Source organism: Streptomyces sp. bgisy130 (assembly GCF_057708345.1).
The window spans coordinates 283529-339189 of sequence record NZ_JBYISA010000001.1 but is presented as its reverse complement, the minus strand read 5'-3'; the positions used below and the strand labels follow the sequence as shown (position 1 = coordinate 339189).

Below are 55661 nucleotides of genomic sequence, written 5' to 3'. Positions count from 1 at the left end.
CAGGTCGAGGACGCGCAGGCGGCCACCGCCGTCGGCCAGGCCCTGGACGCCGGGTACCGCAGCATCGACACCGCGATGATCTACGGCAACGAAGAGGGCACCGGCAAGGCGCTCGCCGCCTCCGGCATCGCCCGTGACGAGCTCTTCGTCACGACCAAGCTCTGGAATGCCGACCAGGGCCACGACGCGGCGCTGCGCGCGTTCGACACCTCGCTGGCCAAACTCGGCCTGGAGTACGTGGACCTGTATCTCATCCACTGGCCGCTGCCGGCCCGGGACACGTACATCGAGACGTACCAGGCCCTGGAGAAGATCTACGCGGACGGCCGCGCCAAGGCCATCGGGGTATCCAACTTCTACCCCGAGTATCTGGAGCGGCTGCTGGGCGAGACCTCCGTCGTCCCGGCCGTCAACCAGATCGAGCTGCACCCGCAGTTCCCGCAGGCCGCCTCCCGCGCCTTCCACGCCCGGCACAACATCGTCACCGAGGCATGGTCGCCGATCGGCCAGGGCAAGGGCCTCCTGGAGCACCCGGCGCTCGTGGAGCTCGCCGCCAAGCACGGCAAGACCCCGGCCCAGATCGTGCTGCGCTGGCACATCCAGCTCGGCAATGTCGCCATCCCGAAGTCCGTCACCCCCTCGCGCATCGCCGAGAACATCGACATCTTCGACTTCGAGCTGGACGACGCGGACCTCACCGCGCTCGCCGGCCTGGACACCGGCACCCGCCTCGGCCCGGACCCGGCCACCTTCGACGTGAGCTGATCCGCCGCCCGTATCGGCGCCACCCGGCTGCTCCGGGCGGCGCCGCGTCGTACCCGAGTGGCGGGCTCGGCGGACGGCGGTGACTGTGGAGGGTGAGTGTGGGGTGGCTCCCGCGGCGTGCCGACCGGGGCCGCGCCCCCTCCGCGTTCTGCCCCTCCCGTATGCCGCAACGGCGGGAGGCGCCCCATCGAGGAGGCCCTGATGCCTGAAGTCACAGCTCCCTACCAGCCCGGGACGCCCTGCTGGATCGACCTCGCGGCCCCTGACCAGCAAGCGGCCATCGACTTCTACTCCCAGGTCTTCGGGTGGACCGGAGAGATCGGGCCCCCGGAGACCGGTGGCTATGCGGTCTGTGAGCTCAACGGCAAGCCGGTCGCCGGAATCATGGCCGCGGTCGAGATGGGCGGCCAGCCCGCACCGCCGACCGTGTGGACCACCTACCTGGCGGCCGCCGACGCGGACGCCACCGCCGAAGCGGTGCGGGGAGCCGAGGGCACGGTCCTGATGCCCGTCATGGACGTGATGACGCTCGGCCGGATGTGTATCGCGGCCGACCCCACGGGTGCGGTGTTCGGCGTCTGGCAGCCCGGGGACTTCCCCGGCGCCGGCATCGTCAACGAGCACGGCGCGCTGATCTGGAACGAACTCAACACCACCGACCCGTCGGCCGCCGCCGCGTTCTACAAGTCGGCCCTCGGCATCGAGAGCTCCCCCATGGAGGGCGCCGACAACTACTACGCCCTCCAGGTGAACGACCGTCCGGTGGGCGGGATGCAGCCGATGTCGGAGCAGATGCCGGCCGACACCCCCTCGCACTGGCTGGCGTACTTCTCGGTGGCGGACGCCGATGAGACGGTCGAGAAGGTGACCGCGGCCGGCGGCGCGGCGCTACAGCGGCCCTTCGACATGATCGCCGGCCGGATGGCCGTGGTGAGCGACCCGCAGGGCGCGACCTTCGCCGTCATCCATCCCAAGCCGATGGGTCAGGACTGATCCGAGCCGGGACGGCCGCCCGGGAGCGCAGGGAGGCATAGCGCGCGGCGGTCGCCGGGTGGTGGGCCAGGGCCTGTTCGCCCTGGCCCGCCACCGGACAGGCCCTGCTACGCCCGCGCCGTGTGGACGGTCTGCGCCGACAGGAAGAAGGCGTCGGGGCGGCGGGTGAACCCGGCGGCGTCCTCGGGGTCGGTGAGGCGGGCCAGGGCGGTGCGGTCGTCCTCGTCGAGGCGGTCGCCGTACATCTCGCGCGCACGGGTCAGGGTGGTCACGACGTGGGCGCGGGCGGCGGCGGACAGCGGGGCCGGCAGATCCAGCAGGAAGCTGCGGGTACCCGGTGCGCGCAGACCGGCGTCGGCGAGGAAGGCGGGCCAGTCCTCGATCTCGTCGACGGCATCCGGCAGCGCCGCACGCATCTCGCTGAACCACTCCTCACCGGCCGCGTCGAGCCGGGACTGGAGCCCCGGGCGGCCGATGCCGAGGTCGCGCGGCAGAAAGCGCGGGGTGAGGCCGCCCTCGGCGAGGGCGAGCAGTCCGCCGGGCCGCAGATGACCGGCCAGGGCGGCGACCGCGGCACGCTGGTCACCGACGTGGTGCAGGGCCTTGCTCGACCAGATGAGATCGGCACCGCCGAGGGCGTCCAGCCCGTCCGGGACCTCGGCGAGTTGCGTGTGGACCCGGTCGGCGAGGCCCAGGCGCGCGGCCCGGTCGCGGGCCCGCTCCAGGAGCGCCTCGGTGGCATCCACCGCCACCACCTCGGCGTCGGGGAAGGCCCGGGCCAGCAGACAGCTGACGACGCCGGGCCCGCTGCCGATGTCGAGCACCCTGCGTACGCCGCCGGGGGTGGCCTCGCGCAGCCAGGACGCGGCCTGTTCGTAGAGCGGCGTGTACAGCTCGGCGCCCCGTTCGAGGTCCGGGCCGAGCACCTCCCAGTCGGGGTGGACGCGGTCGTGCGGGTGGTGGTGCCCGGGTCCGGGACGGTCGTGGTCGCTCATGCCTCGAGCCTCCGTGACGGGTGGTGCGCGTGCAATCCTGCGGGCCGGCGGCCCCACGTTCCCCCGGGGGAACGGGTGATCGTAGGGTCTTGGCCTGTGGCTACTCCGGGATGGATGCCGCCGACGGATACCGAGCGGCGGCTGTGCGATGCAACGGCGCGTGGGGACTGGGACGGTCAGGTCGCGGCGATCGCCGGTGAGGATCTGTATCTGGCGGTACCGCAGCAGGGTCAGGACCCGCTGCCCGTCTACGACGATCCGGCGGCGGGTGCAAAATGCATTCCCGTCCTGACCCGCGGCATGCTGCCGCCGTGGCAGCCGCAGCAGTTCTTCGACCGGGTCTCGGTGGAGGAACTGGCGCAGGACTGGCCGAACGACAAGTGGCGGCTCGCGGTGAACCCCGGGACGCCGTGTGCCGCGTATCTGGCCGCGTCGCCGGGCCACCGCGCCGGCTGGCTGCGGGTCCGCGCCCAGGTCGGGGTGCGGCCCGGCGGACTGCTCGTCACGCACTATGGCGGTCCGCTGCACGGCCCGGTCGCGCAGGGGCTGGCGTGCGGTGCGCCGATCGCGGTGCACCACAGCGTGCCGTGGAACGAACTCGGTACGGCCTTCCTCGACCACGCCGCGGACGCCGAGACCCTGCGCGACCAGTGGTCGGTGACCGACCCCGCCACCTGGCAGCAGCGGCTGGACCAGCTGCTCGGCGGGCAGTTCGTACCGGCGGAGACCGAGACGGCGCTGCGGGCCCGGGATGCCGGGGCCCCGGAGGGCGCGGCTGGTGAGAAGCCGGAGACGGTAGGCGCCCGGGACGCCGCGCAAGCGCCTGCCGTCCCCGAGCTCGTGACCCGCTACGAGGAACGGTTGCGCGCGGAAGGGCTGCTGCCGGCCGACGGCCGGGTGGTGTCCCTGGTGGCGCTGGACCTGGCGCATGCCGTCGGTCTCGTCCGCTGGGGCCTGGGCGCCCGGCTGTGCGCACCGCACCAGGCCGAGCAGGCCGTGCAGCAGGTCGCCGCGCGGGCCCGGGAGGTGTACGGCTCGTGGGAGGAGTTCGCCGCGGGCTATGCCCTGGGCCGGATGCTGGCGTTCGACAACGGCTGGTTCGGGCCGCAGTACGCGGAGGCGGTGCATCTGCACCGGGTGCTCACCCAGGACCCGTCCTCGCCGTGGCGCGGGCTGCCCTTCGCCTGACGGGCGGGGCGCCCGGCGGACGGGCGGGCGCCCGGCGGACGGGCGGGCGCCCGGCGGACGGGCGGGCGCCCCCGACCGGCGCCCCGGGCGGCGCCGTTCGGTGTAGACGTAGGGCATGGATGTAGCGATCTGCCTGTTCAGCTCCGATCTGCGGCTGCACGATCAGCCGGTGCTGCATGCCGCGCTGCGGGCCGCGCACCGGGTGGTACCGCTGTTCGTCGTCGACACGGGCATCGCCGACGCCGGGTTCGTGGTGCCCAACCGGGCGGCGTTTCTGGCCGATGCTCTGGCGGATCTCGATGCGGGGCTGCGCGAACGGGGCGGTCGGCTGGTCATCCGTACGGGGGATGTGGTCACCGAGACCTGCCGGGTGGCGGCGGAGACCGGGGCCGGGGAGGTGCACCTCGCGGCCGGGGTGAGCGGCTATGCGCTGCGCAGGGAGCGGCGGTTGCGGGCGGAGCTGGCGTCGGCGGGTCGTGCCCTGGTGGTCCATGACGCGGTGATCACGGCGCTGCCGCCCGGCGCGGTGCTGCCCTCCGGTCCGGGCAAGGACCACTTCGTGGTCTTCACCCCGTACTTCCGGCGCTGGCAGGCGGCGGGGCGGCGGTCGGTGCTGCCCGCGCCCCGCTCGGTACGGGTCCCCGCCGAGGCGCGGTCCGAGGACCTGCCGTCCGCGCGGGTGCTGTGCCCGGACGGCACGCCGTCGCCCGCGCTGCCGGAGGGTGGCGAACGGGCGGGGCGTCGCCGGTTCGGGGCCTGGCAGCGGTCGGGCATGGCCGACTACCAGGACCGGCAGGACGATCTGCCGGGCGACGCCACCTCGCGGCTGTCGCCGTATCTGCACTTCGGGTGCCTCTCACCGGTGGAGCTGGTGCACAAGGCGTCGGCCCGCCGGGACGCCGGTGCCCAGGCGTTCGTACGGCAGCTGGCCTGGCGGGACTTCCACCATCAGGTGCTGGCGGCCCGTCCCGACGCGGCGCGCGCCGACTACCGCCCGCGGGGCGACCGCTGGCGCTTCGACCGCGCCGAGGTGACGGCCTGGAAGGAGGGCCGTACCGGCTATCCGGTGGTCGATGCGGGGATGCGGCAGCTGCTGCACGAGGGGTGGCTGCACAACCGGGCCCGGATGCTGGTGGCGAGCTTTCTGACGAAGACGCTGTATGTGGACTGGCGGGTGGGCGCGCGGCACTTCCTGGATCTGCTGGTGGACGGCGATCTGGCGAACAACCAGCTCAACTGGCAGTGGGTGGCCGGCACCGGCACCGATACCCGCCCGAACCGGGTGCTGAATCCCCTCGTCCAGGCCCGGCGGTTCGATCCCCGGGGCGACTACGTACGGCGCTGGGTGCCGGAGCTCGCGGGGCTCGCGGGCGCGGCGGTGCACCGGCCCTGGAAGCTGTCCGGGCCCGAGCGGGCGGCGTACGACTACCCGGATCCGGTGCTGGACCTGGCGGACGGGCTGGTGCGGTTCCAGCGGGCACGCGGGCTGGACTGAGCGGGGCACCGGCCGGCCGGGTGGCGTAAGCGGCGTCCGGGACGGGAGATGATGCAGGGCGGACCGACGGAGAGGACGGATACGACATGGGCGGGAGCGGTATGCGCCGCGGGCTGGACCCGACACAGCTGGACCGGGCACTCGGGGCGGTGGGGCCGAGGAAGCCGGCCACGCTGCCGACCTGGGCCCAGATCCGCACCGCGCTGCGCCGTACGCCACTGTCCGTGTGGCACGACGATGTGACGGACTGGGCCGCCAGCCTCACGTACTACTCGGTGCTGGCGCTGCTGCCGTCGCTGATCGTCACGGTGTCGCTGATCGGTCTCGCCGATCCGCCGGCCACCGAACAGCTCATCAACCAGATCAGTTCGATCGCCCCGGCCGAGTCGGGCCCGACCGTCCACCGGGCGCTGGTCGGGATGGCGCACCAGCAGACCGCGGCATGGGTGGTGCTGAGCGGCGCCCTGATCAGTGCGCTGTGGTCGTCGTGCAGCTATCTGGCGGTGTTCCGCCGCGCGCTGCACGCCATGCACCGCACGAAGGACGACCGGCCGCCGTGGCGCAAGGCGCCGCGCATCCTGTTCACGGCGCTGCTGCTGATGGCGCTGCTGATCAGCAGTGCGGTGGCGCTGCTGGTGAGCGGCCCGATCGCGACCGCGCTGGGCCGGGCCGTGGGGCTCGGCGAGGCGGGCGAGGCGACCTGGAACCTGCTGAAGTGGCCGCTGCTGCTGCTCCTGGCCACGGTGCTGGCGATGGTGCTGTTCCGCTCCGGGCCGCCCAGTTCCCGCGGGGTGCGCCGGGCGGCCCCCGGCGGTGTGGTCGCCGTGCTCCTCTGGCTGATCTCCTCCGCCGCCTTCGCCCTCTACGCCTCGTACGTCGGCACCTTCAACCGGCTCTACGGCTCGCTCGCCGGGCCGGTGGTGTTCCTGATCTGGCTGTGGTTCTCCCATCTGTCGCTGCTGTCCGGCGCCCAGTTCAATGTGGAGCTGGCCCGCGCGGGGCGGGTGGTACGGCCCCGCAGCGGCAGCTGAGCGGCCGCGGGGTCAGTGGCTGCCGGGTCAGTGGCTGCGGGGTCAGCGCACTCCGTGGCCCGGCGCGATGTCCTCGATACGGCGGGCGAGACCGAAGTCCAGATGGGTGACCCGGCCGCCGATGCTGTGGGTGTTCACCGCGACGCCGACCCGGTTGTAGCCCAGGGTGAGATCGGCATGGTGCCCCAACTCCTCCTGGATCTGCGCGATATGGACGACCATGGCGACAGCCGGGACATGCCCGTGGAAGAGGTAGTGACGGCGCAGCGAGTCCCCCTCCACGGACCACCCGGGCAGCTCCGCGAGACGCTCCTCGATCTCCTTCGCACTGAGCGGTTCCACCTGCGCGTTCATCACGCTCACCTCTCGCCGTGTGGGCCGGCCGCCGAGGAGCCGGCTTCCGGTACGTCGCGGTCCGGGCAGCCCCCCGCTGCCGCGGCGGCCGCGCCGTTCCCAGCGTGTCACGCCGGGGGATCTTTCGCGCGGATGGGCGGCGCGGCAGCCGCCTCTCCCGTAGGGGTGGGGTCCGCCGCCCCTGGACCGCCCCCGGACCGCACCTGGCCCGTCCTTGGACCGTCCGTGGATCGCCCCCTTCCCCTAGTAGGGGTCGGCCGGCCCCCCGCCTCCCGCCCCTCGGCTACCGTCCCTCCCATGACAACTGCTGCGGCCTCGTCGCCGGAGACGAGCACGGGTGTGGGCGCGCTGTTGCGCGAATGGCGCGACCGGCGCCGGATCAGCCAGCTGGAACTGGCGCTGCGCGCCGACTCCTCGGCCCGCCACATCAGCTTCATCGAGACCGGCCGCTCCCGTCCCAGCCAGGAGATGGTGCTCCGGCTCGCCGAACATCTCGACGTCCCCGTACGGGAGCGCAACGCCCTGCTGATCGCGGCGGGCTACGCCCCGACCTTCCCGGAGACCCCGCTGGACGACCCGTCGATGACCGCCCTGCGCGCCGGTATGGAACGGCTGCTGACCGGCTACGAACCGTTTCCGGCGCTGGTCGTCGACGGGACCTACCAGGTCCAGGCAGCGAACCGCGGGATCACCATGCTGCTGGAGGGCGTTGCCCCGGCGCTGCTGGAGCCGCCGCTGAACGCCATGCGGATCACCATGCACCCCGAGGGCCTGGCCCCGCGTATCCGCAACTACCGGGAGTGGCGCGGCCACCTTCTCTCCCAGATGGAGCGGCAGTTGGCCCTGATGCGCTCCGCTCCCCTGCGTGCGCTCTACGACGAGGTGAGCACCTACCCCCTGCCACCGGGCGGCCACGCCTCGGCAGCCCTCGGGGAACACGTCCCCTTCGCCCTCCCCATGATGATCGAGCACGAAAACACCGTGCTGTCCTTCGTCTCCACCATCGCCACCTTCAACACCCCCATGGATGTGACGGTCTCCGAACTGGCGCTGGAAACCTTCCTGCCGGCCGATCCGGAGACGGCGGCCCATCTGCGAAAGGCGGGACTACCGAGGGCCGGACTATAGGGGGCGGGCGCCACCGGCGGGCTCACACGACCTCACACTGCCGGCACCCGGTCCAGGAACCCGAGGACGGACCGGATCCGCCCGTCCTCCCCCAGCCGCAGCACATCGAACCCGGCCACCGGCGCCGACCCGTCCGCCAGGCTGACCAGCTCCCACCCGAACCGCGCGATGTCGTGGTGCCCGTCCACCCCGCCCGACTGCCGGAACACATAACCGGGGAACTGCGCATGGGCCCCGGCGATCGCAGCCGCCAGCCCGTCATGCCCCGCGACATCCGCCAGCGGATCGGTGTACGTCACGTCCGCCCCGAACGCCGCCTCCACGGCCTTGCCCAGCGCCCCCTCCTCCCGCGCATTCCACGCCTCGAAGTACCGCGCGACGGCCGCCGCGTACCGGTCCCCCGCAACGGACACCTGCTGAACAGCCTGCTCCTGATGCTGCGTCATTTCGAACTCCCCACTCCTCACACGACGTTCCGCGGCCCGGCTGAACGGCATCGCGGCCTGACACCGGTTCACGGGCCGGAGTGCGCCGGCCCGTGAACCGATACCTTCACCTTGCCGGGCGGCGGGGTGGGGGGTCGATTACCCGGGAGGTAATGACGGAGGGGCCAGGCCTCCGTCGGACCGGCGGGCACACCGACGCCCTGCCGGAGCCCGCACAACATGCGTGCATGCCGCTCATCCGAGATCCCCCGCTGCGATCCGCTCGGCACGCGTCCGCTTCACCGTCAACTGGCGGGGGTCCTGCACCTGCCACTCCCGGTTTCCGGACGTCCGGAGGTAGTAGTCGCCTCTCCGGATGTCCGTCACGACGGCTCGACGCCCGGGGGCATACTCCACTTCATCGCCGACCTCCGGCTGAAGGGCGCTCACCAGCCGGCCTGTGAGGTCATGACCCCGCAGCGGTCAGGGCACCGTCCTTCGATCATCGCCAGTCCTCCTTGTAACCGTCCAGCAGCCATTGGCAGTCACGCGCCATCAGCTGCACCTCGATCAGAGCACCGAACGGAAGCGGGTTCAGTTCCTGCTCCGTCTGGCGCTCGATGCCGTCCAACCTCGTGATATGCCGATGCCACTTGGTGCCACCGGGCCACATCCGGTCAGCGGCCTTCCGGGCAGGCTCCCGAAGTAACGTGATATGGCCGCGCAGCTGCGCCTCAAGGTCGACGAGCATGCTCGCTTGCGGCTGACCGCGACTTACGCCCAATGCCCTCTCAATGGTCTCTTCGATGGTGACCACATCAATTGCGTCTCGGTCGCTGACCTGCCGCTCCACGCCGTCGGTCGTCATGGCTGCACCACCAACCGTGCGCAAGAATCCTGCGATGCAGACATAGTGCGGCTCCTTTCACACACAGTTTCTCGGGTCAACATGCATCAAGACTGGCCCTGTTAATGCCTCAACACGAGGGCTTCAAGAGGTCTTTTGCGAGCGTCAAATGGGACTTTGACGATGCCTCACGGGTGATGAGTAGCCAGCGTGAGGACTTCAGGGAGACACTGTCCGCAACCCCACCACGGAGGTGCACGTAATGCGGCCCGCAGGAAACGCGAAGCTCAAGTCCGCCCGTGTGGCGGCCGGTTACCACACCCAGCAGACCTTCGCCGAAGCACTGGGCGTAGGCGTACGACAAGTCCGACGCTGGGAATCCGACAATCCGCCATGGCCTCACCCAGACTTGCAACAGCGCCTCACGCAGCTGACTGGTCAGGATATGGAAGCCCTCGGCTTCACCGTTCCGCTCGGCCGCGACCACCCCGCCGCACACCGTCGTTACGCCCCCGTCGCCGCAAGAAGCGCCGGCAGCCACCTGGCCGCCGTGCCTTCACAGTCCGCTGCGCCGATGCAGCCCGCATCAGTGGCCGCCGATTACGCAAGCGTCACCCGCTCCCATCGACGCCTGTATTGGTCGGTGACGCCCGCCGCGCTCCACCCAGCCGTCATCGCCCATGCCGACCTCGGCTGCGCGCTGCTTCCCGGGACCGCCGGACAGACGCGCCGCACCATGGCTGCGGCCCTCGCTGAGACATGGCTACTCGCGGGGCGTATCGAATTCTTCGATCTTCGAGAGCCTGATGACGCCGGCGCCACCCTGCTCCGTGCCCTACAGGCCGCCGGAGAGGCGGATGATTCCCTGATCGGATCCGCGGTCCTCGCGCATACAGCCTTCATCCCCGGGTGGGCAGGAGAGCGGGAAACCGCTGGGGAGCGCATGGTCGCTGCCCGTACATACGCCCGCCGCGGCCGTGCCTCGGCCGAGTTCTGGGCGTGGCTCGATGCCGTCGAGGCCGAGTGCGAGACCCGGTGCGGGAACACTCGTACCGCACTGCACTTGATCAGGCATGCCGAGGACACACTCGCTGCGGGGTCCGAACACTCCACGCCCGCATGGGTGGACTGGTTCAACCCTGTACGTCTGGCCGCATTCAAGGGCCACACCCAATTGAAGGCCGGCCACCTACCGCAAGCCCGGGCAACGCTGCTCGGCGTCCTGGAGCAGATGCCGGCCTCGGAGGACAAGCAGCGCACCGTCATCTATGGCGACCTGGCCGCGGTCGAGACCGCTGCCGGTCAGCCAGAGGAAGCGTGCCGGTACGCCTGCCTTGCCCTCGACCAGCTGGAGATCACCTGGTACGCGACAGGCATGGACCGCATCCGGGAAGTGCGGCGAGCACTCGCGCCGCACCAACACGACCAGTGCGTGCGCGATCTCGACGACCGATTGTACGGATGGGCAACGACGGTCAGCGCTCTCGCCCGTTGAACTGGGCGATGACCTCCGGCAGCTCCACCAGCGACTCGATACGGAACGTAGGAAGCTCGCGCGCCTCCACGGTCTTCCACTGGACCGTGGCCCACGGGCCTCGGTGAACGAGCGCCGTGTGCATACCCGCGGCCACCGCTGGGCGAAGGTCGTTGTCCACGCGGTCCCCGACATACAGAATCTGATCGTTCCCGAAGGGCACAGCGTCGGCCACACGCTCGAAAAAGAGCAGGTCGGGCTTGCTGGCTCCCCAGTCGTCCGACGTACCGATCAAGTCGACATCGCTGGCGAACAAGTCGCGGAGGATCGCGCCCGCCCGTACGGTTTGGTTCCCCGCAATCCCAAGCCACAGGCCGTCGCCGCGCAACTGCGCCAGGGCGGGCCGTACATCGGAGTAGAGATCTGACTCGTCAAAGCGTTCCGGCCGGCCCGCAGCGGCGCGCGCGTCCCGCTGCTCGTACAGGTCAAACCCGGGCCGGAACTCCTGGAACACCTCGCGGTAGTCCCTCCCCTGCGCGATGACCGCGCCGAACATCGCCGCAAACGTATGCCGCGGCACCCCGAGCCAGTCAGCCCAGGTCCCGTACTCCCGCGTCTCGTCGACCAGACACTCGCCGACATCGAAGACCACTGCCCGAATCATGCGGACACCCTACTGAGCGGCTCGCGGGTCGGTACTGCCGCGCCCTCGCCCACCATCGCCACCTTCAACACCCGTGTGGACATGACCGATTCAGCACTCGCCGTGGAAACCCTCCTGTCGGCCGACCCGGAGAGGGCGGCATCACGAGAAGAGGAGGGTGGGGCTGTAGAGGGCGCGCGGGTGGGGCCGTACAGGGGTCGGAGGCCGGGTCCTGTACGACCCTTGCTGGGCGGTGCTGCGTGCACGGTAATGCACAACCACCTCTGCTCCGAGATGGCACCCGCGCGCATCTCACTCAGCGGTGATAGCGGATGTAGCCGTCGCCGTCGGAGTCCGACCCGCTCTTCGTGTAGGAGTGGACGTCCGAGCGACTGCCCGAGGGCTTGTACAGGTAGATGGTGTCGCGGTCGTTGTTCCACAGGAAGTTGCAGTTGTCGCGGTAGACCACGTTGTACCGGTCGGAATCGGTGCCGTGGCCGCCCCGGAGCTTCACATAGTCCCCGGGCTCAAGGTAGTGACTGGCGGTGAAGGTGAAGCGGTTTCCGGTGGCGTCCTTGACGACGTACCCCTTGAGGTTGATGGTCGCCGACGACGAGTAGTTCTTGATCGTCAGGTACTCCTGGTGGGTGTTGCCCGAGGAGCATCTGTTGGAGTCCCGACCGGGCGCGTCGTACTGGACGCCCCGGATCTTCAACGCCGAGTGATACTCCGCGGCTTGGGCCGGCGCGGCGGCAAGAAAGGACAGCGCACCGGCCAGGACGGCGGCAGCGGCGACAGCAGGACGCTTACGCAAGAGAGATCCCCTCCACAGTCTGATGAACTCGTGTTGCATGTGGAGGACTTGCGAAGGGGAGCGATGGTTGCACGTTGAACAATAGTGACCGAACGCGACCGGAAGGGATCGTTCAGGCCCCCACTCCGTTCCGGAGGGCAGGGACCCAGGCGACAGGAAGCGTCAGCCCTCAACGCCGGGAATCGGGTGCGCAGACCGGCGCCCAAGGGAGGACGTCAGCCCGATATATCCGGCCAGGCCCACTGCGCCGCGCGCCATGTAGTCGAGCCACAAGGAGGTGAATTCGGCGAGGTCGGCCACCCCCACCACTCCCCACAGGAAAACGAGCGTGAGCACTCCGGCCACCGCCATGGCGATCGCATAGCTGACAAGCGCTCCACCGCTCCCCCCGAGCCAACTACCCAGCAGTCCTGACGGGATCTGCACCGCCACATGGAAGGTGACACAGCCGAACAGAGCACCCAGCAGAATCATGACCGGCGGCACATCCGCCGTGGGATCGTCGGGCGGCGCCGCCCCGTAGGCATCCAGCACCCACCCCGGCGGCACAAGAAGAGTGAGCACCAACAGCGCGCCACTCAGATGCATCGCACCGAGGTGCACTGCGATTCGACGAAGCCACATCATCGAACGGCCCGTCGTTAAGGCCGGATGGTCGGACCCGGTACTCATGCAACCCCCATCTGAGCTTGGTCAGATCTCCCCATGCATCAGGGGTCAGTATGGGCGGGTCCTGTTTCGTGAGGTCATGCGGGATCCAGTGCGCGGCGCCCGCAGGCGGCAGCGGCGCTGTGCACGGCCGGACCGGCTGGCATCCGTGCAGGTCAGAGCACATGTCCCGCCGCCTCGCAGGTTGTGGACGTTGCATAGAGCGGGGGGCGGCATAGCCTGGGGGGTATTGCCATGCTTGCCCCGGTTCGTGTCGCTGGGCGGCAGCCGGCGGCGACTGCGGCAAACCCGGCTCCGCCCGTGCCGAGCGGGTGGTCGGTGAGCAACGCCGACGAGAGGACACGCCATGAGCACCCCGACACCCGACGAAAACGCGCCCCCGAGCGAGGCATCGTCCGCCGAGGGAGCGCGGTCCGCGACGGAGGCGGATACCCAGGCCGCCCTGGTCGAGCTCGCGAACAGCATGGCCCTGCTGCCGCAGGCACCGCCGGCCGAGGGCGAGGAGCCGCGACCGGAAGGCGCTGTCTCACTGCCGGTCATCGAGCAGGACGGCAATCGCTACATTCCCGTCTTCACCACCGAGGACGCGCTGGTGGCGGCCGGGGGCGATCCCGGCGCGGCGCTCAGCATCCCCGTCGTCGAGCTGGCCGCGAACTGGCCGGCGGACGATCTGTGGCTGGCGGTCAACCCGTCCACCGAGGAGGGTCTCGCCCTTCCTCCCGACCTGGTGCGGGCGCTGCCCGTCTTCAGCCAGGCCGGTGCGGAGGGTGGCGGCACGCTCGGGGAGCCCGGCGGGCCCTCGGGCGGATAGCGGCAGGCACCAGGCGGATAGCGGCACGCTCCGGGCGGTTAGCGGCGGCCCCGGAGCGGTCAGAGGGCTTGCTTCCCCGTGGGCGGGAGCGCGTGCGCTTCCCGCTTCCCGGCGAGTGGGCTGGTGCCGGCCGGGTGTCGAACGGCCAGGTGGTGGACGGGCAGGTGGCGAACGGCCAGGTGACAGGCGCGCCACGGCCCGCCCGGTAGCAGCCCCGCCGGAGGGCAGCCGCACCCCCTCAGGTGGCGCCAGCCCCCGGCCCGGTGCGGGGGTGGACCGTCCGTCGGGGCGGGGGTGGACCGGCTGTCGGGGCGGGGGCCGGGTCGGAAGACTCGGCGGTATGACGACGAGTGTGGAATTCTCCCGGCCGGCCGCCGGTCCGGCGACGGCCTCGGGAAGCGACTTCGCGCGGCTGTCGCGCCGCATCGTGGCGGCGGGGCTGTTGCGGCGCCGGCCCGGCTACTACGCGGTGCGGCTCACGCTGGTGACGCTGGCGTTCGCCGGTGGGTGGGTGGCGTTCTTCGCGCTGGGTGACAGCTGGTGGCAGCTGGCCGTGGCCGCGTTCCTGGCTGTGGTGTTCGCGCAGGTCGCGCTGGTCACCCATGATGTGGCGCACCGGCAGGTGTTCCGCGGGCGGCGGCCGAGTGAGCTCGGCGGGCTGCTCTTCGGCAACCTTGGGGTGGGGATGTCGTACGGCTGGTGGATGAGCAAGCACACCCGGCATCACGCCAACCCCAACCACGAGGAGCTCGACCCGGACGTCGCACCGGACATTCTGGTGTGGTCACGGGACCAGGCGCGGGCCGCCCAGGGGCTGCCTCGTTTCATCGGCCGCTATCAGGCGCAGCTGTTCTTCCCGCTGCTGACGCTGGAGGGGTTCAATCTGCGGGTGGCGAGCGTCCGGGCGCTGCGGTCGCCGACCATGAAGCACTGGGGCAGCGAGGCGGGGCTGCTGCTGGCGCATATCGTGCTGTATCTAGGCGCGCTGTTCCTGGTGCTGTCGCCCGGTAAGGCGCTCGCCTTTCTGCTCGTCCACCAGGCGCTGTTCGGGGTCTATCTGGGGTGCACCTTCGCGCCCAATCACAAGGGGATGCCGACGCTGACCGGCGGTGCCCGGCCGGACTTTCTGCGCCGGCAGGTGCTGACCTCGCGGAACATCCGGGGCGGGGCGCTGATCGACTTCCTGCTCGGCGGGCTCAATTACCAGATCGAGCATCATCTTTTCCCGAGCATGCCGACACCGCATCTGCGGCGTGCGCAGACGATCGTGCGGGCGTACTGCGCCGAGATCGGTGTCCCGTACCACGAGACGGGGCTGGTCAGGTCGTATGCGGAGGCGCTGCGGCACTTGCGGCAGGTGGGGGAACCGCTTCGTGGTCCGCGGGCATAGGCGGCGCCGCCGCGGCCTCCGCCGCCTCCTCCTGGCGCGCGGTACGGCGGGCCGCCATCCAGGCGTAGACGAGGATGCCGGCGAACAGGAAGAGCACGCCCTGGTAGATCGCCGCGTAGCCGGCGCCGGCGACGAGCCAGAAGGTGAAGCCGAAGGCCGTCAGGGCGAGGGTCAGATCGCGGGCGAAGCGGGCCGGGCGGACCTTGTCGCGGCGGCCGCTGAGCAGGAAGTAGACCTGGGCGCCGGCGGCGAGGAGGTAGGGCACGGTCGCCGAGAAGGTGGTGATCAGTACCAGGATCTCGAAGACGCCGCCGGAGCCGAGCAGGTAGTTGATCACTGTGAGGGCGCTGGCCAGCACCCCGGCGGCGACGACGCCAAAGGTCGGCACCCCGCGCCGCTTGGTCAGGAAGGGTGCGGGGAACAGCCCGTCCTTGGCGGCGGCGTAGGGGGACTGGGCGCTCATCAGGGTCCAGCCGTTGAGGGCGCCGATGATCGAGACGACGGCGGCAATCGCGACGACCGTGCCGCCCCAGTGCCCGCCGAACATCGCGTTCACCGCGTCGGAGAACGGCGCCTGGGAATTCACCAGCTTGTCGTGGGCGACGGTGCCGAAGACGGCGACGGTGCCCAGGAGGTAGACCACGGCGGAGCCGATGGTGCCGAGGACGGTGGCCCGGCCGACGTTCCGCTCCGGGTCGCGGACCTCGCCCGCGCTCATCGCAGCGGACTCCACACCGACGTAGGAGTAGAGCAGGATCGCGGCGGCCGCGGACATCCCGCCGAGCGCGCTGCCGCTGCCCTCGTGGAACGAGCCGAGGTTGGCCGGGTCGAAGAAGAACAGCCCGACGACGGCGATGAAGAGCAGCGGGATGAACTTGAGGACGGTGGAGACCATCTGGACCAGGCCGATGTAGCGGGTCCCGGCGAAGTTGGCGAGGGCCGGCAGCCAGAGCGCGCCGAGGGCGATCACGAGGTCGGTGGTGTCGGAGGGGCGGCCCGGCAGGAGCACATGGACGTAGCCGACGATGGCGACCGCGAGCGCGGCGTTGCTGACCCAGGTCATGGTCCAGTACGACCAGGCGGAGAGGAACCCGGCGAAGTCACCGAACGCCTCGCGCGCGTAGACGTAGGGTCCGCCGGTGTCCGGGTGGCGCTCGGCGAGCCGGCCGAAGACCAGGGCGAGAGCGACGGCACCGACGGTCAGTACGCCGAAGGCGACGAGGCTGACGGTGCCGAACGGGGCCACCGATGCCGGCAGCAGAAAAATGCCGCCACCGATGATGTTGCCCATCACTAGGCAGGTGGCGGTTCCCAGACCGAAGCGGCGCGTGTGCCGGTCGTTCATGGCGTGGTGGGCCTCTCGTCGTGCGCTGTGCACCCGGGGTTACCGAGCGGAGTTCATCGTCGGCGATCGGTGGCGTCCGCCAAAATCAACGGGATTTGTCCTGTGCGGCGGGGTCCTGGGGTGAAAAACCTTCGGGCGGACGCACCGCGTGCCGGAGTTCGTCCGCGGCGGGCCCGAGGGGCAGTTGAGGCCCCTCGGCCTCCCCCAGCCAGCGGCGCAGCACCCGGTGCACCTGTTCGGCGCCGGTCAGCGGCTCGCCGTCCGGGACCGGCGGGGTCAGCTCGACGGGCCAGAGCAGGAAGGGGTGGCTCTGGGCGCCGCCCAGCCCGCCGTGCGAGCCGATCTGCTCCTCGAAGGCGTGTACCGCGCCGGTCGCCGGGTCGCAGGCGGAGTTGACCATGAGGTCGGCGGCATGCGGGAAGCGGTCGGTACGGCGTACCGCGTCGGCCGCGCCCTCACCGAACGGTGCCAGCGGGTCGGCGCCGATGACGCGTCCGGTGGCGAGATGGTGCTCGGTACCGGCCGGGCCGAGCACCACGGGGCCGTGCGCCGCGGAGCGGACCAGCAGAAAGCCGATACCGGGGTGGTTGGCGAGGGTGGCGAGCAGGGCGGGGTGTCTGCGGTCCAGTTCCTCGCGGGTGATCCGGCCGGGTACGTCGGGGAACGACACCAGACCGAGGTTGCCGGAGGCCAGCACGAGGGGGTGGGAGGAGCCGGTCCCCGCCGTCCGTTCCGGGTGCTGCCCCGCCGCCTCCTCGGGCCGGTGCAGTGCGGCCCGCGCCGCCGCCCTGGCCTCGGCGCCGCTGGGCGTACGTCCCGCACGGCGCGGCACCGGCAGCCCGCACCCGGCGCGGACGAGATCGCCCAGGCTCAGCCCGTAACGCTCCAGGAACGTCGGGCCGTGGCTCTGGCCGTGGTCGGAGAGCACCACGATGCGGTACGGGCGCGGTGCGTGCCGGGCGGCCCTGGCGATCAGCGCGAGGGCCCGGTCGAGGCCGCGCAGGACCTGGAGCGCGTCCCGGTGGGCGGGGCCGGAGTGGTGGGCCACCTCGTCGTAGGCGACCAGGTCGGCGTAGATGGCGGTGCGGCCGGCGAGCAGGTCGCCGATGACGGCCGCGACCACCACATCGCGCTCGACGACCGTGGCGAAGGCCCGGATGACGGGGTAGAGGCCGCCGCGCTTGACGCGCGGCACCTCGCGGCGGAAGCGGCTGCGCAGCGACTGGACGATCTCGCGGACGACCTCGGCGACGAAGGAGACCGCGGTACGGGTCGCGTTGGCCGGGTCGGAGAAGTAGGCGAAGTAGCCGGCCCGGGAGCGGTTGTGCCTGCCGCGCCGGGCCGCCACCGACATCACCAGGGCGACCTGGTCGGCGCCGCCGCTGAAGAGGTTGCCGCGGCTGGCGCCGTCGTGGGCGAGCAGTCCGCCGTCGCCGGTGCGCGCGATGGCGCGGCGCTGGAGTTCGGCGGCGCTGCTGGGCCGGTTGCTGACGACGACGGTGCGGGTGTCCTTCTCGTACCAGCGGAAGGCCGGCAGATCCTCGTTGCTGCCGTGCAGGAGGGCGAGCTGGCTGGCGCCGGTCTGGCTGGACCAGTCGGTGCGCCAGGGGGTGAGGCGGTGGCTGTCGCCGGTCCAGCGGGCGACGGTCGGCATCAGCGGCCGCTCGCCCCGGACCGCCTGGCGCAGCAGGTCGTGGCCGACGCCGTCGAGCTGGAGGAAGACCGTGCCGGGGGTGGCCGGGGCGGCGGCGCGGCGGCCGCGGCGGCCGGCGAGCCGGACCAGTCGGCGGTGGTAGGCCTCGTCGTTGCGTACCGCGAGGAAGGCGGAGGTGGCCGAGGAGGCGGCGGACATCGCGGCCGCGACGATCACCGCGGTCTCCGGTGCGGCCTGGCCGCGCCCCTCGGGGAGCAGATCGAGGGCGAGCAGCAGCAGGGAGCCGTTGAGGAAGAAGACCAGCAGGCCGAGGACGAGCGCCGGCACCAGCAGCAGGGCTCGGACGAGAAGCGGCCACACCAGGGCGCTGAGCAGGCCGAACGCACCGGCGCCCAGGGCGGCGGTGACGGCGGTGCGGGTGAGGCTGTCACCGCCCGGCGACTGGAGCCGGAAGTCGGGCAGCAGCCCGGCGAGCACGAGCAGGGTGAGGCTGGACACCAGCCAGACCGCGAGCACCCGGAACAGGGCACCGCTGAGCGCTCTCCACCGCGGCATCCGCACGCCGTGCCACCTCACCCTCCGGCCCGCCCCGGCTCCGCGGGCCTGCCGCCAGCATGGCACCAGGTGCCGGGGGAAGGTCGGGGCCAGGGGTGCGCCCGGCCGGTCGCTCCCCCGTCGGCCGGATTCCGGGCCGGAGGGTGGAGGATCGAGGGGACTGCACACGGGAAGCAGGAGAACCGCACACGGGAAGCGAGACGGCCGCCCGCGGAACGGGCCGGCGCGTCGGGACGGGAGGTGCTCGGTGTCGGTGGAGGTCACCTGGTGGGGTCATGCCACTGTGACGGTCGAGGACTCCGGAGTGCGGGTGCTGACGGATCCGCTGTTCGTGCGGCGGCTGGCCCATCTGCGGCGCCGCCGGGGCGCGCTGCCGCCGGCCGAGGCCGCGCGGGCCGATGTCGTCCTGGTCTCGCATCTGCACGCCGACCATCTGCACCCCGCCTCGCTGGCCCGGCTCGCACCGGGGACCCGGCTGGTGGTGCCGCGCGGGGCGACGGCCGCGGTGCCGGGGCTGCGGCGGGTGGCGGCGGCCCGGGCGCTGCGGGTCACCGAGCTGCGGGCGGGCGAGGAGTGCGCGGCCGGTGCGGTGACGGTCCGTGCGGTGTCCGCCGCGCACGACGGGCGGCGGCTGCCCTGCGGACCGCGCCGGGTGCCGGCGCTCGGCTATGTCGTGCGGGGCGCGGCCCGGACGTACTTCGCGGGCGACACCGGGCTGTTCGAGGAGATGGCGGCGGAGGTCGGGCCGTGCGAGGTGGCGCTGCTGCCGGTGGGCGGCTGGGGGCCGTTCCTCGGGCACGGGCATCTCGACGCGCGGCGGGCGGCGCAGGCGGCGGCGCGGCTGGCACCGCGCTGCGCGGTCCCGGTGCACTACGGCACGTACTGGCCGATCGGGCTCGATGCCGTCCGGCCGCATGAATTCCACGCCCCGGGCCAGGAGTTCGAGCGGCAGCTGGCGCGGCTGGCGCCGGAGGTGACGGTGCACCGGCTCGGGCACGGCGAGTCGGTCCGGCCGAAGGTCGTGTGATGACACTCGTCGGTGAGCTGGTGCGGAGCGTGCCGCCGGAGTCGACACAGCAGGTGGTCGGCTATCCGTCGCTGTTCCTGCTGGTGGTGCTCGGGTCGCTGGTGCCCGTCGTGCCGACGGGGGCGCTGGTCAGCTCGGCGGCGGTGGTCGCCTTCCATCACACCGCGCCGTTCGCCCTGCTGATGGTGTTCGCGGTGGCGTCCTGCGCGGCGTTCCTCGGCGATGTGGGGCTGTATTCGCTCGGACGGCGCGGCAGCCACTCCCCGCAGGGTTCGCGCTGGCTGGCGCGGCTGCGTGCCCGCGCCGCGCCGGATCGGCTGGCCCGTGCGCAGCACCAGCTGCGGGAGCACGGGGTGCTGGTGCTGGTGCTGTCCCGTCTGGTGCCCGCCGGGCGGATCCCGGTCATGCTGGCGTGTCTGCTCGCGGCGATGCCGCTGCGGAGGTTCGTCCGTGGCGACCTTCCGGCCTGTCTGGCGTGGGCGGCGACGTATCAGCTCATCGGGCTGCTGAGCGGTTCGCTGTTCCGCAGTGCCTGGCAGGGCGTGGCCATGGCGATCGCGCTGACGTTGGTGCTCGGGGCGGCGCCGGCCGTCTGGCGGCGCCTCCGGCCGGCCCGCGGCGGGGACGGGTCGTAGGTCCCGCCGTCCACCGTCCCTTCCGCCGGCCGGCCGTTCCGCTCGGCGGCGGCGCTCAGCGTTCGGCCAGCACCCGGGACGCGCCGACGGGCAGGTCCCAGAGGTCCTCGCGGGGACGTCCGGTGGCGGCCCAGGCGGCGCGGACCCGGTGCAGCGGTTCCAGGGGCGGCTCGCCGGAGAGCAGAAAGGTCGACCAGTGCATCGGGGCCAGGGCACGGGCGCCCAGGTCCTGGCACGCCTTGACGGCCTCCTCCGGGTCGGTGTGCACCGGCCGCAGTATCCAGCGCGGGTCATAGGCGCCGATGGGCAGCAGTGCCAGGTCGATGCCGGGGTAGCGGCGGCCGATCTCCTCGAACCAGTGGCCGTGGCCGGTGTCCCCCGCGAAGTGGATCCGCCGCCCGTCGGGCGCGGTCAGCAGCCAGCCGCCCCACAGGGAGCGGCAGGTGTCGGTCAGCGTCCGCTTGCTCCAGTGGTGGGCGGGGACGAAGTCGAAGCGTACGGGGCCGCCGGGGCCGGGCAGTTCGACCGCTTCCCACCAGTCGAGGTCGGTGACCTGGGTGAAGCCGCGCCGGCGGGCCCAGGGCGCCAGTCCGGCTGGCAGCAGCAGCGGGGTGTGCCGCGGCAGCCGCTTGAGGGTCGGGGCGTCGAGGTGGTCGTAGTGGTTGTGGCTGATGACGACGGCGTCGACCGGCGGCAGGTCCTCCCAGCGGACGCCCACGGGGGTGACCCGGGCGGGCGTGCCCAGGATCTTGCGGGACCAGACCGGGTCGGTCAGTACGGTCAGCCCGCCGACGCGGATGATCCAGCTGGCGTGCCCGGCCCAGGTGAGGGCGAGGGTGGTGGGGCCGGCGGCCGGCATCGGGCCCGGTGCGAAGGGGAGTTGCTGGATCTCGGGGAGTGTCCCGGGCGGCGGGCGGAGTTTGCCCTCCCGGGCGATCCGGGCCAGGGCACGGACGCCGGGCAGCGGCGCGGTCAACCGGTCGGTGAAGTCGCGTGGCCAGGTACGGGGTTCGCCCAGCGGGCGGGGTGGGGCGAGCGGGGGCGGAGTGGCGTGCGGGAGGACGGGCGCGTCCGCGGTGGTCTGCGGGACCGGCCCCTCCACGGCGGTCTGACCGGTGGCCGGGCCCGCGGGCTGGGCCCCTCCTCCGGCCATTCCTCCGGCCGTTCTCCCGGAGGCTCCCCCGGCCCCTCCCCCGCCCGGTCCGCCGCCGTCGCCGGCTGCAGCGGGCGGGAGGCGCTCGGTGTCGGCGGGCTGCTCGGCGAGGGAGCGCTCGGTCTGTTCGGTCATCGAAGGGCTCCTTTCGGTGGACGGAACCGGGGCGGAGTGGGGGCGGGGTGGCGGCGCGGCGGGCGCCGGGCGGCGGTCAGCCGTCCGCGGACGTCGTGAGTCCGGCCAGGGCACGGGACAGCGCGGTCAACGCCTCGGTGATGTGCGGGAGTTCCAGCGGATCGGGGGCCGCCAGGGCACGCCGTCGCTGCTCCCGGTCGGCGCCCAGCAGCACCTCGGCGCCGAGCCGTACCCGCAGGGCGCCCGGCGCGTCACCGAAGCGGTGTCCGCCGCGCGCCGCCCAGGGCGCCAACTTCCGTTCCAGCGCGTGCGATTCCACGATCCCGCGGGCCCCGAGGGGACGGCGCAGCGGTTCGAAGTCGGCGTACAGATGGCTGCCGGAGTGCGGCGGCCGGCAGACCGCGCCGGCCTCGGTGACGGTGTGGTGGAGCGCCGCGGCGAGCGCGCCGTACACCCGGGCGACGGTGGCCGTCCGGGCGCGCACCTCCTCGGGCTCGCCGAGTGCATGGGTGACGGCGCAGCCCAGCGGCCCCGGGAGCGGCGTACGGGACGCGGCGAGCGCGTCCAGCACGGCGGCCCGGAGGGCGGCGCCCCGGTCGGTGCCGGGGAAGCGGGCCAGTGCGGCGGGCCAGGAGGCGGGCACCAGCGTGGCCCGCAGGTCGGTGAGCACCACGACCCCGTCGGGCAGCATCTCGGCGGGGCTGAGCAGCACGGTGTCATGCGGATCGTGCAGCAGATCGCGGCGGGTCTCGTCGCTGATGACCCAGAGCCCTTCGTCCGCCGCCGCCTCACAGACCTCGTGCAGCTGTTCCGGCGCGGGGCAGGTGCCGGTGGGGTCGTCGGCGACGGACAGGACCAGCACGCGGGGGGTGTCGCCGTCCATCCGGGCCCGGCGGACGGTCTCCAGCAGCGCGAACGGGTCGGGCATCCCGCCCGATTCCGCCGGTACGGGGGCGAGGTGCACCGGCCGGCCGAGCAGCCGGGCGGGGGGTGCGTACGACGCGGAGCAGGGCCGCGGCAGCACCACCGCCCCGCCGGCCGCCGCGTACAGCGCGAGGAGCAGGGCCGGCGCGCCGGGGGCGGCGAGCACCCGGTCGGGGGTGGTGGCCAGGCCGCGGCGTTCCCAGTAACCGCAGGCGGCGGTGCGCAGCGGCGCGGCGCCGCCCAGGGGTTCGGCCTCGGTGCGGTCGGCGGCCGCGGAGAGGTGCGCGGCGAGTTCCGGGAGGACCGGCAGGCCCACCGGCGGATCCAGGTCCGGCTCGTGCTGCGGATCCCGGGCGGTCCGCTGCATCCGTACCTCCACTCCACGACGGCGGGTCGATCATGGGCCCATCACATGAAGGGCGGCACCGCCCACCTTGGCAGATCACGGGGGTGGCGACGGGGGGCGACACGTCAGCGGAGGGTGGGACCGGCGCTCAATCCGCCGGGCGTACCGGCGGCGCCGCGTAGCGATGCACCGTCACCACCTCGCCGGCGCCCCAGTCCTGCGGCTCGGTGGCGCGGCGCAGCCAGCCCAGCCGCTCGTAGAGGGCGATGGCCGCGGTGTCGGTGGTCTTCACCTCCAGTACGGGCCGCAGGCCGCGGGCCGCCGCCTCCGCCTCGACGGCGCGCAGCAGCCGGCCGCCGAGGCCCGCACCGCGGGCGGCGGGTGCGACATAGAGCCGGCTGACCTCGGGGCCGCACAGCGCCGCATGACCGGCGACCGTGCCGTCCGCCTCGGCGACCCAGGCGGCGGTCAGCCCGTCGGGGGTCAGCCAGCGCGCCGGGTCGTCCGGCCAGTGGTGCGGATAGCCGCTGTGGGTGTGCACCTCGGCCAGTACGGCCACACAGGCGTCGAGGTCGCGGTCCTGGCGTCTCCTGATCATGGGGGCAGGGAAGCACAGCCGCCGGGAGGGCCGACGCGGGGGCCGCCCGAGGAGGGACGGCTGCGCGGCGCCGCGCGCGGGGCCTCCGCTGCCGGGTCCTGCCTGTTCCGGGCGGTCTGGGGTACAAGGTGGCGCATGCGAACGCGACTGACCCATATCGACCGGCGGACCTTTGACGTGATTGCGGCGCGCGAATGGCCGGGCGCGCAGCGGGTGCTGCCCCGGCTGACCCGGAGCGCCAACCACGGGCTGCTGTGGTTCGGCCTCGCGGCCGGTGCAGCCGCGCTCGGAGGCCGGCCGATGCGCCGGGCCGCGCTGCGCGGAGTGGCCTCGCTGGCCGTGGCGTCGGCGACGGTGAACACCCTCGGCAAGCGCTCGGTCCGGCGGCAGCGCCCGCTGCTGGACGCGGTGCCGGTGATACGGCAGCTGCACCGCCAGCCCCTCACCTCGTCCTTCCCTTCCGGGCACGCGGCCTCGGCGGTGGCGTTCGCGACCGGGGTGGCCATGGAGAACAAGTGGTGGGGGCTGGCGCTGGCGCCGGTCGCCGCGTCGGTGGCGTTCTCCCGCGTCTATACGGGCGTGCACTATCCGGGTGATGTGCTGGCGGGGGCGGCGCTGGGGGCCGGCGCGGCGTTCGCGGTGCGCGGTTTCGCACCGACCCGCGCCCAGCTGGCGCCGCCGGCCCGGCCGCGTGCGGAGGCGCCCGCGCTGCCGGGCGGCCGCGGTCTGGTCGTGGTGGCGAACCAGGGCTCGGGACAGCGCTCCGGTCCCCGCCCGGACCGGGCCGAGGAGGTGCACGGGGTACTGCCGCAGGCCGAGGTGACGGTGTGCGGCGAGCCGGACGGGCCGTCGCTGGACAAGGCCCTCGAAGATGCCGCGGAACGGGCCAGAGCGCTGGGTGGCGCGCTGGGCGTGCTCGGCGGGGACGGCACCGTCAACGCCGCGGCGGCGGTCGCGGTTCGGCACGGGCTGCCGCTCGCGGTGCTGCCCGGCGGCACGCTGAACCACTTCGCGTACGACCTCGGGATCGAGACGTATGCGGCGGCTGCCCGCGCCGTGGAGACCGGGGAGGCCGTCGCGGTGGATGCGGCGCGCTTCCGGGCCGGGCCGCATCTGGAGGGGCGGCAGTTCCTCAACACCTTCTCGATCGGCGCGTATCCGGAGCTGGTGCGGATCCGCGAGCGGTGGGCGGGCCGGATCGGGGCCTGGCCGGCCGGGGTGCTGGCGGCCTGGGAGGTGCTGCGCACCGCCGAGCCGCTGACCCTGCGGATCAATGGCGAGCGGCGCGCCGTATGGCTGCTGTTCGTCGGCAACTGCCAGTACCGGGGGCTGGGGTTCGCGCCGGTGCGGCGGCACGACCTGGCGGACGGGGTGCTCGATGTACGGGTGGTGCACGGCGGCCGGCTGGCCCGCACCCGGCTGCTCCTCGCGGCCCTGTCGGGCACCCCGCGCAGCACCCCGGTGCTCGGTGAGGCGCGGCTGTCCCGGCTGCGGATCAGCGACCTCCCGGAGGGCACCACGCTGGCTTTCGACGGCGAAGTCGCCCACGCACCCGGTGAGTTGACGCTGGACAAGCAGAAGGAGGCGCTGACGGTCTATCGCCTGCTGCCCGAATGATGAGATGCCACTCTCATCATTCGGGATGGCGGCGTACGGTGTGATCACCACGCCGAGGGGCGGCCGCAGCGTGGCGCGGGCGGCCGCCCGGACGGCGACCGGGGGTGCCGCCGTACGCCGTCCGGTCGCCCTCCCCGTACGCGAAGGAGCCGACCATGCCGCAGGAATCCGCCGTCTACACCCATGGCCACCACGAGTCCGTACTGCGCTCCCACACCTGGCGCACCGCCGCCAACTCGGCCGGATACCTGCTCGACTCGCTGCGTCCGCACATGCAGATCCTGGACATCGGCTGCGGCCCCGGCACCATCACCGCCGATCTGGCCGCGCTGGTGCCGGACGGCCAGGTCACCGGCCTGGAGTACGCACCGGGGGTCCTGGAGCAGGCGCGCGCCACGGCCGCCGGCCGCGGGCTGACGAACGTCGGCTTCGCGGTCGGGGATGTCCACGCACTGGACTACCCCGATGACACCTTCTGCGTGGTGCACGCCCATCAAGTCCTCCAGCACGTGGGCGATCCCGTCCAGGCGCTGCGCGAGATGCGCCGGGTCACCAGGCCGGGCGGGATCGTCGCCGTCCGCGATTCGGACTACGCGGCGATGACCTGGTACCCGGAGACCGACGGGATGACCGACTGGCTGCGGCTGTACCAGCGGGTGGCCCGCGCCAACGGGGGCGAGCCGGACGCCGGACGCCGGCTGCACGCCTGGGCGCGGCAGGCCGGTTTCGCCCCCGACGCGATCACCGCCACGGCCGCCACCTGGCTCTTCCACACCCCCGAGGAGCGGTCATGGTGGAGCGAGCTGTGGGCGGACCGCACGGTCAGCTCCTCGTATGCGCAACGCGCGCTGGACGGCGGGCACGCCACGGCGGAGCAGCTGCAACGGATCGCACGGGTCTGGCGGTCCTGGGGCGCCGACGAGGACGGCTGGTTCGGCATCCTGCACGGCGAGATCCTCTGCCGGGTCTGAAGGGGCGGGGCTCCGGCCGGCGGCTCACCCGTCCCGGCCCAGCGCTGCACGGACCACCCACCGCACCCCGGCCCGGCACGGATCCCCCTCCGCACCACTCGGCCGCCCCCTCACTCCCTCCGACGGCCCAGCCACACCCCCTCCCCGGCGGATAAATCCTATTAGTCCCGATATGGATGGGGAGTGACCCCTCAACGACGCTTGACCGCGATAGCCGCGCTGACCCTCCTGGCGGTGGGCTGCGGAACCCAGCAGCCCACCGGCCCCGCACGCTCCGCGCCGTCCGCCCCACCCGGCGGCGCCCGGGCCTCCGCCGCGGCCGGCTTCACCCTCCTGGCCACCGGCGATGTACTGCCGCACGGCGAGATCATCCGGCGGTCCGGCGATGACGCGCACGGCGACGGCCATGACTTCCGTGCCATGTTCGCCGGGGTGAAGCCGGCGGTCTCCGGCGCCGACCTGGCGATCTGCCATATGGAGACGATCTACGGCAAGGACGGCGGGCCGTTCACCGGCTACCCCAGTTTCAAGTCCCCGCCCCAGGTCGCCGCCGCCCTCAAGGACGCCGGTTACGACTCCTGCTCCACCGCCTCCAACCACACCCTCGACGACGGCACGGACGGAGTGCACCGCACCCTCGGCGCCATGGACGCGGTCGGTCTGCGCCATGCGGGCTCGGCCCGCTCCGCCGCCGAGGCTTCCCGGGTCACGCTGCTGCGGGCCGGCCCCGCGAAGGTCGCCCAGCTCTCGTACACCTACGGCACCAACGGCATACCCCTGCCCGGCAAGGCGCCCTGGACGGTGAATCTGATCGACCGCGAGAAGATCCTCACCGATGCCCGTGCGGCCCGCCGGGCCGGTGCGGACGTGGTGGTCGTCAGCATCCACTGGGGCACGGAGTGGCAGCAGCCGCCGGACGAGCAACAGCGCACCCTGGCCCGCGCGCTGACCGCCGCACGCACCGGCGGACGGCCCGACATCGATCTGATCCTGGGCACCCACGCGCATGTCCCGCAGCCCTACGAGAAGGTCAATGGCACCTGGGTCGTCTACGGGATGGGCGACCAGCTGGCGGGCCACATGTTCAACCACAGCGACCAGCCGGACGGCCGCGGCAACCAGAGCTCGATGGCCCGCTTCACCTTCGCCGGCCCGTCAACTCCCGGCGGGCGCTGGACGGTCCGCAAGGCGGAGTTCCTCCCCCAGCTCACCGATGTGAACGACGGCTTCCGGGTCGTGAACCTCAATGCGGCGCTGGCCGGGCAGCCCGGACGCGGCGACTACGCACGGGCCCGGGACAGCATCCGGGAGATCGTGCTGTCGCGGGGCGCGGCGAAGAGCGGTCTGATCATGGCCAAGTGATCGCGGACCGGCAGGTCCCCCAACTAGGGTGGTCCGTATGGACATTCTGGGGACCTCATTGCGGGTGTGCGTCGGTGATCTCGATTCCGCGATCGGCGTCTACGAGCGCCTGACCGGCGCCGAGGCGATCCGCTTCCAGCGCGGCGGGGTGGCCGTCGCGGCCGTCGGATGCTTCTTCCTGATGAGCGGCCCCGAGGCGGAGTTGTCGGTGCTGCGCAAGATCACGGCAACCCTCGCCGTCAAGGACGTCGACGAAGCGGTCGCCGACCTGAAGGCGGTCGGCGCCGACATCATCGCCGGCCCGCTGCCCACCCCGATCGGCCGCAACCTGGTCGCCCGCCACCCGGACGGCTCGGTCTTCGAGTACGTGGACCGGAGGCAGGACGGGGAGGGGTAGGGCCCAGGACCGGCCCGGCGGATCGCATCAGGACACGTCCAGCACGATCTTGCCGCGGGTGCGGCCCGTCATGCTCTCGCGGAATGCCTCGGCCGCCTCGGACAGCGGGAAGGCGGACGCCACCGGCACGGTCAGCTTGCCGGCGTCCGCGAGGGCGCCGAGGGCGGTCAGATCGGCGGTGTCCGGGCGGACCCAGACCATGTGGCCGCCCTTGGCCTTGACCTCGCCGTCGGCGATGGAGGCCACCCGGCCGCGGTCCTTGAGCAGTTCCTGCGAGACGTCCACGACGCCGCCGCCGACGAAGTCCACGGCCGCGTCGACGCCTTCGGGGGCGAGCTCCCGCACCCGGCCGGCGAGGCCGTCACCGTATGTGACCGGATCGGCGCCCAGGGACCGCAGGAACTCATGGTTGCGCTCGCTGGCCGTGCCGATGACGCGGGCCCCCCGGGCGACCGCGATCTGGACGGCGAGCGAGCCGACACCACCCGCGGCGGCGTGCACCAGAACGGTCTCGCCGGCCGTCACACCGACCCGGTCGAGTGCCTGATAGGCCGTCAGCCCAGCGAGCGGAAGCCCGGCGGCCTGCTGCCAGTTGAGCGAGGCCGGCTTGGGTGCCAGGGTCCGGACCGGCGCGGCGACCAGTTCGGCGAACGTGCCGTGCTGCACCTCGTCCTTGCGGACATAGCCGATGACCTCGTCGCCGACCGCGTACTCGGTGGCGTCCGCGCCGACCGCCTCGACCACGCCCGCCACGTCCCACCCGGGGATGAGCGGGAAGTGCCCGTCCATCATCGGGTCCAGATAGCCCGCGAGGATCTTCCAGTCCACCGGATTGACCCCGGCCGCCTTGACCCGGATCAGGAACGAGTCCGGGCCCACCTTCGGATCGGGCTGGTCGGTGTAGGTGAGGACTTCGGGGCCGCCGTAGCTGTTCGCGATGATTGCCTTCATGGTCCGCTACAACGCGTGACGGCCGGGGTTCATTCCACGGTCGCGCGGACAGCCACCGAAATGGCGTACGAGGTGCGCGGGGGCCAGGGCGGGACCGGCTCGGCCCAGGTGGTCAGCGCCGGTCGCGGTGGGTGCCGGGGGTGTGGCCGAAGGCCCGGCGGAACACGTCGATGAAGGCGCTGCTGGAGGCCCAGCCGCAGCGGTGTGCCACGACGGTGACGGGGGTGTCCTCGGCCAGCAGGCGCAGGGCGTGGTGCAGTCGCAGCTGGGTGCGCCACTGCGGGAAGCTCATGCCGAATTCGGCCCGGCAGAGCCGGGTGAGGGTGCGCTCGCTGACCCCGGCGGTGGCGCCGAGTTGGGCCAGGGTCCGGGGGTCGGCCGGGTCGGCGCGGAGCAGGGCGCACACCGCGACCAGGCGCGGGTCGGTGGCGGCGGGCACGTGGAGCGGCTGCTCGGGCGAGTGGCGGAGCTCGTCGAGCAGGACGGCCCGCAGGCGGCGGCGTGCGGCTCCGGGGCCGTCGGGCCGCGCGCTGTAGGCGAGGATCAGCTCGCGCAGCAGCGGGCCGACCTTGAGGACCGCGGGCCGGTCCAGGCGCAGCGGGTTGTCCCGCACCGGCAGGCCCACCAGGTGGAGGTCGGTGTCGCCATGGGCGCGGTGCTCATGCACGGTGCCGGCCGGGATCCAGAGGGCCCGGGTGGCGGGGGCGATCCAGCTGCCCGCCTCGGTGGTGACGGACAGTACGCCGCGGCCCGCGTAGACGATCTGGTGCTCGTCATGGCGGTGCGCGTCGACGCCGGTACCGGCGGGCAGCGGTCGCAGGCCGGTGACCAGGCGCGGGGTATGGCGGTTTTTCGGCATTGCTTGTCAATTTATCGGAAGCGGACGGCTTCCCGCGGCGCCGATCATCGAGGAGCGACGGCAGACCGGACCACCTTCAGGAGTCTCCATGGCCCATCTCTCGATCCCCCCTCTGACCGAGCTGAGGAAGCGCCGGAGCGCGAAATGGCGGACCTTCCCGGACGACGTACTGCCCCTCCCGGTCGCGGAGATGGACTTCCCGCTGGCCGGGCCGGTCGCCGAGGTCCTCCATGAGGCGGTCGGCCGGTCGGACACCGGATATGCGGCGCCGACCCGCGAACTGGCGGACGCGGTGCGCAACTACGCCCGGCGCAGCTGGGGTTGGCGGATCGACGCCGACGGGGTGCGCACCGTCGCCGACGTCGGGATCGGTGTCGTCGAGGTGCTGCGCCGGGTCGTCAGCGCGGGTGACCGGGTGGTGATCAGCCCGCCGGTGTACGAGCCGTTCTCCTGGTGGATACGTGAGGTCGGGGCCCATGTCGTGGAGGCGCCGCTGGCCGAGGGGCCAGGAGGATGGCGGCTCGACCCGGACGCCCTGGAACGGGCCTTCGCCGACCATGCCACGGCGTATGTGCTGTGCAATCCGCACAACCCCATGGGCCTTGTGCACCGGCGCGAGGACCTAATGGTGGTCGCCGAGCTGGCCGACAAGTACGGCGTCCATGTGCTGTCCGACGAGATCCATGCCCCGCTCGTCCTGCCGGGCGCCGAGTTCGTGCCGTTCCTGTCGGTGTCGGAGGAGGCGAGGCGCTGGGGCTTCTCGTTCCTGTCCGCCAGCAAGGGCTGGAATCTGGCCGGGCTCAAGGCGGCCGTCGTCGTCACCGCCGACCCGGCGACGAAGCGGTATGTCGACCGGCTGTCGCCCCACTCGCTCTATCGCACCGGGCACCTCGGCGTGCTCGCGACGGTGGCCGCGTTCAACGACGGAGGCCCCTGGCTCGCCGACGCCTTGGAAGTGCTCGACCACAACCGGCGGCTCCTGGGAGACCTGTTGGGGAAGCTGCTGCCCGACGTGCGCTACCGGCAGCCGCAGGCGGGCTTTCTGGCCTGGCTCGACTTCCGCGCGCTCGGCTGGGGCGACGACCCCGGCGCGCATCTCCTGGCCACCGCCCGGGTCGCCCTCAACGCCGGGCACCGTTACGGCCCTTCCGGCAACGGCTTCGCGCGGCTGAACTTCGGCTGCGCCCCGGAGACGCTCACCGAGGCTCTCCGCCGTATCGCCGCGGTCTCCTGAGATCGGTTGCTCCGGGGCGCGTTCGGCCACTCCCCTACTACACCGGCCGCATCCGGTACTCGTAGCGCTCCGGGAGCGGATGCGCGGACCGGGCCGCGGCGCGGACCTCCTCGGTGACCGGGCCGCCGCCCGCGACCAGTTGCTCGGCGATGGCGTACCAGGTGTCGCCGAGCACCTCGTCGCCCTCCCGCAGACCGGCGATCTCGAAGCCGGCCTCGAAGATCTCCCGGGCCGCGGCCGGCTGCCCCTGGGCGAGCAGCACCTGTGCGGTCAGCAGCCGGAAGCGGCCGTCGGCGGGGTCGGCCGGCCGCAGGCCCGCGAGCAGCTGCGCGGCCTCCTCCGTACGCCCGGCCGCGAGCAGCGCGGGCACCGCCTCCCGGGCGAGCGCCGGCAGCACCACCCGCCAGGCGCGGGCGGCCGGGTCCGGTGCCGAGGCCGCCCGTGCCGCTTCGGCGCAGGCCTGCGCATACCGGTCGGCGGCGCGGGCCGGCTCGCCCGCCGCGGACTCGGCGACGGCCAGGCAGTACAGCGGCAGACAGCCGGCGCCGTGCCCGAGGGCCCGCTCCCAGCTGCGGACGGCCTGGGCGCGGTCGCCGGCCTGCCACTGGGCGAGCCCCAGGTGGTAGTCGGTGGACGGGCCGGACGGTGCGGACTCCAGCAGATCGCGCCAGGGCGGCGCGGTCAGCACCGGTCCGGGCACCGGGCCGCCGGCCGGCAGGTCCCCGGTTCTCAGCAGCGTCAGCCATGGCTCCTGCTCGGCGCCCAGGGTGGCCGGGCCGAAGGGCGTACCGGGCAGGTCCAGTCCCGTGCGGGCCACCTCCAGTGCGCCCCAGCCCGAGCCGGTGGCCAGCGACTCCTTGGGTTCCTGATCGGCGTACGGCCGCCAGGCGGCGTAGGCGGCCTCGACCTCCGCCCGGGGCAGGGCGGCCTCCAGCCGGGCCGCGACCTCTTCGCGGGCCGCGCCCCAGTCCGCGCCGTGCACCACCGCGGGCTCGGTGTCCAGCGGCCCGTACGCCTCCAGCCAGCTGAACTCGCCACCGGCGTCCAGCGGCACATGCTCCAGCTGGGTACGGGCCAGCCCCGCCTGGATCTCGGCATAGCCGCCGCTGCCCGGTTCGGTGAGCCACTGCTGCCAGCGCCGCCCGGCCGGCCCCGCGCCCCACAGGAAGAGCTTGCGGCCGCGCAGGGTGTCGGTGGAGGTCTGCACCAGACCGCGGCCGTCGGCGTCGAGGGAGGTGACCCAGCGGCGGGCGCCGTCGGGCACGTCGTAGAAGTAGTCGGCGGGGTAGGTGCTGCGCAGCGGGTAACTGCGGTCGGTGCCGTCGGCGCCGGGGAACGGGACGCGGCGCAGGGTCCGTTCGTAGCCGAAGTGCCAGGCCGCGTCGGCGGGGGCCAGGACGCGGGTGTGCTCCCCTTCGGGCACGGCGGTGTTGGACCACCAGTAGACCGGCACATTGTGGTGGTGCGGATTGCGGATGCGCACGCCCACATGGAGGAAGTCGGAGCCCTCGGGCAGCCACAGGTCCACCTGGAAGGGCAGATCGCGCAGCCGCTCCCACTCCCACAGCCGCAGCATTTCCCCGCCGTCCGGCGCCGGGACCCGGGCGGCGTGCAGCGGGGCGCAGGAGAGCGTGGTGTGTCCGGTGGCGCCGATGTTCCACTCGATACCGCCGGAGAACCAGGCACCGTTGAGGGCGAACGCCGCGGGCTGCAACACCGGGTTGCGGTACAGGAGTTCCCGGCCGGTGGGCTTGTGGTGCAGGGAGTACACCCGGCCGCCGAGGCCGGGCAGGACGGTGGCGCGCAGCCGGTCGTTCTCCAGGACCAGCGCATCGAGGTCGGTGTGACGGCGGGACCGGCCGTAGCCGTCGCGCAGCGGGGCGGGCAGGATCGAGCGCAGCGGTGCACAGCCGAGCTGCCGCGCCATGTCGGCGGGCAGTCCGGCGTCCTGGGGGACCTCGATGTGGTGCACGTCCTGACCGGCCCGCAGCGCGGGGAGGGGGTTGTCCGGGCCGAGGGGGGCGGCGGGGAGGGTCAGGGTGGTGCGTCGCACACTCGTGGCCACGGTTGCCTCGCAATGCTGGACCGGGCCACCTCGGCTGCGGCGGCCTCCTGTTGACCATGGAACCGCGTGATCGCCGGTCTGCACAGGGTCTCTCGGGGCCGGGCGAGGTCAGGGTTGCGCAAAGACACTCTCAAGGAGATCGGCGAGCAGCGCCGCGCCGGTCCCTTCGGGGTCGCGGTCCGGGTCGTAGATGGTGACGTTGATGCCGGCACAGCGCGGCGAGGCGGCCAACGGGCCCAGCAGCGCCCGGAGTTCCTCGGTGAGCAGGCCGCCGGGGTCGGGGCTGTCGACGGCCGGCATGACGGACGGGTCGAGGACATCGGCGTCGAGATGGATCCAGAAGCCGTCGAGGTGCGCGCGCTGGAAGTGGGTGAGGACGTCGCGGGCCACCGCCTCCGGGCCGCGCCGCCGGATCTCGCCGACGGGGGCGTGGCTGATGCCGAGGCCGGTCAACTCCTCCTGGTCCTCGTCCACATCGCGGATGCCGAGGACGCAGACGTCCTCGTCGCGGACGTACGGCCGCAGCCCGTCGAGGTCCGTGAGGTCCGCCTGGCCGCGCCCGGTGATCTGCGCCAGGCCCTCCCCGGCCGCCGCCCCGACCGGGCCGGAGACCGCCTCGTTGCCCGGGTGCCGGAAGTCGCCGTGCCCGTCGAGGTAGGCGACGCCGTAGCGCCCCAGCCGGCGCAGCGCGAGCACCGCGCCGAGCAGGATGCTGCAATCCCCGCCCAGCACCACCGGGAAGTCACCGCTGCCCACATGGCCCTCGATACGGGTCGCGAGCCGGCCCGTATAGGCGGCGAGGGCGGCGGCGTTGAAGTCGCCGTCGCCCTCCTTCCAGTCCCCCAGGTCGTAGCGCGGCGGCACCACCACACCGCCCTCCAGGGCACCGAGCCGGCGCAGCAGTCCCTGTTCGCGCAGTGCGCCCGCGAGCTTGTAGCAGCCGGGAACCGTGCCGGGCGCGGGCGGTCGCAGTCCCAGGTTGGAGGGGGCATCGATCAGTACGGTTCGGCGCATACCTTGATCGTCACACAGCCGCCGCGGAAATGGGGAGGCCCGGCGAGATGCGGCGAAATAGCCTGGCACTTCGGCTCATTGACGCGGAACGGAACGGAAGAGGGGCCCCGTAGCTGCCAAGCGCCCCGCTTCGAGGGTACGCCGTGGCCGGTGGCTGAGCGTCCGGCCGGGCTGCTGGCCTGGTGGGAGGGCACGCGGGTTGGGGGGCCTGTTCCGGCTGCCGGTGGGGGTGCTACTCGGTTCGGGTGACCTCAGCATGGTCAGTGACGACGCGTCTGAACAAGTCGTGGCCGGTGCATCCGGTGTGACGGAGTGCCCAGTCCTGTGCGACCTCTTGCGCGTCGTGGGGGCCGGATTCGGCGCTGCATCCGGCGGTGACACAGAACGTCTCATAGGTAATGCCGGCTTCGGGGGCGTGGCGGATGGTGTGGGTGATGTGCCGGTAGACGGCGCGGAGGCTCACTGGTGCCCCTCGGGGTGGCGTCGCAGGAAGACGTTGCAGTCGGTGACGGTGGTCAAGTCGCCAACCGTGCGGGCCCGGTCGCGTACGTTGGCCAGCTCGGCACAGCCCGCGCAGCCTTCGACGGGTGCCGGCTCCGGGCACAGCCGCAAGGGGAGTTCCACCGGATGGATCGAGTACCTGGTCGGCTCCGTCATTACGCATCGCCACCTTTCGAACGTCACATGGCTGACCTCTTGACAGGTCAGTGCTCTAGTTCAGTATTCGAGTGGCCGAAGCACTTCCGCTACGGTTCACCGCGCACTAGCGTGCTCTCACTGATGACACGTCAACTCGATGGAAGGGCAGGCCATATGCCCAGTCCCAAGACGTTCACGAAGATCGCGGATCACTTCCGGGAGCGCATCCTGTCGGGGGAGCTCGAGCCGGGGGCCAGGCTGCCGACGAACCGGGAGATCGCCGGGCAGTGGCAGGCCGCGGCCGCCACGGTGTCCCGCGCCTTGCAGGCCCTTCAGGTGGAGAACTTCATCCGCACCACCCCCCGGGGCACCTATGTCGCCGATGACCCGCGTTGGGCGCTGTCGGCTCGGGACCGGCTGGCCCGGGTCCAGCGGGTGAAGTCGTTCCTGGCGGAGGGTGAAACGAGCCGGGTGACGGCGGCCGAACTGATCGTTCCGCCGCTGTACGTGGCGGAGATCTTCGACCTGGAGCCCGGGGATCAGGTGGTGCGGCGTGAGTGGCTGGGCGGCCGGGGCAAGACGCGGACGGTGTTTGCGGTGACCTGGTATCCGGCCCCGTTCGCCGCCCTCGTGCCGGACCTGCTGAACACTGCCCCGGGGCGCAACCACGGGCTGTCGGCCCGGGTTCTGGAGGCGACCGGGCGCACGATCACGCACGCCCGTGACGACATGCACGCCCGTCCCGCCGACGCCCGCGAGGCGAGCGCCCTCGGACTGCCGGTCGGCTCTCCCATCCTGGCCGGCGCTCACCGCTGGTCGGATACGGAGGGGGTCATCGAGTACGGGGAGTGGTGCCTGCCGCCCCGGTTCACGATCGGCTACGAATACCAGCCATGAGCCGTCCCGTACGCCGGCGCGCTACCGCCGTGTCATCGCCCCGGACTCGGTTCGTTGAAGCGCAGCCGGTTCCCGAAGGGGTCGGTCAACGTGAGCGAGGTCCCGATCTCGTCCTGCTCCAGACCGGGGCGCAGATACGGGTAGTTCTTCCCGGCGAGTTCGGCGTGCAGGGCGCGCACCCCGCTCAGCTCGGTGTAGAGCGTGGAGCCGGGTGTCGCGTCGCCGTGGTGCTCCGACAGATGCAGCACGAGGTCACCGCGCGAGACCTGTGTGTAGAGCGGCATACCGGGCGCGAAACGGTGCTCCCAGTCGACCGTGCAGCCGAGGTAGTCGAGATAGAACTCATGGGCCTTGGTGACGTCGAAGATCCGGAAGACCGGCACGCTGCGCCGGAAGGTGATGGTCATGACGGACATCGCAGCACACGGCACTGACATCGCCGCACACCGCAGGGACCTCGCCTCATTCCGCAGGGACGTCGCCTCGTTCCGCCCGCCCGGAGACCATCTCGGCGGTGATCGCCCAGCGCTCGTGGTCGCGCCAGGCGCCGTCGATGAAGAGGAAGTCCGGGGAGAACCCCTCCAGCCGGAAGCCGGCCCGCTTGACCAGGGCGATCGACAGCTCGTTGGCCGGCTGGATGTTGACCTCCAGCCGGTGCAGCCCCAGCTGCGTGAAGGCGTGGTGGATCACCAGTCGCAGGCCCTCGCTCATCAGCCCGCGGCCGGCGGCGTGCGCGAAGGCGCCGTAGCCGATCGCGCCGCAGCGGAACGCGCCGTGCACGATGTTGTTGATCGTGAGGTAGCCGGCGATCCGGCCGTCGGCCCGCTCACAGATCAAGAACCCCTCGCGCTGCGGCTCCTGGAGCCGCAGCAGATAACCGTCGTACGCGGCGTCCGTGGCGGGCGGGAAGAGCCAGGGGCGGTGCAGCTCCGTGCTCTCGCGCGCGAGCGCGGTGAACTCTGCCCGGTCGGCGGCGGTGAAGTGCCGGATACCCACCCGCGGCCCGCGCGCGAGGTAGCGGTCGTTGCTCGTCATCGGCAGATCGTACGAAGGCCGGCAGCGGCAGGCCAGCCGGGCGGGCGGCGCGCCCGGCCCCTGTGTCACCCCCGGGCCGCCGCCCGCTCCCCCGCGGTCGGTGCGGCGAGCGCCAGCCGGCGGTGGAGGCGGCGCAGCATCAGCCGGGCCATGAAGGGGTGGAACCGGCGTACGAGGGCGAAGTAGAGCCGGCCGGCGGTGCGGTGGAGGCGGACGACCGTGCCGAGGGTGACCCGGCCGTCCGCGACCAGGACCGAGGCCCGGAAGTCCAGGTGCCGGGCGTCCGCGCCGAGCAGGATCTCCGCGTCGGTGCGCCCGACGACCGGGAAGGACTTGCCGCGCAGCACGCCCTCCCATGCCGCCGGTTCCTGCGGCATACCAGGCAGCAGATCCATCTGCCAGGCGTCCTGGAAGTCGGTACGCGGGAAGGCCCGGTGCGCCAGCCGGGCCGCGGCGGGGAGCTCGACGGCCCGGGGCCGGTCCCAGAGCAGCCGGTTGAACAGCCGTACCCGCGGGGACCGGCGGACCGGGGCCGCCACCCGGCCGGTGGCGACCCGTTCAATGTTGTCGAAGATCTCCTCCACGACGGTGCCGTGCACGGCCCGGAGCGCCAGTGACCACACCGCCGCCTTGGCCGGCCGGAGCCGGCTGTGCAGGACGTGCTCCACCCGGCAGCGGTCGGGTCCCAGGGGCCGGACGGTGATCTCGTGCCACCCGTCCTCACCGCCGGTGAAGTCGAAGCGGATATGGCGGCCGGGCTCGTACGCCGCGACGCGGTAGCGGACGAAGCCGTGCCCGCCGTCGGCGCCGACGCCCAGGGGGCGGTCGAAGCGCATCGGCGGCCAGACCGGCGTGGGGAAGAGCGGATCGTCCGCGCCGCCGAGCCGGTCGAGCAGCGCGCCGACGGCGTCGGCCGGGGCGTGGACGGTGCGGGCATGAACATCGCGGACGGTACGCACGGGGCACCTCCATACGGTGGCGTATGTTTGACCGTACGGTACCGTATGGGTATGGCGCAGCAGCGAGCGAAGGACCCCCACGGCAGCGGTGCACGACCCCGGCTGAGCGCCCGGGACTGGGCCGATGCCGCCCTGGCGGCGATGGGCGAAGGCGGCCTCGCCGCGGTGGCCGTGGAGCCGCTGGCCGCCCGGCTGGGCACCACCAAGGGCAGCTTCTACTGGCACTTCAGCAACCGGGACGCGCTGATCGAGGCCGCACTGGAGCGCTGGGAAGAGACCGGCACCGAGGCCGTGATCACCGAGCTGGAGGCCGAGCCCGACCCCGGCAGACGACTGCGCCGGCTGCTCACCCAGGCCATCTCCCGGGCCGCCACGGACCCGCTGGAGCTCTCCCTGCTGGCGAGCACGACGGATCCACGGGTGGCCGCCGCGCTCGCCCGGGTGACCGACCGGCGCATCGGCTATGTCGCCGCGCTCTTCGCGGCGCTGGGCTTCCCCGAGGGGGAGGCGCGGCACCGCGGCCTGCTGGCGTACACCGCCTACCTCGGCCACGCCCAGCTCGGGCACGCCGTCCCGCACACCCTGCCGGCCGAGGCGGCACAGGGCAGCTATCTGGACGGCGTGATCGACACCCTCGTACGGCCGCGGGACGGAGGCGATGAAACCGAACATGTCGCAATCTGAACGAGGTTGGCCGAACTGCGCGTAGACGTGCCCGGTATCCGCGGCATGAGGTGAGATCGGCGCGGCGAACACGACGCGCCACAGCGTTGTCATCTCACACACGAGCATCTCGAGCCACTCGAAGCTCGTACGGGAGGAATTCCGTGACCGAAGCCATCCCCTACTTTCAGGACCGCACCTGTCCCTACCACCCGCCCGCCGCATATCAGCCACTGCGCGAGGCCGGCCCGCTGACCCATGTCACGTTCTACGACGGCCGCACGGTGTGGGCGGTCACCGGCCACACCGAGGCCCGGGCGCTGCTGACCGACCAGCGGCTCTCCGCCGACCGGCAGAACCCGGCCTTCCCGATCCCGTTCGAACGCTTCGAAGCCATCCGCCGGGTCCGGACACCGCTGATCGGGGTCGACGACCCGGAGCACAACACCCAGCGCCGGATGCTGATCCCCAGCTTCAGCCTCAAGCGGACCGCCGCACTGCGGCCGCAGATCCAGCAGATCGTCGACGGGCTGCTCGACCGGATGCTGGAGCAGGGCCCGCCCGCCGAGCTGGTCTCCGCGTTCGCCCTGCCGGTCCCCTCGATGGTGATCTGCGCACTGCTCGGGGTCCCGTACGCCGACCATGAGTTCTTCGAGGAGGAGTCCCGCCGGATCCTGCGCGGACGGTCGGCCGAGGAGGCGGAGGACGCCCGGCTGAAGCTGGAGGAGTACTTCACCGGGCTGATCGCCGCCAAGGAGAAGAAGCCGGGCGACGGGCTGCTGGACGAGCTGATCGAGGAACGGCTGCGGACCGGCGCGCTCGCCCGCGACGAGCTGGTCCAGCTCGCCATGATCCTGCTGGTGGCCGGCCATGAGACCACCGCCAACATGATCTCGCTCGCCACCTTCACCCTGCTGGAGCACCCCGACCAGCTGGCGCAGCTCAAGGCCGAAGAGGGGCTGATGCCGGCCGCCATCGAGGAGCTGCTGCGGTTCCTGTCCATCGCGGACGGCCTGCTGCGGGTGGCGAAGGAGGACATCGAGATCGGCGGACAGGTCATCCGCGCCGACGACGGGGTCCTGTTCCCCGCCTCGCTGATCAACCGGGACGATGCCACCTATCCGTCACCGGACGAGCTGGACCTCGGCCGTTCGGCCCGCCATCACGTGGCGTTCGGTTTCGGGATCCACCAGTGCCTGGGGCAGAACCTCGCCCGCGCGGAGATGGAGATCGCGCTGCGCTCGCTGTTCACCAGGATCCCGCAGCTGCGGCTCGCCGTGCCGGCCGCCGGGATTCCGTTCAAGGCCGGCGACACCCTGCAAGGCATGATCGAACTGCCGCTGGCCTGGTAGCAGCCAGGACGGCAGACCAGAGAAAGGGGTCCGGAATGCGGATCACGATCGACACCGACCGCTGTATCGGCGCCGGCCAGTGTGCCCTGACCGCGCCGGGGGTCTTCACACAGGACGACGACGGATTCAGTGCGCTGCTGCCCGGCCGTGAGGACGGCGCGGGCGACCCGCTGGCACGGGAAGCCGCCCGCGCCTGCCCCGTGCAGGCCATCGAGGTCACGGACGACTGAGGGCTCTCCCGTCATCCCTGGCGGGCGCACGTCGACGGCCCTGCACGACGACAGCCCTCACGGCGTGACCGCAACATCCCGCGGACGACCCGGCGGACGCGCGCGGCCCGGCTGACACCCGGCGCCCGCGGCGCGCCCGAGCCGTCCGCCCCGCCCTGTCCCTACGGCATCCACTCCATCCGCTACCGCAACACCCCTTGGGTGACGGGCAGTTCAAGGACCCCGGTGTCCTCGGGCGTACTGGAGACCGTCACCGGCTTCACGCCGCGATTGCCCACATAGGCGTCGTCGCTCGCGGCGATCACGAAGCGCAGTCGGTGCCCCGGCTCGTACCGGTGCACGATGCCCGGCAGTTCCACGGTGAACCGCCGGGTCACATCGGGCACCCGGGCCGGGGCCACCAGCCGGTGCACCAGCGTCTTCCTGCCGTCCGGCGCGACATCGTAGAGCTTGGCGAACAGCACCAGCTTGTCGGCCGCGTCCGCGGACCGCTGTGCCCGCTCGGCCTGCGGCGAGGTGACCTTCAGCGTCACCCTGGGCGCGCCCACCACGTCCACCGGCCCGCCCGCCACCGGCTGTGACGTCCAGTCGAGGTAGGTGCCCCGGGCGTCGTACGGCGCCACGTCCGGCACCCCCAGCAGCCCGGCCAGCGAACTCTCCGAGTGGCTGGTGGCCATCCGCAGATTGCGGTACGCCCGGCTGCCGCGCGCCACCGCGCCGCGGTGTGCGACGAGCCTGCCGTCCCCGGAGAGATACAGCCGCCGGGTGCCGCCCGCCGGGAAGGCGGGCGAGGTGGCGTAGGCGGACCCGGCGGTCACCCAGTCCCGGTGGTAGGCGAAGGCGGGTCCGGTGCCGGTTGCCGTCCGGTGCCGCAGATAGCGGTCGAACCACGCCAGGATCCGCCGGCCGACGTAACTGGTGTCCAGATTGCCCTGCGCCAGGTTGAGTTCGCCCTGCACCGGCTTCTTCATCCCGCCGCTGTGGCCCCATGCCTGCCAGATCATCCTGACCGGGGTGCCCTGCGCGGCGAGGGTCCGGTAGGTGGCGGTGGCCTCGTTGAGGTTGAACAGGCTGTCGTTCTGCCCCTGCACGAGCAGCGTCGGCGCCTTGACCGACGGCAGATACGAGACCGGGGAGACGCTGCGCGCATAGTGGAGCACGGCGTCGGTCTGCTGCGCCGGGTACTTCCCGGAGTCCAGCAGCCGCTTGGTCCCACAGGCCCGCGCGACGAAGTGCAGACAGCCGGGGCCGCCGGTGCGCGACGGGTCGAGCTGCGGATGCAGCAGCCCCTGCGCCTCGCCGATCAGGAAGAACCCGTTCGTCCACTGCCACTTGTAGGCACCGGGCAGCGGGCCGGTGACGCCGTGGGTACGGCCGGCGTTGTTCGGATCCAGGGAGTAGGAGAGGTCGTTCCAGGTGATGAGCGGGACCAGCGCGTCGACCCGGTGGTCGACGGCGGCGGTGGCCAGCTGGATCGCGCCGCCGTAGGAGCCGCCGATCATGCCGACCCGCGGATCGCCCGCGCCGTCCTTGGCGACATAGTCGAGACGTGTCCCGTTGTCGGCCGTACGGGCGCCGGCCAGCAGGTCGACCAGCCCGCTCGCCGCCCGGCCGTCGATCCCGGGGTCGTCGAGGGAGATCGGGCAGCCGGTCTTGCCGAAGCCGAGCCCGGAGTAGGCCAGCGCCACATAGCCGCGGGTGGCGAGGGCCTTGGCGAGGCCGTCGGTCGCGCCGTCCTTCTTGCTGCCGCCGAAGCCGTTGGTGGTCAGCACGGCGGGCGCCGGATGGGCGGCGTCGGCTCCGGCCGGGCGGTAGACATCCGCGTCCACGGTGCAGTGGCGTTCCCCGCTCCGGACGGTGACCTTGAGCGCGGTGACGGTGTACGGGTCGGCGGCGGCTGCCGCCGGGGCGGTCAGGACGAGCGGCGCGGCGAGGGCGGAGCCGGCCAGCAGGGCGAGGGACCTGCGGAGCACGGGGCGGAACACGGCTCGGGACACGCTGGGCACGAGGACCTCCACACAGGTCGTACCAACCAGTCGGTAGCGGCGCGCTCATGCTGTGACACGGGTAACGGCAAGTCAACGCTCCGGACCCGCGTCGTGGTTAGGACGTGCGTTCAGTGCCGTTTGGCGGTGGGAGGGGCCGTGGCGACCCCATGAGGCCCTGGGCGGTGGAGGGGTGAGCGGCCATCAGGCAGGCGATGTGTTCACACCGTTGCCGGCACCTCGAAGGTCAGCGCGCCGACCGTCGCGTCCAGCTCGGCGGGGACGCCCAGTGGCACGGTCAGCGCGGAATCGCCGTGGCCGAAGCCGAACTCCTCGGCCACCGGTACCCCGAGCCCGGCCAGCCGGTCCACCAGCGCCGCCCGCACCTGCGCGTAGGGCCCGCAGCGGGCCCAGGAGCCGAGGACGATGCCGGCGACCCCGTCCAGCCAGCCGGCCCGCAGGAGTTGGGTCAGCGCCCGGTCGATGCGGTACGGCGGTTCCCCGACGTCCTCCAGCAGGAGCAGCCCGCCCGCCGCGCTCCGCCGGGCCCGCGGGGTGCCCAGTTCGGTGGCGAGCATGGCCAGACAGCCGCCGAGGGTGACCCCGCGGGCCCGGCCCGGCACCAGCGGCCGGGCGGACGGCGACACCAGGGTGCGGACGGTCTCCGGCGCGAACAGCGTGCGCCGCAGCTGCTCCCGGGTGGCGTCGTCCTTGAGGAAGACCTCACCCGCGACGGCCGGTCCGTGCAGCGTGGACACCCCGCAACGCACCGCGAACGCCTCGTGCAGCACCGTCACATCGCTGAAGCCGATCAGCGGTTTGGGGGCCGCGGCCCGGAGCGCGTCCCAGTCGAGCAGATCGACCATCCGCTGGGCGCCGTAGCCACCGCGCGCCGCGAACACCGCCTTCACGGATGGATCGCACCACGCGTCCTGGAGATCGCGGGCCCGCTGCTCGTCGGAGGCGGCGAGATAGCCCAGGGTGGGGTGGGTGCCGCGGGCATGGGGCGCGGCGACCGGGTCGAGGTCCCAGCCGCGGAGCACATCCAGCCCGCGGTCCAGCCGCTCCGCCACGAGCGGTCCGCTGGGCGCCACCACCGCCACCCGGTCGCCGGGCCGCAGCCGCGGTGGCCGGACCGGCCGGACCTCCGTCATCCGCGCAGCTCCAGCGCCGGGACATCGCCGCGGGTGATGCCGAAGGTCTGGGCGTAGAGGGCGAGTTCGGCCTCCACGGCGCGCACGATGGTCTCCGCGCGGCGGAAGCCGTGGCCCTCGCCGGGGAACGACAGATAGGCGTGCCGTATGCCGCGCCCAGCGACCGCCGCGAGGAACCGGTCGCACTGCGCGGGCGGACAGATCACATCGTCCAGGCCCTGGAGCAGCAGGAACGGTGCGGTGATCCGGTCGGCGCGGTGCAGCGGCGAGCGCTCGCGATAGCGGTCGGGCACCTCGGCGAGCGGTCCGACCAGCGAGTCCAGATACCGCGATTCAAAGTCATGGGTCTCGCCGGTGGCCCAGCCGGTCAGGTCCAGGATCGGATAGCTGATGGTGCCGCAGGCGTAGACGTCGGTGGTGGTCAGGGAGGCGGCGGCGGTCCAGCCGCCGGCGCTGCCGCCGCGGATGGCGAGCCGGGCGCGGTCGGCGGTGCCCTCGTCGGCCAGTGCGCGGGCGACGGCAGCGCAGTCCTCGACGTCCACCACTCCCCACTGGCCGCGCAGCCGCTCGCGGTATTCCCGGCCATAGCCCGTCGAGCCGCCGTAGTTGACCTCGGCGACGCCGATGCCCCGGGTGGTGAAGTAGGCGATCTCCAGGTCGAGCACCAGCGGTGCCCGGCCGGTGGGGCCGCCGTGCGCCCACACCACGAAGGGCGGCAGCTCCCCGTCGGGGGCACGGTGGTCGGGGTTGTGCGGCGGGTAGATGTGGGCGTGGATGTCCCGTCCGCCGGGGCCGGTGAAGGTGCGGCTCAGCGGCCGGGGGTAGTAGGCCGGGTCCAGGACATCGGCGTGCCGGCAGGCCAGGACCCGGGCGCGTCCGGTGCAGGTGTCCAGCTCGACGAGCTCGTACGAGCTGTGCGGACCGGCGGCGATGCCGACGACGCGGCTGCCGTGCACGGCGAGGCTGGGCGCCCATTCGGTCCACGGGCCCGCGGCGTCGACCAGTTCGCCGCTCACCGGGTCGAGGATGCCCAGGGAGGTGGCGCCCCGGCCGTGGATCACCGCGAGGGTGCCGTTGTCCAGGGGCAGGAACCAGCGCTGGCCGACGGTCCACAGCGGCCCGCCGAACTCCTCCTGCCGGGACGGGCACAGACCGCGGCGCGTCGCGTCGCCCTCGGGGTCGAGGCGCTGGAGCTCCCACCAGCCGCTGACGTCCGAGACGAACAGCAGGGAGCCATCGGCCGCCCACTCGATCTGGGCGACGGACTCACCGGCCGCACCGCCGTGCGGCGCGCCGGGGCCGAGATCGCCGGCGAGCGGCCGGATGTCCTCGAACTCGCCCTTCCCGGTGACCCGGGCGACCATCGCCAGGGTGCCCTCCCAGGGCATACGGGGGTGGTCCCACGCGAGCCAGGCGGCGCTCCGGCCGTCCGGGGAGATCCGCGGACCGGTCACAAAGCGATGCCGGTCGTCGCTCAGCTCCCTTACGGCTTCCCGGTGTTCGGCTGCGGAGCCGTCGAGCGGCACGGCCGCGATCACCCGGCGCACATCGGTCGGCCGGTCGCCGGTGAACTCCTCCAGGACGCACCAGACCTCACCGAGCTCGGGGCGCAGCACCGGGTCGGCCCAGCGCAGCCCGTCACCGACGCCGGAGTGCGGGGTGAGCGGGCGCGGGGCCTCGTCACTGTCCGGTGCGTAGGCGTACAGCCGCTGGTCGGCGAAGTTGCTGAAGACGACCAGTGGTCCGCGCTCGGTGACGGCACCGGCCCAGGGCTGGCCGCCGTACTCCAGCACCCGGCTGCGGACGTTCCAGGGCGCGGGGAGCACCGACTCCTCGGCGCCGTCCGGCCGCCGGCGGACCAGCGCCCGCCGGCCGCCCTCGCCGGGCCGCGGCTCCGTCCACCACACCTCGTCGCCGACGACCCCGACAAAGGCCGGCCGGCCGTCGTGCGCGGCGACCATCCGGGCATCTATCGGGGACGTCCAGCCGCCGTACGGAGCCGTGGTCACCATCTGTCGTTCCTCTCCACCACCGGTCGGGCAACGCGTCGGCCGGTCAGACCGCGCGCAGGAAATGATCGAGCACCCGGACCCCGAAATGCAGCCCCTCGACCGGCACACATTCATCCACACCATGGAAGAGCGCCTGGTAGTCGAAGCCCTCGGGCAGCTTCAACGGGGAGAAGCCATAGCCGGTGATGCCCAGCCGGGAGAACTGCTTGGCGTCGGTTCCGCCGGACATGCAGTACGGCACGACCCGGCCGTCCGGGTCGAAGCGCTCGATCGCGGCCCGCATCGCGGCGAACGTCGGGGAGTCCACCGGAGCCTCCAGCGCGACCTCGCGATGGTCGTACTCCCAGCTCACCCCGGGCCCCGTGAGCGCGTCCATGGTCGTACGGAACTCCGCCTCGCCGCCGGGGACCACCCGGCCGTCGATATGGGCGACGGCGGTCCCCGGGATCACATTGACCTTGTAACCGGCGGCCAGCATGGTCGGATTGGCGCTGTTGCGGACCGTCGGCCGGACCAGCTCGGCGGCCCGGCCGAGCCTGCTCAGCAGGGCGTCGACGTCGAAGTCCGGCGCGTCGGCATCGGTGTCGACGCCGTACAGCGCGGCGAGTTCACGGAGCGCGGCCCGCACCGTCGGGGTGAGCCGGACCGGCCAGTCGTGCGCGCCGATCCGGGCCACGGCCGCGGCGAGCCGGCTGACGGCGTTGTCGCGGTTGACCTTCGAGCCGTGCCCGGCCCGCCCCCGGGCGGTCAGCTTCAGCCAGGCCGTTCCGCGCTCCCCCGCCGCGACCGGGTACAGCTGCATCCCGTTGCCGTCGTGGAAGGTGAAGGCCCCGGACTCGCTGATGCCCTCGGTGCAGCCGTCGAAGAGCCCGGGGTGCCGGTCGGCCAGGAAGCCGGAGCCGTCCTCGGCGCTGGCCTCTTCGTCGGCCGTGAAGGCGAGCACGAGGTCCCGCCGCGGCCGCACCCCGCTGCGGGCCCACTGGCGGACGGTGGCGAGCACCATCGCGTCCATGTTCTTCATGTCGATGGCACCGCGGCCCCAGACCACACCGTCGCGGATCTCCCCAGAGAAGGGGTGCACACTCCAGTCGGCGGGCTCGGCGGGCACCACGTCGAGATGGCCGTGCACCAGCAGGGCGTCGGCCGTGGGGTCGGTGCCCTCGATACGGGCGACCACATTCGTCCGGCCCTTGGTGCGCTCCAGCAGCGTGGGCGCCAGGCCGGCCCCGGCCAGCCGCTCGGCGACGTACTCGGCGGCCGGGCGCTCCCGGCAGGTGCCGTCACCGGCGTTGCTGGTGTCGATCCGGATCAGCTCGGAGGTGAACCGCACCACCTCGTCGAGCGCCTGCCGGTCCACGCCGGGGGCCTGCCCGGTCCCGGGCTGCCCGGCGAACTCCACCTCAGCCATATTGTTCCTCCACGGCAGACGACACGACGGTGGTCACCGCCTTGAAGCACCGGATGGCCTCGTACATGTTCGGACTGCGGTACGCGATACGACGCTCCCCGCATCGTTCCACGCCCGGCACACAGGTCGCCGCGCCCACCAGGTGTTCGGCGTCGAATTCCAGCTCCAGGCGGAACGGCCCGCGCCGGGAGGGTTCCTGACGCACCGCCAGCGCCGCTCCCTTGTGGGCGGCGGCCCGGATCTCGGCCGCGGTACGGGCCGGCGGCCGGCAGACCGCCGCATAGCGCGACACATAGTCCTTGACCGCCACCCCGGGCGCCTGCGGGGCGTAGCCGAGGGCGTCCTGGCAGGTGCGGTCGTCGCCGGTGACCAGCACCACGGGGACCCCGTACTCGGCCACCACCAGGGAGTTCAGATAGCCCTCGCTCGCGCGGGTGCCATCGACCCAGACGCCGGTGAGGGTGTTGGCGAGGTAGGTGTGCGCGAGGACGCCTTCGGTGCCCGCACCGGTGTGGTAGCCGACGAAGGCGATCCCGTCGACGTCGCCGTGCTGGACCCCCTCGACCATGCTGAGCGACTTGTGCCGCCCGGTGAGCATCTGCGCGCGCTCGTCGAGCTGTTCCAGCAGCAGATTGCGCATCGTCCAGTGGGCCTCGTTGACCAGCACCTCGTCCGCGCCGCCGTCGAAGAATCCGGCGATCGCCGCATTCACGTCGGACGTGAACATCTGGCGGCAGCGCTCCCACTGGGGTGTTCCCGGCAGCACATCGGCCGGCCAGGTCACGCCCGTGGCGCCCTCCATGTCCGCGGAGATGAGGATCTTCACATGCACCAGTCCCGTCGCAGCTAGGGGGCGGTCCGCACGGCACCCGACGTCGCCCGGTCCCCCAGTTTCGGCGATACCGGACGGCTTGCCCAGCCTAACCAGGGCCTTCGGCCTGACACCCCGTCCGGCACCTTCCAGGACTGCCCTGTTGTGGCCAACCGCACCACTTCTTCATCTCAGCACCACGATTCCTTCCAAGTGGAACCTGGGGGTACGCTCGTCTCCCACCGCATCTCGCACAGTTTCTGTCGCAAAGCGGAAGGACTTCCGACGGAATCCGTAAGGACTTCTGAACGAGTTCTGTCAGCTGCCGACGGCACATGCCAGGTGAGGTACAACGGGCCGGACCAGCTTCCCACGCAAGGAAACAGAGGCAAGAATGGTGAGCGAGGCACTCAATGGCATCCGTTTACCGCAATGCGGTGACACGCGAACCGACAGCGAAGGCCAACTCGCGATCTTGACCGAACTGATCGCGCAGTCTCTTTGCGATCGCAACCCGAGCTTCAAGGAAGTCATCGAGCGAGGCGGTCACCAGCAGGTGGCCCGGCTGATCGAGGACGTGTTGCGGTCCGGCCGCCCACTGCCCGAGAAGGTGCGCGCGGTCATGCTGCGCACCGACACCGACATCCATCTGGTGGCGTCCGCGCTGGGCGACTGCCTCGTCAGCGGACCGGGCGAGCCGCCGGGCCTGCTGATCCCCGCGTCGCTGGCCGACGGCAAGAGCGGCCGGGCCCGACTGAAGGGTGTTCTGCGCCATCGCGCCGCGGTGGTTGGTCATGCGGTGCCGCCGGCGGAAGCCGCCTCCTCGGTACGCGCCGCGACCCGGCTGCTGGATCTGGCGTCCGCGCACGACGGCCCGGAGGCCGGAGTGGTGTTCGTCGACGACCATCTCTCCTCGCTCGTCCTCCTCCAGGACGAGTCGCTGACCCACACCCTGATCGCCCGCCACCTGCGCCCGCTCGCGGGGCTCACGCCGGAGCGGTGCGAGCGCCTGGAGGCCACCCTGCTCGCCTGGCTCGGCGGTATGGGCGCTCCGGAGGTGGCCAAGGCGCTCAGCATCCACCCGCAGACGGTCCGCTACCGGATGCGTCAGCTGGAGAAGCTGTTCGGCGCCCGCCTCCGGGACCCGCGGACCCGCTTCGAGATCGAGATGGCCCTCCGCACCCGCCAGCTGATGGCCGCCACCCGCCGGCGCCGGGCGGCCGCCACCCGCCGACCGCGCGCCGCCCCCAACCCCCGCAAGGCCCTGCCACGCCGCTAGGGCATGTCCCTGTTCGCCCGTGATTTTGGCGAATCTCACATTCCAGCCCACCCCCCCAAATACGGACAAACTACCCATCTCGCCCGAGGTGCCCCCACCCCCGCCACGTATCGTCGCCGTGACCCATGAAGCGGGACACCGGCCGGCCGCACGGCCGCGGTGACCCGGCAGCGCCGGTCGCACGAGGCCGGCCGCCCGACGGCGCAGCCTCCGATACACAGCGGGACAGGACACCACCTCCATGCACGGATCACGCATACCGAGCTGCGCACGCCGCGGGCTGGCCGCGGTCGTGGCTGCCGGATCGCTGCTCGCGGTGCTCACCACGGCGACCCCGGCCGCGGCCGGCTCCGCCAGCACGCCGGTGGGCGGCTCCAAGGTCGTGTGCACCTCGAAGCAGCCGGGCCTGGCGCCCGCGCTGTCCCAGGACATCGCCGACGCCCTCCACGGGCGGGAGGGCGCCTCGGCGCTGGCGATCTACGACCGGCGCACCCGGACCCACTGCGAGTTCAAGGCCGGCGCTCACTTCGACTCGGCGAGTGTGGTGAAGGTCACGGTGCTCGGGGCCCTGCTGCGGAAGGCGGAGGAGGCGCACCGCAAGCTGACCTCGCACGAGGTGCGGCTGACCACCGCCATGATCACCAAGTCGGACAACGACGCGACCACCGCGCTCTGGCGCCGGGTCCGCCCGGCCGGCGTCCAGCACTTCCTGTCGCTGGCCGGTATGCGGCACACCGTCCCCGGCACGCACGGTGCCTGGGGCCTCACCCAAATCACCGCCGGGGACCAGCTCAAGCTGATGGAGCTGCTCACCACGGACAACCGGGTGCTCACCCGCGCCTCCCGTGGCTACGCCCTCGACCTGATGCACCGGGTCGTCCCGGACCAGCGCTGGGGTGTCCCCGCGGGCGCCCCCGGCGGCACCTCCGTGCACGTCAAGAACGGCTGGCTGCCGCGCAAGACCAACGGCTGGCGGGTGAACAGCGTCGGCACCTTCAACGGCGGCGGGAACGACTACGGCATGGCCGTCCTCTCCACCGGCAGCCACACCATGGACGACGGCGTGGCCACCGTCGAGCGCGCCGCCCGGGTCATCCACCGCGATCTGACGCACTGATCTCCGGCCCGGCGGCGTCGGACGGGGGCCCGCGGACGCAGCGGACGGCGCACGCCCGCCCACAGGCGGCGGAAGCCCCGCTCCGTCATCCCCTGCCCGGGAGGATCCGCTTCTCCGGCAGCGCCAGATGGCCGCAGCCGCGGCGCTCGGCCTGGTCCCGGGCGAACGCGACCAGCAGCGGCCGCAGTTCACGCCCCGCGTGCCGCCGGTCCGGGGCGCTCCTCGCCAGGTAGTGGGCGGACTCGCCGTCGCAGCGGGCGGCGGCGGTGCCGAAGTCCTCGCTCATCACCTGGCCGCCGTCCGGGAAGTCGCGCGGCAGCGAGACATTGGCGGTGACCAGGGTCTTGAAGGACTCGTCCGTCCAGTCTCCGTACCAGCCGCTGAACTCGGCATACGGGAACCTGCTCGTGCCGTCCATCAGTGCGCAGTGGGTGATCGCCGCATGCGGGTCGGAGCGCGGGACGACCCGCCAGGGCTTACCCGTAGGGGCCTCGGGGAGCCGGGCGCGGGCCAGCCAGCCGCAGCCGGCGCCGCCCTTCGCCGGCGGCACGGGCGCCGGACGCAGCACCGCCCGCTGCGGCAGCGGCAGCTTCGGCGCGCCGCAACCGGCCTGCTCCGAGGCGCCGTTGGCGAGCGAGACCGCGATCCGCAGGGTGGCGGGGGTGCCGTGCTTCTCGTCCCATTTGCCGATCACCCGGGTGACCAGCCGCCGTTTGCGGCCGAGGGAGTCCCGCCGCAGATCCGGGCACTCCTGCACGATGTAGTGCCCCAGGTCGCTCTGGAAGCCGGGGATTCCCGCGGGGAAGACGAACCCCGGCGTGGTGGGGATGGCGAACTCGCCGTTGAGCCGGCGGTCCACCTTGTCCGGGTCGGAATCGACGTCCGCCAACAACGCGAAGTGATCGTCCGGCGTGTCCACCCCGCAGCTCATCCGGCCGTGGGCGAGATCCGCCGCTTCCTTGCCGGCCTTCAGCTGCTCGGCGGGGAGTACGTCCGCCAGGTCGCCCGTCGAGAGCAGCCCCGCGCACACATGCGTCGCGTACCACCATGGCTGCCACAGCGGCTTGGCCGCGTAACCCCCGCCCACGAGCACCACCAGGACCACCGCGAGGACGGCCACCACCCGCCCGCTCGGCACCCATCGCCGCCACCCCGCTGCCGCCATGACTCCCCCATCCCCCTTGATTCCACGGCGGATTCCCGGGGAACCCACGGCGGAAGACCCTACCCGCCGCCCGTACAGGGGCCGTTGACCGGGCGTACGGGTCGTTGGCGGGGCGTACGGGTCGCTGGCGAGGCGCACCGGCCGCGCCCGGCCCACGCTGCCGCCGTCCGACCTGGCGGTACGACTTTGCACTCCCCCGGGTGACCGGCCCCCCGAACGGCCCCGTACGGCACGGGACCGGGATATCAACGCCGCATGAGCGAGACCGTGCAGCCACTGGTCCGGCAGGCATACGCGCCGCCGGCTCACCAGCCCACACCGCACTCCGGGAGGAACCCGGCGCCCGGCCGCGTCAAGGCAGACCTGGAGGGCGTTCCCGAAACGGCGTTGTGGACGCTCCATCACCGCGCCGCCGAGGCCGCCCGCCCGGACACGGTGCTGCCCGATCCACGCGCCGTACAGCTCGTCACCGAGATCGAATTCCCCTTCCAGGAGCGGCTGGGCGCCGCCCGGCCCTGGCTGGCGCAGGCCCTCGCCCTGCGGGCCCTCGGGTTCGACGGTGTGGTGCGCGCGTTTCTCGCCGACTGTCCGGACGGCACGGTGGTCGCGCTCGGCGAGGGCCTGGAGACCCAGTTCTGGCGGGTGGACAACGGCCGGGTCCAGTGGGTCACCGTCGACCTGGACGACCCGTTGGCGCTGCGGCGGCGCCTGCTGCCCCACGGGGAGCGGCAGCGCCTGGTGGCCTGCGACGCCCGCGACAGCCGGTGGATGGCAGGCATCGATCCCGCGCGCGGTGTCCTGGTGACCGCGCAGGGGCTGCTGATGTATCTCCAGCCCGCCCAGGTGACCCGGCTGATCGCCGCCTGCGCCGGTGCGTTCCCCGGCGGCGCGATGGTGTTCGACACCGTCTCGCGGCGGTTCAGCGCCCGCCCCCGCGCAACGGAAGCCGGTGGCCATCGGCTGCCCCCGATGCCCTGGGGCATGGACGCGGCCGACCGGCACCGGCTGCGGCAGGCCCATCCGGCCATCAGCGAGGTGTCCGAGGTGCCGCTCCCCGCGGGCCGCGGCTTCCTCGGCCGGCTCGCTCCGCGCGCCGCGGCCGTACCCCTGCTCCGCACCGACCGCCCGCTCATCACCCGGCTGCGCTTCGGTGCGGCCCCCGGCTCCCTTACGGGTCAGCCCTGACGGTACTCGGGCACCCCGTCGAGAAAGGCGTGCACCCGTTCCGCGAGCCGCTCCGGGTACTCCCCGTTGATCGCGTGGGAAGCCTTCGGCCAGATCTCCACGGTGCTGTCGCGCAGGGTGCGGGCGCGGGCCGCGGCCTTCCCGGCGTCATGCACGATGCTCTTCCCGGCGATCAGCGCGAGCACGGGGACGCCGATCGAGCGCAGCTCGTCCGCAGCTGGCATGGCCGGGGCCGGGAAGCTGACCTTGAAGTCCCGCATACCGGAGGCGATCAGCCGGCCCTCGATGTGCTCCGAGGCGTTGTCGATCCCGCCGGAGATCCAGCCCAGCAGCCGATTGCGCAGTCCCTCCGGCATCCCGGGAAGGACGCTGCCCAGCGAGACCACGATCATCTTCCAGCTCAGCGGCGCGAAGGTGTTCGCCGGATCCAGCGCGATCACCGACGCGATCCGCTCCGGACGGTGCAGCGCGACCTGCACCGCCAGCCAGCCCCCGATCGACACCCCCAGCACATGCGCCCGGGGCAGTGCGAGCCGGGCGAGCATCTCGTCGATCCAGGCCGCCTGATCGGCACCGGACGTCAGCGGCGCCGACTGCACGCTACAGCCCGGTTCCCCGAGCCCGTCGACGGCGTAGACGGGGCGTCCGCTCCCCATCAGCCCCGGCAGATTCGTCCGCCACAACGGGGTGCAGGACTGCCGCCCCGGCATCAGGACGAGCGGCACGCCGTCCCCCGAGCCGAACCGGTAGACCCGCACCGCCCCGTACGAGGTGTCCACGGTCCGCTGCTCATCGGGCTCGGGCAGCCCGTCCATCGCCTCCCGGTACACCGCCGCGAACCGCTCGAACGCCGCCGGGTCACGGAACGCCCCGATGTGCCGCCGGGCCCATTCGGATCCGATGCGGGGCTCCGGAAAGCTGATCTCCGTCATACGGCCATCCCATCACGGCCGCGCCTGCCGCCGGGCTACGGGGGGCGGAATTCACACCCCATCTCCCAAGGCGACAGGCATATGTGACGTGGCGTCAGGAATGTTAGGAACGACGACCGTTCGGCCAACCGTCGCCGTCCGTTCAGTCCTCGTGCCCCAGCTGGAGGTCGCGTTCGGTGCGGCCGCCGCCGGCGACCTGGAGGACGGTGGCCACCGGCGGGTATCCGGCGGCGATGACGGTGTACTCGCCGGCCGACAGATCCACGAAGCGGAACAGCCCGTCGGGCCCGGTGGTCGCGGTGTCGACGACATTCCCGGCGGCGTCCAGCAGGGTGACCCTGGCGTCCTCGACGGGGCGCCCGCCGCCGGCCCGTACGGTCCCGCGCAGCACCGCACCACCGGCGAGCTCGATGTCCTGGCGGGTCTCCCGGGAAGCCTGCACGGTCACCGGCAGCGCGGCGGGGCGGAACGCCGGGGCGCTGGACGCCAGGGTGTACTCACCGGCCACCAACTCCCCGATGACATAGCCGCCTTCGCGCCCGCTGCGGGTGGTGGCGACGACCTCGCCGCGTACATCGGTGAGGGTGACCATGGCATCGCGTACGGGCGTGCCGTCGCCGGTGGTGACGGTGCCCGCGAGCCGGCCCGCGCCGCCGAGCACGACATCCAGCTCGACCGGCCGCTCGCCGACGGTGACGGTGACCGCCTGCGGCTGATGGCCACCCGCCGCCGCGATCAGCACATAGGAGCCGGCACCCGGTGTGCTCAGCGCATACCGGCCGTCCTCTCCGGTGGCACCGCGGCCGATCTGCCGGCCGGCGACATCGATGAGGGTGAGCGCGGCGCGCGGCACGATGCTCCCGTCGTGATGCTGGACGGTGCCGCAGACCGGGAGTCCGGCCATGGCGGTGGCGTGGCCCTGGGCAGCGCGCCCCTTGGCGGCGTGTCCGTTGGCGGCGTAGCTGTGCGCACGGGCATAAGAGGCACCGGAGTCAGGGGAGTTGACGGCGGTGGTCGGGTCCGGGGCGGTACGCGCCTGCGGCACGGCGGCGGGGTCGGCCGGGTCGCCGTACGACATCTGCGGGGACGGAGTGGCCTGCGGAGCATGAGGGGCGTGGGACACCAGGGGTTTCGCTTTCAGGAAGAGGGCGAGCACAAGGCCCAGAACGAGCACCGGCACGAGGTAGACGAAGATCCTTGGCAGGGCGTCCGCATACGCGGCGAGAGCGCTGTCGCGCAGCGAGGCGGGCAGCGCACGCAGCAGTTGCGGGGTGATCGGCTCCGGACCGGGCAGCTGCGCCGATGCCGGCAGCCGGTCGTCGAGCCGACGGGCCAGCCGGTCGGCGAGCAGGACGCCGAAGAGGGCCGCGCCGACGCTGCCGCCGAGCCGCCGGAAGCAGTGGTGGGCGCCGGACGCGGTGGCGAGGTCGGCGGCGGGTACGGAGTTCCGCACGGCGAGCACCAGCACCGGCAGGACACAGCCGATCCCGAGACCGAGGAGGCCCGTCCAGAGGCTGAAGTCCATCCGCGCGGTGTCCTGCTGGATCCGCGACGGCAGCCACATCCCGACCGCGGCCATCGCACACCCCAGGATCGGGAAGGCCCTGTAGTGGCCGGTGCGGCTGATGAGGTGGCCGGAGGCGAGGGAGGCGATCACGATGCCACCCAGCAGGGGCAGCATCAGCAGCCCGGACTCGGTCGCCGTGGTGCCCTCCGGCTGGAGGAAGGTCGGCAGGTAGCTGGCCACACCGAAGAGCGCGAGGCCGACGGTGGCGCCGATCAGGCCGGTGACATGGAAGACCGCGTCACGGAACAGCCGTAGTGGGATCAGCGGTTCGGCGGCGAAGTACTCCACCGACAGGAACAGCAGGGCGGTGCCGAGCGCACCGGCGCCGAGGCCGAGGACGACCCGGGAGTCCCAGGCGTAGGTCGTACCGCCCCAACTCGCCAGCAGGACCAGGCAGGTGGCGAACGCGGCGAGCAGCAGCGCCCCGGCGAGGTCCGGCCTGCCGCGCCGCGCGGGCCGGGGCAGCTTCAGCGCACCGGCGATGACCAGAAACGTCAGCGCACCGAACGGGACATTGAGGTAGAAGCACCAGCGCCAGGAGGCATGCTCGGCACAGAAGCCGCCGATCAGCGGCCCGGCGGCGGAGGCGAGACCGAAGACGGCACCGATCAGGCCCATGGAGCGGGCGCGGGCTCGTGGCGGTACGACGTCGGCGACGATCGCCTGAGCGCCGATGAGCAGTCCGCCGCCGCCCACGCCCTGGACGGCCCGGAAGGCGACCAGTTCGTCCATGGTGCGGGACCATCCGGCCAGCGCCGAGCCGGCGGTGAAGACGAGGAGGGCGAAGAGGAGGACCGGCTTCCGGCCGAAGCGGTCGCCGAGCTTGCCGTGGAGCGGCAGCCCGAGGGCCGAGGCGAGCAGGTAGGAGGTCACGGCCCAGGGCATCGCGCCCGTACCGCGCAGCTCACCGGCGATCTCCGGGAGCGCGGTGGCGACGACGGTCTGGGCGAGGGCCGCGAGCAGCAGTGCCGGCAGCAGACCGGCGACGACGAGACGGCTGCGGCGGGGGCTGAGACTGGCCGGCACCGGCGTACCGGGGCCGCGCGCCACGGGCCCGGCACTCGCGGCCGGAGCCGGGTTCAGCGCGGGAACCGACTTCCTAGCGGGAGCCGAAGCCGGTTCCGTAGCCGACTCCGGAACCAATCCCGTTGCCGCACCAGATACGGGCGGATCGGTTCGCTCGACCCGCTCGCCCAGGGTGGTCCCGCCCACGTGCTGCTCCCCTCGTCACGCCTGTTGCCGGGCCCAAGTTCTCGCATTGGGCGACAACACGGTTCAAGCGCGGCAAAGGGGTGCGGGCGGGGCGGGACCGGACGTCAAGTACGTTGCCCGGGACGCCCATTGGGCTCCCATCAGGGCTTTCCGTACCGAAGTGCTCCAGCGGGCCGCACACTTCGGTTCAGCGGA

52 protein-coding genes (1 of these 52 cut by a window edge) are annotated in these 55661 nt (G+C 72.6%); 23 read left to right on the top strand and 29 right to left on the bottom strand.

The genetic code is table 11. The annotated features are described in order from the left end of the window. Both AC3EUV_RS01640 and AC3EUV_RS01635 read left to right on the top strand, forming a co-directional pair. A protein-coding gene (locus AC3EUV_RS01640) for an aldo/keto reductase (protein ID WP_432140536.1) crosses the window boundary here: on the top strand, nucleotides 1–765 show its 3' portion. The gene continues 69 nt to the left of window position 1, outside the view; the window shows 765 of its 834 coding nt (coding positions 70–834); the start codon falls outside the window, past its left edge; the stop codon is at nucleotides 763–765. 201 nt (nucleotides 766–966) lie between these two features. Continuing rightward, nucleotides 967–1758: a VOC family protein gene (locus AC3EUV_RS01635; protein WP_432140535.1), complete on the top strand. Its 792-nt coding sequence runs from the start codon at nucleotides 967–969 to the stop codon at nucleotides 1756–1758. 107 nt (nucleotides 1759–1865) lie between these two features. On the opposite strand, the gene AC3EUV_RS01630 is transcribed toward AC3EUV_RS01635, so the two are convergent. After that, nucleotides 1866–2753, bottom strand: coding sequence for a class I SAM-dependent methyltransferase (locus AC3EUV_RS01630; protein WP_432140534.1), 888 nt, complete (start codon nucleotides 2751–2753; stop codon nucleotides 1866–1868). Between the two features lie 114 nt (nucleotides 2754–2867). On the opposite strand from AC3EUV_RS01630, the gene AC3EUV_RS01625 reads away from it, so the two are divergent. From AC3EUV_RS01625 to AC3EUV_RS01615, 3 genes are all read left to right on the top strand, one after another. Beyond that, on the top strand, nucleotides 2868–3941 hold the full coding sequence (locus tag AC3EUV_RS01625) for a DUF1266 domain-containing protein (protein WP_435601940.1): 1074 nt from the start codon (nucleotides 2868–2870) through the stop codon (nucleotides 3939–3941). 115 nt (nucleotides 3942–4056) lie between these two features. Next, a complete protein-coding gene (locus tag AC3EUV_RS01620; protein WP_435601939.1) occupies nucleotides 4057–5436 on the top strand; it encodes a cryptochrome/photolyase family protein in 1380 nt (459 codons plus the stop codon). A gap of 86 nt (nucleotides 5437–5522) precedes the next feature. Then, entirely contained in the window at nucleotides 5523–6467 is a 945-nt protein-coding gene (locus tag AC3EUV_RS01615) for a YihY/virulence factor BrkB family protein (RefSeq protein WP_432140531.1), read from the top strand. A 42-nt stretch (nucleotides 6468–6509) separates the two neighbouring features. Here AC3EUV_RS01615 and AC3EUV_RS01610 read toward each other — a convergent pair whose 3' ends face one another. Beyond that, a complete protein-coding gene (locus AC3EUV_RS01610; RefSeq protein WP_432140530.1) occupies nucleotides 6510–6821 on the bottom strand; it encodes a 4a-hydroxytetrahydrobiopterin dehydratase in 312 nt (103 codons plus the stop codon). Between the two features lie 297 nt (nucleotides 6822–7118). Here AC3EUV_RS01610 and AC3EUV_RS01605 point away from each other — a divergent pair, with 297 nt between their 5' ends. Beyond that, nucleotides 7119–7949, top strand: coding sequence for a helix-turn-helix domain-containing protein (locus AC3EUV_RS01605; protein ID WP_435601938.1), 831 nt, complete (start codon nucleotides 7119–7121; stop codon nucleotides 7947–7949). 32 nt (nucleotides 7950–7981) lie between these two features. Here the strand turns inward: AC3EUV_RS01605 and AC3EUV_RS01600 are convergent, their stop codons facing one another. Together AC3EUV_RS01600 and AC3EUV_RS01595 are read right to left on the bottom strand one after the other, a co-directional pair. Beyond that, nucleotides 7982–8362 (bottom strand): nuclear transport factor 2 family protein, encoded by a 381-nt coding sequence (locus AC3EUV_RS01600; RefSeq protein ID WP_435602049.1) that lies wholly within the window; start codon nucleotides 8360–8362, stop codon nucleotides 7982–7984. 514 nt (nucleotides 8363–8876) lie between these two features. After that, nucleotides 8877–9242: a DUF6415 family natural product biosynthesis protein gene (locus AC3EUV_RS01595; RefSeq protein WP_432140528.1), complete on the bottom strand. Its 366-nt coding sequence runs from the start codon at nucleotides 9240–9242 to the stop codon at nucleotides 8877–8879. Between the two features lie 241 nt (nucleotides 9243–9483). Between AC3EUV_RS01595 and AC3EUV_RS01590 the strand changes: the two genes are divergently transcribed. After that, complete coding sequence (locus AC3EUV_RS01590) at nucleotides 9484–10716, top strand: NsdA family TPR-like regulatory protein (RefSeq protein WP_435601937.1); 1233 nt, start codon at nucleotides 9484–9486, stop codon at nucleotides 10714–10716. Here AC3EUV_RS01590 and AC3EUV_RS01585 read toward each other — a convergent pair. The 3 genes from AC3EUV_RS01585 to AC3EUV_RS01575 form a co-directional block, all read right to left on the bottom strand. Further along, complete coding sequence (locus tag AC3EUV_RS01585) at nucleotides 10697–11359, bottom strand: HAD family hydrolase (protein WP_435601936.1); 663 nt, start codon at nucleotides 11357–11359, stop codon at nucleotides 10697–10699. The genes AC3EUV_RS01590 and AC3EUV_RS01585 overlap by 20 nt on opposite strands. Before the next feature lie 295 nt (nucleotides 11360–11654). Further along, the gene (locus tag AC3EUV_RS01580; RefSeq protein WP_435601935.1) at nucleotides 11655–12191 is read right to left on the bottom strand and encodes a lamin tail domain-containing protein; all 537 of its coding nucleotides are present in this window, start codon (nucleotides 12189–12191) and stop codon (nucleotides 11655–11657) included. 123 nt (nucleotides 12192–12314) lie between these two features. After that, nucleotides 12315–12824, bottom strand: a complete 510-nt coding sequence (locus AC3EUV_RS01575; RefSeq protein WP_435601934.1) for a hypothetical protein — start codon at nucleotides 12822–12824, stop codon at nucleotides 12315–12317. A gap of 343 nt (nucleotides 12825–13167) precedes the next feature. Here AC3EUV_RS01575 and AC3EUV_RS01570 point away from each other — a divergent pair, with 343 nt between their 5' ends. Together AC3EUV_RS01570 and AC3EUV_RS01565 are read left to right on the top strand one after the other, a co-directional pair. Continuing rightward, nucleotides 13168–13632, top strand: a complete 465-nt coding sequence (locus AC3EUV_RS01570; protein ID WP_432140523.1) for an SseB family protein — start codon at nucleotides 13168–13170, stop codon at nucleotides 13630–13632. A 340-nt stretch (nucleotides 13633–13972) separates the two neighbouring features. Beyond that, on the top strand, nucleotides 13973–15022 hold the full coding sequence (locus AC3EUV_RS01565; protein WP_435601933.1) for a fatty acid desaturase family protein: 1050 nt from the start codon (nucleotides 13973–13975) through the stop codon (nucleotides 15020–15022). Here AC3EUV_RS01565 and AC3EUV_RS01560 read toward each other — a convergent pair. Further along, nucleotides 14952–16367, bottom strand: coding sequence for an amino acid permease (locus AC3EUV_RS01560; RefSeq protein ID WP_435601932.1), 1416 nt, complete (start codon nucleotides 16365–16367; stop codon nucleotides 14952–14954). The two genes, AC3EUV_RS01565 and AC3EUV_RS01560, sit on opposite strands and share 71 nt — an antisense overlap. An 85-nt stretch (nucleotides 16368–16452) precedes the next feature. Continuing rightward, nucleotides 16453–18576, bottom strand: coding sequence for a phage holin family protein (locus AC3EUV_RS01555; protein ID WP_435602048.1), 2124 nt, complete (start codon nucleotides 18574–18576; stop codon nucleotides 16453–16455). Between the two features lie 247 nt (nucleotides 18577–18823). On the opposite strand from AC3EUV_RS01555, the gene AC3EUV_RS01550 reads away from it, so the two are divergent. After that, on the top strand, nucleotides 18824–19603 hold the full coding sequence (locus AC3EUV_RS01550; RefSeq protein WP_435601931.1) for an MBL fold metallo-hydrolase: 780 nt from the start codon (nucleotides 18824–18826) through the stop codon (nucleotides 19601–19603). After that, the gene (locus AC3EUV_RS01545; RefSeq protein WP_435601930.1) at nucleotides 19603–20238 is read left to right on the top strand and encodes a DedA family protein; all 636 of its coding nucleotides are present in this window, start codon (nucleotides 19603–19605) and stop codon (nucleotides 20236–20238) included. The genes AC3EUV_RS01550 and AC3EUV_RS01545 overlap by 1 nt, the downstream gene beginning before the upstream one ends. Nucleotides 20239–20293: 55 nt before the next feature. Here AC3EUV_RS01545 and AC3EUV_RS01540 read toward each other — a convergent pair whose 3' ends face one another. The 3 genes from AC3EUV_RS01540 to AC3EUV_RS01530 form a co-directional block, all read right to left on the bottom strand. Further along, nucleotides 20294–21526: an MBL fold metallo-hydrolase gene (locus AC3EUV_RS01540; protein ID WP_432140518.1), complete on the bottom strand. Its 1233-nt coding sequence runs from the start codon at nucleotides 21524–21526 to the stop codon at nucleotides 20294–20296. A gap of 76 nt (nucleotides 21527–21602) precedes the next feature. Then, nucleotides 21603–22817: an aminotransferase class I/II-fold pyridoxal phosphate-dependent enzyme gene (locus AC3EUV_RS01535; RefSeq protein ID WP_435601929.1), complete on the bottom strand. Its 1215-nt coding sequence runs from the start codon at nucleotides 22815–22817 to the stop codon at nucleotides 21603–21605. A gap of 127 nt (nucleotides 22818–22944) precedes the next feature. Next, the gene (locus tag AC3EUV_RS01530; protein WP_432140516.1) at nucleotides 22945–23394 is read right to left on the bottom strand and encodes a GNAT family N-acetyltransferase; all 450 of its coding nucleotides are present in this window, start codon (nucleotides 23392–23394) and stop codon (nucleotides 22945–22947) included. Nucleotides 23395–23529: 135 nt separating this feature from the next. Between AC3EUV_RS01530 and AC3EUV_RS01525 the strand changes: the two genes are divergently transcribed. The 4 genes from AC3EUV_RS01525 to AC3EUV_RS01510 all read left to right on the top strand — a co-directional run bounded on the left by AC3EUV_RS01525 (nucleotide 23530) and on the right by AC3EUV_RS01510 (nucleotide 27741). Further along, nucleotides 23530–25011, top strand: a complete 1482-nt coding sequence (locus AC3EUV_RS01525; RefSeq protein ID WP_432140515.1) for a bifunctional phosphatase PAP2/diacylglycerol kinase family protein — start codon at nucleotides 23530–23532, stop codon at nucleotides 25009–25011. A 155-nt stretch (nucleotides 25012–25166) separates the two neighbouring features. Continuing rightward, nucleotides 25167–25982, top strand: coding sequence for a class I SAM-dependent methyltransferase (locus AC3EUV_RS01520; RefSeq protein ID WP_435601928.1), 816 nt, complete (start codon nucleotides 25167–25169; stop codon nucleotides 25980–25982). Between the two features lie 183 nt (nucleotides 25983–26165). Further along, complete coding sequence (locus AC3EUV_RS01515; protein ID WP_432140513.1) at nucleotides 26166–27344, top strand: CapA family protein; 1179 nt, start codon at nucleotides 26166–26168, stop codon at nucleotides 27342–27344. 37 nt (nucleotides 27345–27381) lie between these two features. Continuing rightward, entirely contained in the window at nucleotides 27382–27741 is a 360-nt protein-coding gene (locus AC3EUV_RS01510) for a VOC family protein (protein ID WP_042161205.1), read from the top strand. Nucleotides 27742–27768: 27 nt separating this feature from the next. On the opposite strand, the gene AC3EUV_RS01505 is transcribed toward AC3EUV_RS01510, so the two are convergent. Next, nucleotides 27769–28692 (bottom strand): NADP-dependent oxidoreductase, encoded by a 924-nt coding sequence (locus AC3EUV_RS01505; RefSeq protein WP_435601927.1) that lies wholly within the window; start codon nucleotides 28690–28692, stop codon nucleotides 27769–27771. Between the two features lie 112 nt (nucleotides 28693–28804). After that, nucleotides 28805–29551 (bottom strand): AraC family transcriptional regulator, encoded by a 747-nt coding sequence (locus AC3EUV_RS01500; protein WP_435601926.1) that lies wholly within the window; start codon nucleotides 29549–29551, stop codon nucleotides 28805–28807. 88 nt (nucleotides 29552–29639) lie between these two features. Between AC3EUV_RS01500 and AC3EUV_RS01495 the strand changes: the two genes are divergently transcribed. After that, nucleotides 29640–30785 carry a MalY/PatB family protein gene (locus AC3EUV_RS01495; protein ID WP_435601925.1) on the top strand — a complete coding sequence of 382 codons (1146 nt, stop codon included), beginning with the start codon at nucleotides 29640–29642 and terminating at the stop codon, nucleotides 30783–30785. 37 nt (nucleotides 30786–30822) lie between these two features. Here AC3EUV_RS01495 and AC3EUV_RS01490 read toward each other — a convergent pair whose 3' ends face one another. The 4 genes from AC3EUV_RS01490 to AC3EUV_RS01475 form a co-directional block, all read right to left on the bottom strand. Further along, the gene (locus tag AC3EUV_RS01490) at nucleotides 30823–32850 is read right to left on the bottom strand and encodes a DUF5107 domain-containing protein (protein ID WP_432140509.1); all 2028 of its coding nucleotides are present in this window, start codon (nucleotides 32848–32850) and stop codon (nucleotides 30823–30825) included. A 108-nt stretch (nucleotides 32851–32958) separates the two neighbouring features. Continuing rightward, entirely contained in the window at nucleotides 32959–33864 is a 906-nt protein-coding gene (locus AC3EUV_RS01485; RefSeq protein ID WP_432140508.1) for an arginase family protein, read from the bottom strand. Between the two features lie 232 nt (nucleotides 33865–34096). Then, nucleotides 34097–34327, bottom strand: coding sequence for a DUF7848 domain-containing protein (locus AC3EUV_RS01480; RefSeq protein ID WP_488187826.1), 231 nt, complete (start codon nucleotides 34325–34327; stop codon nucleotides 34097–34099). Then, nucleotides 34324–34521 (bottom strand): hypothetical protein, encoded by a 198-nt coding sequence (locus AC3EUV_RS01475; RefSeq protein ID WP_432140507.1) that lies wholly within the window; start codon nucleotides 34519–34521, stop codon nucleotides 34324–34326. Before AC3EUV_RS01475 ends, AC3EUV_RS01480 begins: the two co-directional genes overlap by 4 nt. A gap of 156 nt (nucleotides 34522–34677) precedes the next feature. On the opposite strand from AC3EUV_RS01475, the gene AC3EUV_RS01470 reads away from it, so the two are divergent. Continuing rightward, nucleotides 34678–35400, top strand: a complete 723-nt coding sequence (locus tag AC3EUV_RS01470) for a GntR family transcriptional regulator (RefSeq protein WP_432140506.1) — start codon at nucleotides 34678–34680, stop codon at nucleotides 35398–35400. A 32-nt stretch (nucleotides 35401–35432) separates the two neighbouring features. Here the strand turns inward: AC3EUV_RS01470 and AC3EUV_RS01465 are convergent, their stop codons facing one another. The 3 genes from AC3EUV_RS01465 to AC3EUV_RS01455 form a co-directional block, all read right to left on the bottom strand. Continuing rightward, a complete protein-coding gene (locus AC3EUV_RS01465) occupies nucleotides 35433–35807 on the bottom strand; it encodes a glyoxalase superfamily protein (RefSeq protein WP_432140505.1) in 375 nt (124 codons plus the stop codon). 55 nt (nucleotides 35808–35862) lie between these two features. After that, complete coding sequence (locus AC3EUV_RS01460; protein WP_432140504.1) at nucleotides 35863–36435, bottom strand: GNAT family N-acetyltransferase; 573 nt, start codon at nucleotides 36433–36435, stop codon at nucleotides 35863–35865. Between the two features lie 65 nt (nucleotides 36436–36500). Beyond that, complete coding sequence (locus AC3EUV_RS01455; RefSeq protein ID WP_435601924.1) at nucleotides 36501–37394, bottom strand: DUF2867 domain-containing protein; 894 nt, start codon at nucleotides 37392–37394, stop codon at nucleotides 36501–36503. A gap of 45 nt (nucleotides 37395–37439) precedes the next feature. Here AC3EUV_RS01455 and AC3EUV_RS01450 point away from each other — a divergent pair, with 45 nt between their 5' ends. The 3 genes from AC3EUV_RS01450 (at nucleotide 37440) to AC3EUV_RS01440 (ending at nucleotide 39639) form a co-directional block, all read left to right on the top strand. Beyond that, nucleotides 37440–38078 carry a TetR/AcrR family transcriptional regulator gene (locus AC3EUV_RS01450; RefSeq protein ID WP_435602047.1) on the top strand — a complete coding sequence of 213 codons (639 nt, stop codon included), beginning with the start codon at nucleotides 37440–37442 and terminating at the stop codon, nucleotides 38076–38078. Between the two features lie 143 nt (nucleotides 38079–38221). After that, on the top strand, nucleotides 38222–39409 hold the full coding sequence (locus AC3EUV_RS01445) for a cytochrome P450 (RefSeq protein WP_432140502.1): 1188 nt from the start codon (nucleotides 38222–38224) through the stop codon (nucleotides 39407–39409). 35 nt (nucleotides 39410–39444) lie between these two features. After that, the gene (locus AC3EUV_RS01440; RefSeq protein WP_432140501.1) at nucleotides 39445–39639 is read left to right on the top strand and encodes a ferredoxin; all 195 of its coding nucleotides are present in this window, start codon (nucleotides 39445–39447) and stop codon (nucleotides 39637–39639) included. A gap of 182 nt (nucleotides 39640–39821) precedes the next feature. Here the strand turns inward: AC3EUV_RS01440 and AC3EUV_RS01435 are convergent, their stop codons facing one another. The 5 genes from AC3EUV_RS01435 to AC3EUV_RS01415 all read right to left on the bottom strand — a co-directional run bounded on the left by AC3EUV_RS01435 (nucleotide 39822) and on the right by AC3EUV_RS01415 (nucleotide 47024). Further along, nucleotides 39822–41636 (bottom strand): alpha/beta fold hydrolase, encoded by a 1815-nt coding sequence (locus AC3EUV_RS01435; protein WP_435602046.1) that lies wholly within the window; start codon nucleotides 41634–41636, stop codon nucleotides 39822–39824. 209 nt (nucleotides 41637–41845) lie between these two features. Next, complete coding sequence (locus AC3EUV_RS01430; RefSeq protein WP_435601923.1) at nucleotides 41846–42778, bottom strand: S66 peptidase family protein; 933 nt, start codon at nucleotides 42776–42778, stop codon at nucleotides 41846–41848. Next, nucleotides 42775–44790, bottom strand: coding sequence for a prolyl oligopeptidase family serine peptidase (locus AC3EUV_RS01425; protein ID WP_435601922.1), 2016 nt, complete (start codon nucleotides 44788–44790; stop codon nucleotides 42775–42777). The genes AC3EUV_RS01430 and AC3EUV_RS01425 overlap by 4 nt, the downstream gene beginning before the upstream one ends. Before the next feature lie 43 nt (nucleotides 44791–44833). After that, entirely contained in the window at nucleotides 44834–46198 is a 1365-nt protein-coding gene (locus AC3EUV_RS01420; RefSeq protein WP_432140498.1) for a M20/M25/M40 family metallo-hydrolase, read from the bottom strand. After that, complete coding sequence (locus AC3EUV_RS01415) at nucleotides 46191–47024, bottom strand: M55 family metallopeptidase (protein ID WP_432140497.1); 834 nt, start codon at nucleotides 47022–47024, stop codon at nucleotides 46191–46193. The genes AC3EUV_RS01420 and AC3EUV_RS01415 overlap by 8 nt, the downstream gene beginning before the upstream one ends. A 460-nt stretch (nucleotides 47025–47484) precedes the next feature. Here AC3EUV_RS01415 and AC3EUV_RS01410 point away from each other — a divergent pair, with 460 nt between their 5' ends. Continuing rightward, entirely contained in the window at nucleotides 47485–48288 is an 804-nt protein-coding gene (locus AC3EUV_RS01410; RefSeq protein ID WP_435601921.1) for a PucR family transcriptional regulator, read from the top strand. A 241-nt stretch (nucleotides 48289–48529) separates the two neighbouring features. Beyond that, nucleotides 48530–49405, top strand: coding sequence for a serine hydrolase (locus AC3EUV_RS01405; RefSeq protein ID WP_432140495.1), 876 nt, complete (start codon nucleotides 48530–48532; stop codon nucleotides 49403–49405). A gap of 85 nt (nucleotides 49406–49490) precedes the next feature. Here the strand turns inward: AC3EUV_RS01405 and AC3EUV_RS01400 are convergent, their stop codons facing one another. Next, the gene (locus AC3EUV_RS01400) at nucleotides 49491–50570 is read right to left on the bottom strand and encodes a hypothetical protein (RefSeq protein WP_432140494.1); all 1080 of its coding nucleotides are present in this window, start codon (nucleotides 50568–50570) and stop codon (nucleotides 49491–49493) included. A 255-nt stretch (nucleotides 50571–50825) separates the two neighbouring features. Between AC3EUV_RS01400 and AC3EUV_RS01395 the strand changes: the two genes are divergently transcribed. Next, nucleotides 50826–51755 (top strand): class I SAM-dependent methyltransferase, encoded by a 930-nt coding sequence (locus AC3EUV_RS01395; protein ID WP_432140493.1) that lies wholly within the window; start codon nucleotides 50826–50828, stop codon nucleotides 51753–51755. On the opposite strand, the gene AC3EUV_RS01390 is transcribed toward AC3EUV_RS01395, so the two are convergent. Together AC3EUV_RS01390 and AC3EUV_RS01385 are read right to left on the bottom strand one after the other, a co-directional pair. After that, nucleotides 51746–52687 carry an alpha/beta fold hydrolase gene (locus AC3EUV_RS01390; protein ID WP_432140492.1) on the bottom strand — a complete coding sequence of 314 codons (942 nt, stop codon included), beginning with the start codon at nucleotides 52685–52687 and terminating at the stop codon, nucleotides 51746–51748. The two genes, AC3EUV_RS01395 and AC3EUV_RS01390, sit on opposite strands and share 10 nt — an antisense overlap. 142 nt (nucleotides 52688–52829) lie before the next feature. Further along, the gene (locus AC3EUV_RS01385; RefSeq protein ID WP_435601920.1) at nucleotides 52830–55466 is read right to left on the bottom strand and encodes an MFS transporter; all 2637 of its coding nucleotides are present in this window, start codon (nucleotides 55464–55466) and stop codon (nucleotides 52830–52832) included. Nucleotides 55467–55661: the final 195 nt, after the last annotated feature.

Coding starts and splice junctions, on each gene's coding strand:
- AC3EUV_RS01635 (WP_432140535.1), top strand. CDS start 967: ATGCCTGAAGTCACAGCTCCCTACCAGCCCGGGACGCCCTGCTGGATC.
- AC3EUV_RS01630 (WP_432140534.1), bottom strand. CDS start 2,753: ATGAGCGACCACGACCGTCCCGGACCCGGGCACCACCACCCGCACGAC.
- AC3EUV_RS01625 (WP_435601940.1), top strand. CDS start 2,868: ATGCCGCCGACGGATACCGAGCGGCGGCTGTGCGATGCAACGGCGCGT.
- AC3EUV_RS01620 (WP_435601939.1), top strand. CDS start 4,057: ATGGATGTAGCGATCTGCCTGTTCAGCTCCGATCTGCGGCTGCACGAT.
- AC3EUV_RS01615 (WP_432140531.1), top strand. CDS start 5,523: ATGGGCGGGAGCGGTATGCGCCGCGGGCTGGACCCGACACAGCTGGAC.
- AC3EUV_RS01610 (WP_432140530.1), bottom strand. CDS start 6,821: ATGAACGCGCAGGTGGAACCGCTCAGTGCGAAGGAGATCGAGGAGCGT.
- AC3EUV_RS01605 (WP_435601938.1), top strand. CDS start 7,119: ATGACAACTGCTGCGGCCTCGTCGCCGGAGACGAGCACGGGTGTGGGC.
- AC3EUV_RS01595 (WP_432140528.1), bottom strand. CDS start 9,242: ATGACGACCGACGGCGTGGAGCGGCAGGTCAGCGACCGAGACGCAATT.
- AC3EUV_RS01590 (WP_435601937.1), top strand. CDS start 9,484: ATGCGGCCCGCAGGAAACGCGAAGCTCAAGTCCGCCCGTGTGGCGGCC.
- AC3EUV_RS01585 (WP_435601936.1), bottom strand. CDS start 11,359: ATGATTCGGGCAGTGGTCTTCGATGTCGGCGAGTGTCTGGTCGACGAG.
- AC3EUV_RS01580 (WP_435601935.1), bottom strand. CDS start 12,191: ATGCAACACGAGTTCATCAGACTGTGGAGGGGATCTCTCTTGCGTAAG.
- AC3EUV_RS01575 (WP_435601934.1), bottom strand. CDS start 12,824: ATGAGTACCGGGTCCGACCATCCGGCCTTAACGACGGGCCGTTCGATG.
- AC3EUV_RS01570 (WP_432140523.1), top strand. CDS start 13,168: ATGAGCACCCCGACACCCGACGAAAACGCGCCCCCGAGCGAGGCATCG.
- AC3EUV_RS01565 (WP_435601933.1), top strand. CDS start 13,973: ATGACGACGAGTGTGGAATTCTCCCGGCCGGCCGCCGGTCCGGCGACG.
- AC3EUV_RS01560 (WP_435601932.1), bottom strand. CDS start 16,367: ATGAACGACCGGCACACGCGCCGCTTCGGTCTGGGAACCGCCACCTGC.
- AC3EUV_RS01555 (WP_435602048.1), bottom strand. CDS start 18,576: ATGCCGCGGTGGAGAGCGCTCAGCGGTGCCCTGTTCCGGGTGCTCGCG.
- AC3EUV_RS01545 (WP_435601930.1), top strand. CDS start 19,603: ATGACACTCGTCGGTGAGCTGGTGCGGAGCGTGCCGCCGGAGTCGACA.
- AC3EUV_RS01540 (WP_432140518.1), bottom strand. CDS start 21,526: ATGACCGAACAGACCGAGCGCTCCCTCGCCGAGCAGCCCGCCGACACC.
- AC3EUV_RS01535 (WP_435601929.1), bottom strand. CDS start 22,817: ATGCAGCGGACCGCCCGGGATCCGCAGCACGAGCCGGACCTGGATCCG.
- AC3EUV_RS01530 (WP_432140516.1), bottom strand. CDS start 23,394: ATGATCAGGAGACGCCAGGACCGCGACCTCGACGCCTGTGTGGCCGTA.
- AC3EUV_RS01525 (WP_432140515.1), top strand. CDS start 23,530: ATGCGAACGCGACTGACCCATATCGACCGGCGGACCTTTGACGTGATT.
- AC3EUV_RS01520 (WP_435601928.1), top strand. CDS start 25,167: ATGCCGCAGGAATCCGCCGTCTACACCCATGGCCACCACGAGTCCGTA.
- AC3EUV_RS01510 (WP_042161205.1), top strand. CDS start 27,382: ATGGACATTCTGGGGACCTCATTGCGGGTGTGCGTCGGTGATCTCGAT.
- AC3EUV_RS01505 (WP_435601927.1), bottom strand. CDS start 28,692: ATGAAGGCAATCATCGCGAACAGCTACGGCGGCCCCGAAGTCCTCACC.
- AC3EUV_RS01500 (WP_435601926.1), bottom strand. CDS start 29,551: ATGCCGAAAAACCGCCATACCCCGCGCCTGGTCACCGGCCTGCGACCG.
- AC3EUV_RS01495 (WP_435601925.1), top strand. CDS start 29,640: ATGGCCCATCTCTCGATCCCCCCTCTGACCGAGCTGAGGAAGCGCCGG.
- AC3EUV_RS01485 (WP_432140508.1), bottom strand. CDS start 33,864: ATGCGCCGAACCGTACTGATCGATGCCCCCTCCAACCTGGGACTGCGA.
- AC3EUV_RS01475 (WP_432140507.1), bottom strand. CDS start 34,521: ATGACGGAGCCGACCAGGTACTCGATCCATCCGGTGGAACTCCCCTTG.
- AC3EUV_RS01470 (WP_432140506.1), top strand. CDS start 34,678: ATGCCCAGTCCCAAGACGTTCACGAAGATCGCGGATCACTTCCGGGAG.
- AC3EUV_RS01465 (WP_432140505.1), bottom strand. CDS start 35,807: ATGACCATCACCTTCCGGCGCAGCGTGCCGGTCTTCCGGATCTTCGAC.
- AC3EUV_RS01460 (WP_432140504.1), bottom strand. CDS start 36,435: ATGACGAGCAACGACCGCTACCTCGCGCGCGGGCCGCGGGTGGGTATC.
- AC3EUV_RS01450 (WP_435602047.1), top strand. CDS start 37,440: ATGGGTATGGCGCAGCAGCGAGCGAAGGACCCCCACGGCAGCGGTGCA.
- AC3EUV_RS01440 (WP_432140501.1), top strand. CDS start 39,445: ATGCGGATCACGATCGACACCGACCGCTGTATCGGCGCCGGCCAGTGT.
- AC3EUV_RS01430 (WP_435601923.1), bottom strand. CDS start 42,778: ATGACGGAGGTCCGGCCGGTCCGGCCACCGCGGCTGCGGCCCGGCGAC.
- AC3EUV_RS01425 (WP_435601922.1), bottom strand. CDS start 44,790: ATGGTGACCACGGCTCCGTACGGCGGCTGGACGTCCCCGATAGATGCC.
- AC3EUV_RS01420 (WP_432140498.1), bottom strand. CDS start 46,198: ATGGCTGAGGTGGAGTTCGCCGGGCAGCCCGGGACCGGGCAGGCCCCC.
- AC3EUV_RS01405 (WP_432140495.1), top strand. CDS start 48,530: ATGCACGGATCACGCATACCGAGCTGCGCACGCCGCGGGCTGGCCGCG.
- AC3EUV_RS01400 (WP_432140494.1), bottom strand. CDS start 50,570: ATGGCGGCAGCGGGGTGGCGGCGATGGGTGCCGAGCGGGCGGGTGGTG.
- AC3EUV_RS01395 (WP_432140493.1), top strand. CDS start 50,826: ATGAGCGAGACCGTGCAGCCACTGGTCCGGCAGGCATACGCGCCGCCG.
- AC3EUV_RS01390 (WP_432140492.1), bottom strand. CDS start 52,687: ATGACGGAGATCAGCTTTCCGGAGCCCCGCATCGGATCCGAATGGGCC.